This window comes from Castellaniella hirudinis (assembly GCF_047468865.1).
Taxonomy (GTDB): Bacteria; Pseudomonadota; Gammaproteobacteria; order Burkholderiales; family Burkholderiaceae_B; genus Castellaniella; species Castellaniella hirudinis_A.
The window spans coordinates 115344-172054 of record NZ_JBLGTV010000001.1 but is presented as its reverse complement, the minus strand read 5'-3'; the positions used below and the strand labels follow the sequence as shown (position 1 = coordinate 172054).

The window sequence follows — 56711 nt, the reverse complement described above, 5'->3', positions numbered from 1 at the left end:
TTGACCAGGATTCGGCCCTGCGTGGGCGCGATCAGCCGGTTGAACAGGCGGATCAAGGTGGATTTCCCGCTGCCGGACAGCCCCATGATGCAGAAAATCTCGCCCCGCTTGACCTGCAGGCTGACGGCCGACACGCCGACCATGCAGGAAAATTCCCGCAGCACGTCCCGTTTGGACAAACCCTGCTCACGAATGGCCTTCATCGCCGCAGGGGCTTTTTCGCCGAAAACCTTCCAGACCGACTGACAGTCGACCAGAATTTCATCGGCCTGGTGATCCGGTGTCGTCATGACATCCTCCAGATGCGCGGAGGCCGCGCAGATCGGTTGTGGTTGCGCCCGGGCCGCGACACCGCGGCCCGGGCGCCCTGGCCATCAATACGGCTTCATGTTCTCCCAGCGCTTGACGCGATCGGCATTTTTTCCGATCCACGCCTCGCTGGCCTGCTGCACGGTCTGGCCATCATTCATCCCGTTGTTGATTTCCGCAATCGCGCTCAAGGGGACGTAGATCCCCGCCAGCGCTTCGCGCACTTCGGGATGCTCGGCCGCAAAACCTTTCTTGCCGATCCAATAGTAGGCTTGGGGGCCGGGAAAGACTTCCTGGGGATCTTTCAGGAATTTCATGTTGTATTTCATCATCATCCAGGTCGGATCCCACAGCGTGACAGCCACCCATTCCTTGCGATCCACGGCCGATTTCAAGGCCGCCGTCATCCCGGCGGTGCTGCCGGTGATCAGCTTGTATTTCAGGTCGTATGCCTTGACGGCATTATCCGCATCGCGCATCAGGCCGGAACCCGGCTCGATCCCGATGATCTTGCCGCCGAATTGATCGACATGGTCGTTCAGCTGCGTCATCGAGTCGATCGTCACATAATCCGGGACGGCAATCGCCTGGTACAGGCCGAACGACACCGGCGAGAGTTTTTCCAGCCGGCTCTTGTTGCGGTTCCAGTGATCCTGGGCCGCGTAGTTGATCTGCGACGCCATGATCTGCACATCGCCCTTCGCCAGGGCGGCATAGGCGATGCCCAGCTCGGAAAACTCCGTTACCTTGACGTCATAGCCGGCCTTTTCCAGCAGGTTTTTCGTGATGTACGTGATGGGGGTCAGGTCTTCCCACGACATCGTGCCCATGGCGATGGTGGCTTTGGCCGCGTGAGCGGACGACACCATCGCGCCGGCCAAGGTGGCGGCACACAGTATTTTCTTGAACAGTTTCATGCGTTGTCTCCTGGTATTGTCGCGCGGCGGGCGCGTTCGACCGCCGCAATGTCTGGGCCGCGCACCGGCGGCCCCGGGTTTGCGCCGCCGGGCAATCAGCCCTCCCGGCCTGCGCGTAATTGATGCCATCGAATCACGGCGTTGACGCCCAGCCAGGCCACCGGCCCAGGCGGCAGGCGCCCCGGCGGCGGCTGCCGTCGGAACTGCCGCAAGGGCTCGCTGTCCGTACCGGTGGCCAGTTCCGCCGCCATCATGCCGGCCAGGGTGCTCTTGACCGTGCCCAGCCCGTTTTCACAGCAGGCGGAATACAAGCCGGGCTCGACTTCTCCGAAAGCGGGGGCGTGGTTCGTGCTCAGGCACAGCGCCCCGGCCCAGCTGTATTCCAGGGGAATCCCCTTCAAGGCGGGGAAGCGCGCATCGAAGGACTGCCGCTGCCGCGCCGCAATGCGCGCCACCTGGGCCGCCGACACCCGGATATCGGGGTTATAGGTAAAGTGCGTCCGAATCACCAGGCGCGACTGGCCGTCCAGCGTGATCTTGCGCAGCGTGGCGCCCATCGGATCCGCCGGCAGCAAGGCCCAGCGATCCGCGCCGGGCGCCTGGGCAATCGCCGCCGTCATGGACGCGTAGGTATACACATGGATCAGGCGGTGCCGGAAATGGCCGAAGCTTTCGATATGCCCGTTGACCGCCAGGATGACCTTGGGCGCCTGGACGCTGCCGTGGTCGGACACGGCTTCCCATACCGCGCCAAGGCGGCGCAGGGCGCGCACGGGCGAACGCTCGAACAGGTCGATGCGGCCCGCCAGCCCCTGGGCGAGGCGCCGGATATAGTCGGCGGGCTGGATCATGGCCGCCCCCGGCATGTGCACGCCGCCCAGGTAATAATCCGTGCCCGTGATGTCGCGCATCTGGGCGGCGTCCAGGGCTTCGCTGGCCTCGCCGATCTGGCGCAGCGATTCAGCGAAGCCCTGGTTCAGCGCCATCCCCCGCTCGGTGGCGGCCACGTTGATCTTGCCCGCCGGATCGAACGTGGCGGCCGGCATGCGATATTCTTCCGCCGCCTGGGCGGCAAAAGCGATGGCCAGGCGGTTCTGGCGGATTTCCAATTGGCTGGACGCCGCGCCGCCGACGGAATAATTGCCCGACGCCAGATTATGGGGCACGTCGATCATGAACCCGGAATTCCGTCCCGATGCGCCCTCGGCGACCTCCAGGGCATCCAGGACGACAATCCGGTCATGCGGGCGCAGCTGGCGCAGGCGGCGCGCCGCCGACAGGCCGCCAAAACCCGCCCCGACGATCAGCCAGTCGGCCAACTGCCGGCCCGCCAGAACCTGCGCCCGAAACTGGCGCGGCGCGATGGCCGCCCAGCCCGACACCCCGGTCTCCACCGGCTGACGCACCTTGCCGGCCGAGCTCATTGCACACCTTCCAGACGCGGGTCGGACACGTCGATCCAGATGGTCTTCAGTTCGGTGTACTGGTCATGGGCCCAGATTGATTTGTCCCGCCCGCCGAAACCCGATTCCTTGTGGCCGCCGAACGGCGTGGTCACGTCCCCTTCGCCGAAGCAATTCACCGTGACGATGCCGGCGCGAATCGCCTGCGCCAGGCGCAGGGCATGGCGCAGGCTGCCGGTATGCACGGATGCCGCCAAGCCATAAGCGGTGTCGTTGGCCAGGGCGATGGCTTCGTCCAGTGTCTCGAAAGTCGTGACGGCCAGCACCGGCCCGAAGATTTCCTCGCGGAACAAGGCGCTGTCCGGGCCGACGTCGACCACCACGGTGGGTTCGACATAGATCGCCTCGCGCACGGCCCCGCCCTGGGTCACCGCCAGGGATTCCGCCCGGGCCTGGTCGAGAAAGCCTTGCACCTTCTGGACGTGCGCCGGGCTGACCAAGGCGCCCATGCGATTGTCCGGGTCCAACGGGTCGCCCATCTTCCACGTTGCCATGCAGGCATAGATGCGATCCAGCAGGGCCTGCTTGATGGAGGCATGGACAATCAGGCGCGAGGTGGCGGAGCAGTTTTCACCCATGTTCCAGAACGCGCCATTGACGACGTGCTCGGCCACCCGATCCAGATCCTCGGCATCGGCCAGAACCACGGCCGGGTTCTTGCCGCCGCATTCCAGCACGACGCGCTTCAGGTTGGAGTCCGCCGCATAGCGCAAAAACCGGCGTCCCGTGACGGTCGAGCCGGTAAAGCCGACCATGGCGATGTCCGGGTGCAGCCCGATGGGCGCGCCGGCGTCCTGGCCCGTGCCGGTCACGACATTGAAAACCCCGGGCGGCACGCCCGCCTGGCAGGCCAGCTCGGCCACGCGCAAAGTGGTCAGCGAGGTCTGTTCCGCCGGCTTGACCACCACCGAGCAGCCGGCCGCCAGCGCGGGACCGATTTTCCAGGCCAGCATCAGCAAAGGAAAATTCCAGGGCAGCACCAGCCCCACGACACCGATGGGCTCGCGCACCACCAGGGCCAGGGCGTCCTCGCCCACCGGGGCGGTATGGTCGTAGATTTTGTCGATCAGTTCCGCATGCCAGCGCAGCGTGCGCAGGGTTTCCGGCAGATCGACCTCATGGCACTCGCCCACGGGCTTGCCGCTGTCCAGGCTTTCCAACACGGCCAGCTCGTGCCAGTGCTGCGCCATCAGATCGGCCAGCGCCAGCAGGGTCGCCTTGCGCGCCGCCGGGGCGCGGCGACGCCAGCAGCCGTCATCGAACGTCCGCTTGGCGGCGGCGACCGCCCGATCCACGTCAGCCGCCTCGCAGGCCGCCACGTGGGCCAGGACAGCGCCCGTGGCCGGGTTGATGCTGGGGAAGGTGCGCCCGCCCGCCGCCGGCTGGTAGCGGCCGTCGATAAAGGCTTCGCCCCAGCATTCCAGGGTGGCGGCCAGCGCCGCGTATTCTTTGGCAGTCAGCAGTTCAGGCATGTCGGCCTCCGGTGACAATATCGGCAACCACGCGCCGCAGCTGGACGAGCAGCGCCTGAAAGCGGTCTTTTTCCTCGTCGTCCAGCGGCTGCAGCGGCGCGCGCGCCGGGCCGGCCGCCAGACCGGCCAGTTCGCAACCGTATTTGATCGACTGCACGAATTTGCCCGCATCCAGGAAATTCATGAAAGGCATCAGGGCCGCCATGATGGCGCGGCCCTTGGCGAAATCGTTTTCCAGGACGCAAGCCTGGTACAGCGCCACGTGCTCGCGCGCCAGAAAATTGGATCCGGCGCAGACCCAGCTGCGCGCGCCCCAGGCGAAGAACTCCAGCGCCTGGTCATCCCAGCCGCAGGACACTTCAAGGCGCGGATGCGCGTTGACCAGCACATGCAGCCGGCCGATGTCGCCGGAGCTTTCCTTGATGGCCCGGATGTTGCCCGAGCGCGCCACCAGGGCCAGGTATTCCGCGTCCATGGAGACCCCCATGCGGGCCGGGTAGTTGTAGAGCATGACGGGCAGGCCCGCGGCCTGGTCGATCGCCAGGGTGTGGCGGGCGTTTTCCGCGGCCAGCGGCAAGGCATAGGGCGGCGACCCCACCAGGATGGCATCGGCGCCGATTTCCTGGGCCGCCCGGGCGTACTCGACGGATTCCTCGGTGCGCGTGGCCCCCGTGCCAACGACCAGCGGCACCCGCCCGCCAATGACCTGCTTGGCGTAGGCGGCCAGATCGACGCGCTCCTGGGGCGTCTGGACATAGTATTCGCCGGTCGACCCGGCAATGACGATGCCGTGCACGCCGGCGGCGATCAGGGATTCCAGCAGCTCGGCGAATACCGGCTTGTTGATCCGGCCCGCCGCATCGAAAGGCGTTATGGCGGGGGTGTAGATACCATCAAACATCTGATTGCTCCTTTATCGACAGGATTTCCGCAGCGTCACGCGAATCCCGCGTGCCCAGCCCTGCGGGCGTGATGAACAGTTCCACGTTCTGGCGCGACAGTTCCCAGTGCGCAAAGGTGATCCGGGCGACGGCGTCCTCATCGCGGGCCTCGATGGCTTCGATGAACTGGTCGTGGTGCTGCACCGCCAGACGCTGGCGCTCGGACAGGCCGTCGCCATGCGGCTGGTAGAACGTCTGCCCGATCCGGGCGTGGTCGATCAGCAGGCGGTTCAAGCCTTCCTGCAGATAGATGTTCCCCGACATCTCTCCGATGATTTCGTGGAAGCGGTTGTTGTGCAGCACCGTGGCCGCGCCGTCGCCCGCCGCGCCGGCCCGCCGGAACGCCGCCTGGGTCTCCCGTAGCCGGGCCATCTGGGCCGGTTTGAAGTGATGCGCGGCCAGCCGGCCGGAGGCGGCGTAGATCATCGGGGCGGCCAGGAAGAAATGCCGCAAGGTGGCGTGGTTCATCGGCGCGACGCGCACGCCGCCGCGTGGACGGATGCAGACGTAGCCCTCGCCGTCCAGACGGCGAAAGACCTCGCGCACCGGCGTGCGCGACAGGCCGTAGCGCGCGCACAAGTCCAGTTCGTCCAGGTCTTCGTCCGGTTCCCGTTGCAAAGTGAGGATCTGGTGTTTCAGATCCTCGTAGAGCCGGATTTTGCCGGCCTTTGCCGACCCGGCCGGCGATTTTTCGGCCTTGGGCCGGAAAATGTTCATGGCTGTCTCATCCAAAGTATTCTTTGTGTATTTAATTTGTATTTTATTATAGTAAAAATTGGATTTCAGTCAAATACTTTTTGACGGCATATGGCCGAGGCAGCGAACCGGGGGGACGCAACGACGCCCGCGGCCGCCGGAGGCGGGCGGCGCGGAGAAAGCGGCAAATAGTGGCTAATAACGGCAGGACGATGCACGCGGCGGGCGCGGGCGATAACGGCGGATGAGGCGGATGAAACGGGCGGGCACTTGCCCCGGGCGGACGCGCCGAACAGCCCCGAAGGCACGCTTCGGACAATCCCGACGGCGCGCCTTGCCGGGCGTCAGCGGCGAACGCAATGGCGGCGAAAGCGATGGCGGCGGGCGGCCGGCCCGCACGGGCTCGCCGCCGCGCCAGACGGACGCGGACGAAGTCCGGCAGTGGCAGGTGGAAACAGGCGCGGGCGGAAAAGGCCCGGCCCGGCACAACGGCCGGGGGCTACAGGGCTTGCGGGGGTTCCGGCTTCAGCCCGGGCGGCATGATGAATAGCTCCATATGCTCCCGCGATAATTCCATATGCGCATAGGACAGGCGCACGACGGCTTCTTCGTCGCGCGCTTCCAGCGCCTCGATGAACTGGTCGTGGTGATCGACCGACAGGCGGCTGCGGTCGGCCATGTCCGCGTCATGCGGCTGGTAGAAGGTTCGGCCGATCCGCGCATGGTCGATCAGCAGGCGATTCAGGCAAGTCTGCAGATAGACGTTGCCGGACATTTCGCCCATGATTTCATGAAAACGGTTGTTTTCCAGAACCATCGCCAGGGCGTCATCGACCTGGCTGGCCTGGCGCATCCGGGCCTGCGCCGCTTTCAGGTCGGCCAGTTGGCGGACCGTGAAGTGCCGCACGGCCAGGCGGCCGACCGCCGCATAAATCATGGGGGCGACCAAGAAAAAATGCCGCAGCGTCGAATGGTTCATCGGCGACACGCGGGCCCCGCGATTTTCGCGGATGTCCACATAGCCTTCACCACTCAGACGGCGGAAGATTTCGCGCACCGGCGTGCGCGACAGGCCGTAGCGTTCGCACAACTCGACTTCATCCAGGTCTTCGTCCGGGCCCAGTTCCATGGTCAGGATCTGGCGCTTGAGGTCTTCGAATAATTGGGCTTTGGCGCTTTTTGCCGATTTCACCTGGGTCATGGGCGGTAGCCGGGCGGCGCCTGGACGGGTAGCGGCCAGGACACGCAACCGGAGAGGGTCAATGAATGTCAGGCGTCATTGTAAACCGGGCGGCGCCCCAGCTTGGCGCGCAGCCCGCCCAGCAGATCCCGCAGCACCGTGCGGGGGTGGAACACCGCCATGTCGATGGAATCCAGGGTGTTCTTGACCATCAGGCCCAGCTCGGTATCGCCTTCGATCACGAGCCGGCGGCTGAAGAACAAGGTGTCCGGGTCTTCGACCCGCTGCAGCAGGCGGTAGAAATCCAGGGCATCGGCGCGAATGGTGAGGTCGGGTTCCGCCGCCCCGTGGTGCGCGGCCCGGAACGCCTGCTGGCGCCAGGTGTAGTCGAAGCGCAGCTGCGCATCGGCCACGTGGATGCGCAGAGAGCGGCCTTCCAGCCTATCCAGGGTATCGGGATGCAGGTGGCGCGCCAGCATCAGGTTCAGCCCCGTGACGAACAGGACAGAGCCCGGATAGCGGGGCAAACGCCCCAGGGCCTGAGCCAGCGGCTGGGGGATGCGATAGACCGGCGAAGCGGGATTTTGCATGAGTGTCTCGGATAAAGAGTAAGGGCCAAGTCCGCCGAGGGCGTTGCCCGGCAGCGTCACAAAAACGAATAAAGCGGCAAGATTGGCGGTTTCCAGTGTTGATCGGACAGCCCACTAGGCGGCGGATCGGGCCTTGACCCCCGGGGCGCGCGCATCGGGGGCCTTGGACACCACGATTTCGCCGGGCAAGACCATGTCCAGGCCCGGGCGGCCATGCCAATAGCCGTTGCAGGGGCCGGCCGGCATCAAGGGCAGCAGGCGCTGATGGGCGTCCGCGCCCGATTCCCGCCCATCCAGCACGGCGCGAAACGCCGCCACCACCTGATCCATGTGCCGGGACTGGGGGCTCAGGCGCAAGACATCCACCCCCAGGGCGCGGGCCTCGTCCAATTCGTGGATGAGGGTATGCACCAGGGCGGACTGGGTCTGGATGCCGTTGATGGTCAGGAAGGCTTCGGATTCTTTGGTTTCCAGCAGCAGGCCGTCGGGGTATTCCATACAGACATACTGACAGTTGTCCTTGGGGAAGTTGCGGTTGCGGGCGGTAAAGCAGCGCGCGGAAAACGCCAGCGGCATGCGGCCATAGGCGAAGACTTCGGTCTGCAGGCCGGTCGGGCGATCCTGCTGCAGCTGGGCCAGCCCGGCCCGGCCCATTTCCAGGGGCAGCACCCAGCGCGTGGCCCCCTGGGCGGCCATCACGTCCAACGTGGGCTTGCTGTAGACATTGAGAAACGGTCCGGCAATGAAGGGACGGCCCCGCATCCGATGCACCGCCCCCATGTCGTTGGCCTCGATGGCGTAATCCGGGTTGTCGGTGATCTTGCGCAGGGTATTCAGGTCGTTGCCGGATTCCAGCAGCACCTGGGTGGACAGCACCGGCGTCTTGCCCGCCTGGGCCAGCATGTCGGCGATTTCGATCCAATCGGGCAGGCGCAGTTCGTGGCGGCGGGAACAGACGGTTTCCCCCAGGTAGACGATGTCGACCGGCCAATCGGCCACGGCGGCATAGAATTCGAGGGTGGTGACGCGCGGCCAGTAGTATTGCAGGGGGCCCAAAGCGAGTTTCATGGTGTTGATCCTTTAAAGCAGCCCATGCCACGGCGCCGCCGTGGCCATCCGATGCCATGGCATGGCATCCGCCCCGCGGGCGGGGCCGTCGGGTTATTTCCAGGGGCGGTGATAAGCGCCCAGCGTATGCTGCTGGCCCTCGGCCACCTTGTTGAGCTCGGCCATCCAGGACGGATGCACGGAATAGCGCGCCGGCACGGCCCGGGCCTGGTCGATGGCCTGGCGCCAGACCCGGGTCACCTGGGCCACGTAGGCGGGGCTGCGCTGGCGGCCCTCGATCTTGATGGCCCGCACCCCCATGGCCATCAGCTTGGGCAGCAGTTCGAGGGTGTTGAGGCTGGTGGGTTCTTCCAGGGCGTAGTAGTTTTCGCCGGCCACGTCGAAGCGGCCCTTGCACAAGGTGGGGTAGCCGGCGTTCTCGCCCTCGTCGTAGCGGTCGATCAGCACCCCGTTCAGGCGGGATTCCAGGCCCTGGCCGGTCTGCTGCCAGCGCACGTGCTTGGCGGGGGAACACACCCCGTGAGTGTTGGGGGATTCGCCCGTGGCGTAGGACGACAGGGCGCAGCGGCCCTCGACCATGACGCACAGGCTGCCAAAACCGAAGACTTCGATTTCAACCGGGGTGTTTTCACAAACCTGCTGCACCTGGGCCACGGACAGCACACGCGGCAGCACCGCCCGGGCGACCCCGAAGCGTTCGTGGTAGAACTGGATGGCCTCGTAGTTGGTGGCCGAGCCCTGCACGGACAGGTGCAGGCGCAGATCGGGATACCGGGTGCGGGCGTAATCCATCAGGCCGGGATCGGCCATGATGACGGCGTCGACGCCGGCCTGGGACGCCTGATCCACCGCCTGGCGCCAGAGCCGCCAGGCATCGGGCTGAGGGTAGGTGTTGAGGGCCAGAAAGACCTTGCGCCCACGGTCGTGGGCATACCGGATACCCTGGGCGATGGCGGCCGCGTCGAAGTTCAGCCCGGCGAAATTACGCGCATTGGTGGCATCTCGAAACCCCAGGTACACGCAATCCGCCCCCGCGTCGACGGCGGCTTTCAGGGCCGGCAGGCTGCCCGCCGGGCAGACGAGCTCGAAGCCGGAAGGATCGTGGTGATGAACCACGCCCGGGCGCGGAGCAGAAGACAATGACGACATAAGGGGCATCCTGGCAATTCGGGCCGTGCGGAAACGGCGCGTGGCCGAGCCCCGCTGCGGCGACAATCGGGAAAGCACCGCAAGCCGGCCTGCGCAGGCCGGCTTGGTTTGGGCGGGATGCCGCGCCAGGCGGCACCGCCCGGGTGCAACCCATGTACTATGCCCGATCTGTCCGCCAACCGCCTTAACCCGCATCAAATCCGCGGCAATCGGCCCGCCGCCACCGCAGGCTTAACGCCTCGCCGCGCGGGGTTTCCCGCAGCCAAACCGGCGGAATCGTGTAAGGTAGCGCCTTCACCACCGAGGTACGACATGAGCCATCCCGACATCACCCTGGACGTGCGCAGCCTGCCCCCGCCCGAGCCGCTGGAGCTCTGCCTGGAAGCCCTGGCCGACCTGGCCCCCGGCCAGCGGCTGCACCTGCTGATTGACCGCGAACCCTACCCGCTGTACACCTTGCTGGACCGCGACGGCTTCCAGCACGAATGCCTGTTCAAGGAAACCCATTTCCAGGTCTCCATCTGGATCGACTGAACCCCGCCCGAGACACCATGCAGCGCGCCCTGGATTTTGACAAAACGCCGGCCCTGGCCGTCCCCCTGCCTTTTTTCCTGAATGTGCCGGTCTTCGGCCTGCTGGCCGGCCTGCTGATGACCTGGGCCGGCCCCCAGGCGCTGGCGACGCGCTGGGGCGGCACGGCCCTGGCCCTCACGCACCTCTGGACGCTGGGCATTTTGGGCAGCGCCATGCTGGGCGCCCTGATCCAGATTCTGGCGGTGGCCTGCAACGTCCCCGTGCGCCCCGCCCGGCTGGTCGCGGCCAGCGCGCACGGGCTGCTAACGCTGGGCACCCTGGCGCTGGCGGCCGGGTTCCTCTGGTGGCTGCCGGCGGCCTGGTTCTTGGCGGCCGCCGCGCTGTCCTGTACGTTCATCGTCTATCTGGGGGCGGTGGGCCTGGCCCTGTGGCGGCACCGCAAACAAGTCTACAAAGGCGCCCGGGAAATCCTCGTCCCGGTGCGCGGCGCCCTGCTGTCCCTGGCGCTGACCGCCCTGATCGGTGTGTCCATGGCGGTGTCGCTGGGCCTGGGCAGCAGCCTGTCCCATTGGCTGGGCAGCCACATCCTGTGGGGCCTGCTGGGCTGGGGCGGCCTGCTGCTGATGGGGATGTCTTTTCAGCTGCTGCCGATATTCCAGCTGACTGAAATCTTCCCCAAGCCCCTGGCCCGCTGGCTGCCGCTGCTGATCCCCGGCCTGCTGCTGGCCTGGACCGCGCTGGATGCCAGCAGCGGCCTGCCCCGCCTGATGCGCGAAACTGTGGAACTCCTGCTGGCCGGGGCCTATGCCGCCTGGATCGGCACGGCCCTGCAGCGCCTGTGGCATCGTAAACGCCCCACGGCCGAACCCACCACGCTGTTCTGGTTTACCGGGCTGCTGTGCCTGCTGGCCTGTGCGCCCGTCTGGGTCTGGATGCGCCACGGCCAATCGGCCCACGCGGAAACCGTGCTGGGGGTGCTGTTGATCGCCGGCGGCCTGGGCAGCGTGGTGCAGGGCATGCTGTACAAGATTTTCCCGTTCCTGCTGTGGAAGCACGCGCAGGACGCGGTCGTCGTTCCCGCGCACAACCCGGCCTATGCCAAGATCTACCTGAAAATCCTGCCCAAGATGGGGGCCTACATCCCCGAGCGCCCCGCCCAATGGCACTGGGCCGTCCACGTGCTGATGCTGCTGGCCTGGGTGCTGGCGGCGGCGGGCTGGGCCGATGCTGGACGGGCGGCGGGGCCCCTGCTGATCCTGGCCGCCCTGATGCAGGGCTGGAACCTGGCCCGGGCCCTGCGGCGCTACCGCCGGGCGCTGGCCGACATGGCCGCCGTACCGCCCGCGCCGCCGGCCCCTCAGCCCCGGTAGTTTCTCAGGCCGTCCACGCTCAGGATCGTGAACTCGCGCCCGCGGACGCGAATCATGCCGCGTTCGCTCAACTCGCGCAGGGTGCGCGAAAAATGTTCCGGCGTCAGGTTCAGGCGCGAGGCGATCACCGATTTGCTGATCTCGATGCGAAACGGCTGGTTTTCCTGGCCGGGCCAGGCGCGCAGCAAAAAAGCAATCAGGCGCTGCGCCCCCGTGTGCAGGGTGTAAGCCTCGACATCGCCCATCAGGCTGTACAGGCGGCGGCTGAGGCCGGCCAGCATTTTCCGGGCCACCCCGGGGTTGCGGTCGATCTGCTCGAACAGGGCCTCCCGGCCCACATGCAGCAGCAGCGTATCGTGCAAGGCCTGGGCGGTGACAATATAGTGCTGGCCCATGAACATCAGGGCTTCGCCAAAGCCATCGCCCGGCCCGATCAGGCGCACCACGCGCTCGACCCCGGAATTGGAGACAAAGACCAGCTTGATCTGGCCGTAGACCACCACGTGGAAACCCACGCAGGGATCGCCCCGGCGAAACACGATCTCCCCCTTGAGCACGGATAGTTCGCTGGTTCCCGAGACAATGGGATCCAGCTCGCCAGGCGGCAGCTCGTTGAACAGCGGCACCTGGGCCAATAAATCCCGGATGCGCGCGCGGCGCGAAAAATCCTCATCCATCTGGGGTTTGTCCATTTGACTTCCTGCCTTATTGCTAGAATCGGGCGCATGATCCGCGCCCTTTACACCATCCTGGGCACCCTGGCCCTGGCGCTGGGCATCGCGGGGGTTTTCCTGCCCCTGCTGCCCACCACCCCGTTCCTGCTGCTGGCCGCTTTCTGCTACCTGCGCGGCTCGGCGCGCATGCACGCCTGGCTGCTGTCCCACCGGGTGCTTGGCCCATACATCCGCGACTTCCAGTCGGGGCACGGCATCCCGCTGCGCAGCAAATGCATCGCCCTGGCCCTGATGTGGCCCTCGCTGGCCCTGTCCGCCTGGATCATGCCGATCCCCTGGGCGCGCTGGCTGCTGCTGATCCCGGGCATCGGCGTCACGATCTACCTGTGGCGCCTGCCCACCCGCCCCGGCCGCTCAGATTAGCTTGGAATAAGCGGCCACCCGGGGGCGGCGCACGTATTGGTCGAACACCATGGCGAACGCGCGCACGAACACCCGGCCGCGCGGCAGCACCTGCAGGCCCCGGTCGTCCAGCGCCAGCAGGCCCGCCTGGACATAAGGGCCCAGGCGGGCGAGTTCATCGGTGAAACAGGACTGGAAATCACAGCCGTGGCGCTGCTGGAAGGCGGCAAAGTCCAACGGCATGCTGCACATCAGCGTCATGATGATTTCGCGCCGGATGGCATCGTCGCGGCTGAGATTGAAACCCTTGGCCGTCGGCAGCTGGCCGCGCGCCAGGATGTCGCGGTAGGCGTTCAAGGAATGGTGGTTTTGCACGTAGGCGTCGCCCACCTTGCCGATGGCGGAAATCCCGAACCCGATCAGGTCGCATTCGGCCCGCGTGGTGTAGCCCTGGAAATTGCGGTGCAGGCTGTGGTTCAGCCGGGCCAGGTTCAGCTCGTCGTCCGGCTTGGCGAAATGATCCAGCCCGATGTACACGTAGCCGGCGCCCAGCAGGCGGCGCACCGACATCAGGAAAATCTGCAGCCGGGTTTCGGCCGAAGGCAGGTCTTCGGCGCGGATCAGGCGCTGGGACTTGAAGCGATCCGGCAAATGGGCATAGTTGTACAGGGCGACGCGATCGGGCGAGAGTTCGATCAGCTGATCCAGCGTGCGGCTGAAGCTATCCAGGGTCTGCTTGGGCAAACCATAGATCAGATCCGCATTGATGGACTGGAAACCGTGATCGCGGCTGGCCTGAAGCGCATCGCGCACCATGTCGTAGGGCTGGATGCGATTGACGGCCGCCTGCACGTCGGGGTCGAAGTCCTGCACCCCGAAGCTGGTTCGGTTGAACCCCAGCCCGGCCAGCAGGGCCAGGGTGCCGGGGGTGACGGTGCGCGGGTCGATCTCCACCCCCAGTTCCGCATCCGGGGTGAAATCGAAATGGCGGCGCAGATGATCCATCAGCGCCGTGAGTTCGGCCGCGCTGAGGAACGTGGGCGTGCCGCCCCCCAGGTGCAACTGAATGGCCTGGCGCTGCGCGCCCAGATGCGGACTCAGCAGATCCATCTCGTGGTACAGGATGTCCAGGTATTCGGCCGACCGGCTGTGATCCTGCGTGATGATCTTATTACAGGCGCAAAAATAGCAGAGGGACTCGCAAAACGGCAGATGCACATACACCGACAGCGGGGCGGCCCGCGGCTGCGCGGCGCGCAGCGCCAAGTGCCGCAGATAGGTTTCCGCCGGATAGTCGCGCTCGAAGCGGTCCGCCGTCGGGTACGAGGTATAACGCGGCCCGGACTGGTCGAAGCGGCGGATCAGGGCTTCGGAAATTTCAAGCGCCTGCAAGGTAATGGCTTGCGGATCGGCGGGAAAACCGGCCGGGTCGAGCGACGCGGCCCGATCCAGGGTTGCGGATACTGCGGGGGTGGTCATGCCATGAGCTCCTGGGGCAAAATAGCGAAGCGCATCTCTTGAAACGAATCGCAAGTGCCCCATTGTCCTTTATCAAGCGACATTGTCCAGCGGTTTGATCAAATCCGGCTTGATTCAAGTCAAGCCCCAACTTCGCGTATCATAAACACCTGCTTGTCACTCTAAACCCACGATAATTTCATGCTTCTGACCCTGATCCTGGCGATCCCGTTTGCCGGCAGTCTGTGCGCCGCGCTATTGCCAGCCGATGCGCGCCGCTCAGGAGCCTGGATTGCCGGCCTCAGCGCCGCCGCCTGCCTGATCCTGGTGTTGTCCCTGACGCCGGCGCTGGCCGCCACCGGGCTGATCAAGGTCAGCATCCCCTGGATACCCTCCCAGGGGGTGGATCTCACCCTGCGCCTGGACGGCTATGCCTGGCTGTTCGCCATCATCGTTTCGGCCATGGGGGCGCTCATCGCCCTGTACGCCCATTACTATCTGTCCGCCCAGGATCCCGCGCCGCGCTTCTTCGCCTTCCTGCTCAGTTTCATGGGGGCCATGCTGGGCGTCGTGCTGGCGGGCAACCTGATCCAGCTGATCGTCTTCTGGGAACTCACCAGCCTGTCGTCCTTCATGCTCATTGGCTACTGGCAGCACCGGCCCGAAGCCCGGCGCGGCGCCCGCATGGCGCTGCTGATCACCGGCGGCGGCGGCTTCTGCCTGTTGGCCAGCATGCTGATCATCGGCCACATCGTCGGCAGCTACGACCTGGACGCGGTGCTGGCCGCCGCCGGCCGCATCCGCGAACACCACTGGTATCCGATCCTGTTGGTGCTGCTGGCACTGGGGGCGCTGACCAAAAGCGCCCAGTTTCCGTTTCACTTCTGGCTGCCCAACGCCATGGCCGCCCCCACCCCGGTGTCGGCCTACCTGCACTCGGCCACCATGGTCAAGGCCGGGGTGTTTCTGCTGGCGCGCTTCTGGCCGATCTTCTCCGGCACCGACTGGTGGACCTGGATCATCGGCGGGGCGGGGCTCTGTTCCCTGCTGCTGGGGGCCTACGCGGCCACTTTCCAGCGCGACATGAAAAGCGTGCTGGCATATTCCACCATCAGCCACCTGGGCCTGATCACCCTGCTGCTGGGCATGAACAGCCGGCTGGCCCTGGTGGCCGCCGTCTTCCACATGATCAACCACGCCACCTTCAAGGCCTCGCTGTTCATGGCCACCGGCATCGTCGACCACGAAAGCGGCACCCGCGACCTGACCCGCCTGTCGGGCCTGCGCACCCTCATGCCCCTGACCGCCACCCTGGCCATGGTGTCGGCGGCCGCCATGGCGGGCGTCCCGCTGCTCAACGGCTTCATCTCCAAGGAAATGTTCTTCGCCGAGACCGTGTTCATCACCGGCCATTGGTTCACCCGCTGGGGCCTGCCCCTGGCGGCCGTGATCGCCGGCGCCTTCAGCGTTGCGTACTCGCTGCGCCTGGTGCTGCAGGTCTTCTTCGGCCCCCCGGCCACCGACCTGCCGCGCACGCCGCACGATCCCGCGCGCATGATGCTGATCCCCTGCACCGTGCTGGTCGTCATCTGCCTGGCGGTGGGGATATTCCCCGAATTCACCCTGGGCAAGACGCTGCAGCTGGTGATGTTCGGGCTGCTGGGCGAGCGCGTCCCCGCCTTCGACCTGCAGGTCTGGCACGGCATCAACCTGCCCCTGATCATGAGCACGCTCGCCCTGCTGGGCGGGATCGGGCTGTACCTGGGCCTGCGGCAGCGCGACCAGCGCGCGCCGGGCCAGGTGCCCCTCATCTACCGTTTCGACGGCCGCCAAAGCTTTGAACTCACCCTGGAGGCCATCGACGCCTGGTCCGCCTGGCTGCTGGGCCGCCTGCAGACCCAGCGCCTGCAGCTGCAGGTGCTGCTGCTGGTACTCAGCACCCTGGGGGTGGCCCTGCTGCCGCTGTGGGCCGGGGGCTGGTGGCCGGGCGCGCCCGACCGGCCCACCGCCCTGCAATGGTCTTTCGGGCTGATGTGGCTGATGGGGGGGGCCTGCGCCCTGGCGGCCGCCTACCAGGCCAAGTTCCATCGCACGGCATCGCTGATGCTGGCGGGGGCCACGGGCCTGGTCACCTGCATCACCTTCGCCTGGCTGTCGGCCCCCGACCTGGCCTTGACCCAATTGACCGTCGAGGTCGTCACCACCGTCCTGATCCTGCTGGGCCTGCGCTGGCTGCCGCTGCGCGTGGACGAATTCCCCGGCCTCACGCCCTGGCGCACCCGCTGGCGCCATCGCCGCGATCTGGCCGTCGCGGTGGCGGGCGGCGCGGGGCTGGCCACCCTGGCCTACGTGATGATGACACGCCCCATGGCCAATCAGCCGATTTCCAGCTTTTTCGTCGAACAGGCCTGGCCGCTGGGCGGCGGGGCCAACGTGGTCAACGTGATCCTGGTGGATTTCCGCGCCTTCGACACCTTCGGCGAAATCACGGTGCTGGCCACGGTGGCGCTCAGTGTCTACGCCCTGCTGCGGCGCTTCCGCCCCCCGGCCGAAGCCCTGATCATGCCGCCCTACCTGATGGGCATTCTGCCGCATCCAGGCGACACCGGCGCCACCAACCTGAAGGCCCCCCTGCCCACGGGCCTGATGCGGGTGCCCGCCGTGCTGGTGCGCCTGCTGCTGCCCATCTCCACCCTGATTTCCCTGTATTTCCTGCTGCGCGGCCATAACCTGCCCGGCGGCGGCTTCGTCGGCGGCCTGGTCATGGCCACGGGCATCATCCTGCAATACATGGTGGGCGGCATCCTGTGGGTCGAAGCCCGGCCCCTGATCCGGCCCCAGGCCTGGATCGCCCTGGGCCTGCTGCTGGCGGGGGGGGCGGCCATGTCGGTCTGGTGGCTGGGCCAGCCCCTGCTGTCGTCCTATAGCCTGGATCTGGCCCTGCCGCTGGTCGGAAAGGTGCACTTGTCCAGCGTGCTGCTCTTTGACCTGGGGGTCTATATGCTGGTGGTGGGCTCCACCATCCTGATGCTGATCGCCCTGGCTCACCAGTCCCTGCGCTTCCACCGCAACATCACCGAACCGGCCGATGCGCCGCTTGTGGAGTCTTAAAGCATGGAATGGATTCTTTCCCTGGGCATCGGCGTGCTGGCGGGCTCCGGCATCTGGCTGCTGCTGCGCCCGCGCACCTTCCAATTCATCATGGGGCTGGCGCTGCTGTCCTACGCCGTCAACCTGTTCATCTTCGCCATGGGCCGCCTGCGCCTGGACGCGCCCCCGGTGATCGACCCCAATTGGGCCGATCCGGCCAGCTACGCCGACCCCCTGCCCCAGGCCCTGGTGCTGACCGCCATCGTCATCGGCTTCGCCACCACGGCCTTGTTCCTCGTGGTGCTGCTGGCGTCGCGCGGGATGAGCGACACCGACCACGTCGACGGCGAGGAGCACCGCCCATGATGTCCTGGCTGCTCCATCTCCCCGTGCTGCCGGTACTGGTGCCGCTGCTGGCCGGCGCCTTGATGCTGCTCACCCGCGACAATCAGCGCCGGTTGCGCCTCGGCCTGGGCGGGCTGTCGCTGCTGCTGCAGGTTCTGGCCGCCTTCGCCCTGATCCGCGCCACCCAGGGCGTGGGCGGGTCGCTGTGGTTCGACAACATCGGGGTCTACCGTCTGGGCAACTGGGCCGCCCCCTTCGGCATCGTCCTGGTGGCCGACCGCCTGTCCGCCCTGATGCTGGGCCTGACCGCGGTGCTGGGCGTCTGCGCCTGGCTCTATGCCACAGCCCGCTGGGATCGGGCGGGCAGCCACTTCCACCCCCTGTTCCAGCTGCAGCTGATGGGCCTGAACGGCGCCTTCCTGGCGGGCGATCTGTTCAATCTGTTCGTCTTCTTCGAAATCCTGCTGACCGCTTCCTACGGCCTGATGCTGCACGGCTCCGGCAAACGCCGCGTCGGGGCCGGGCTGCACTACATCGGCGTCAATCTCATCGCCTCTTTCCTGCTGCTCATCGCCATCGCCCTGATCTACGGCCTGACCGGCACCCTCAACATGGCCGACCTATCCGTGCGCGCGCTGGCCCTGACCGGCGCCGACCGGCAGCTGTTCGACGCCGCCGCCGCCATCCTGGGGGTGGCGTTTCTGATCAAGGCGGCCGCCTGGCCGCTCAACTTCTGGCTGCCCAACGCCTACTCCGAGGCCTGCGCCCCGGTGGCCGCCCTGTTCGCCATCATGACCAAGGTCGGCATCTACACCCTGCTGCGCATCGGTTCACTGCTGGTGCCCGCAGGGGCCCCCGCCGCTTTCGGCGGGGCCTGGATGTTCCCGGCCGGGATCGCCACCCTGGCCTTCGGCACCCTGGGCATGGTGGCCAGCACCCAGCCGCGGCGCATCGCGGCCTACGCCATCATCACCTCGTCGGGCACGCTGTTCGCCGCCCTGGGCATGCCCGGCGTCACCCTCACCGGCCCGGCCCTGTATTACCTGCTCAGTTCGGTGCTGGCCCTGGCCGCCCTGATGCTGCTGCTGGAACTCGCCGAGCGCACCCAATCCTTCGGCGCCAACCTGCTGGCCATTACCCAGGAAGCCTACGAATCCGACGAACAGGACGGCGCCAGCCTGTCCGAACAAGTCGTGGGCTCGCCCCTGCCGGCCACCATGGCTTTCCTGGGACTGAGCTTTTTCGCCTGCGCCCTGCTGATCATCGGCCTGCCGCCCCTGTCGGGCTTCGTGGCGAAATTCTCGCTGCTGTCCGCCGCCCTGCAAACCGCGGAAACCGGCGCGCCGACATTCAACGTCTGGCTGCTGGTGGCCACCATGCTGGGGTCCGGGCTGGCCTGCCTGATGGCCATGGCCCGCTGCGGGGTGCGCCTGTTCTGGATACCGGAAGACCTGCAGGCGCCCCGGCTGCGCCTCAGCGAAGTCGCGCCGATCCTGTTCCTGCTGGCCACCTGCGCCGTCCTGACCATCCAGGCGGGGCCCGTCATGCGCTACCTGGAAGACACGGCCCACTATCTGGATCAGCCGCAGCGCTACGTCCAGTCGGTGCTGGGCGGTCTGTTCCCGGGAGCCTCGCAATGAAACGCCTCCTGCGCTGGCTGCCCCTGCCCATGCTGCTGCTCACGCTGTGGCTGCTGCTGAACGACAGCCTGTCCACCGGACAGATCGCCCTGGGGCTGGCGATCGCCATCGTGCTCAGTCTGCTGGCCCCCATCCTGCGCCCGGTGCGGGCCCGCCTGCGGCATCCCTTCACCGCCCTGCGCCTGGCGGGACACGTGGCCTGCGACATCGCTGTCTCCAACTACATGGTCAGCCGCCGCATCCTGCTGGGCGAACGCGCCCAGGCCCGCTCCGGGTTTCTGGACATCCCCCTGCGCATCCAGGATCCGCACGGGCTGGCGGCCCTGGCCTGCATCGTCACCTTCACCCCCGGCACCGTCTGGTCCGGGCACGACGTCCAGCGCAATATCCTGACCCTGCACGTGCTGGATCTCAGCGACCCGGACAGCCTCACCCAGATCATCCAAGAACGCTACGAACGGCCCCTGATGGAGATTTTCGAACCATGACAAGCATCTTGATCCTGAACTGGGCCATCGGCTTCGCCCTGCTGTGCTTCGTGCTGGGCCTGGTCTGCGCCGCCATCCGCCTGATCCGCGGCCCACGCGCCGAGGACCGCATCCTGGCGCTGGACACCCTCTACATCAACGGCATGCTGATCCTGCTGGTGCTGGGCCTGCGCTTTGAAGCCGGCCTGTACTTCGACGTCGCCTTGCTGATCGCCCTGTTCGGCTTCGTCGGCTCGGCGTCCCTGGCTAAATTTCTGCTGCGCGGCGAGGTCATCGAACCATGAACACATTACCGCTGTGGGCCGCCATCGCGGTCGCCCTGCTGCTGATCCTGGCGGGCCTGGTCACCCTGATCGGGTCTTTTGGCCTGCTGCGCCTGCGCAGCTTTTTCCAGCGCATGCACGCCCCCACCCTGGGCATGACGCTGGGGGCTTTCTGTGTGGCCCTGGCGGCCACCCTGGTGGCCAGCCTGCTGCAGGGCCGGCCTATTTTCCACGAATGGCTGATCTGTTTGTTTCTATTCATGACCGCCCCCGTCACCGCCATCTTGCTGATGCAAAGCGCCATCCGGCGCCCGCCGCCGGATCAGCACACGCACCATCCCTGAAACGCGTCCCGCCCGGCTGCAGCCGGGGCCAGACACCCCCCGCGCACCGCAAGATCACCCACGGATGCACGATTTTGTAACACGGAAACTGGGGGAAACCCGTACACTGGATCCATGCCCTACACCGGGCGGGGACATGCCCGGATGTGACCAAGGAGTCTTTATGCATCCACACCTTCCGATCTCTCTGCGGGCCAGCCTGCTTGCCGCCAGCCTAGGCTGCGCGGCGCTTTTCGCGCCCAGCGCGCAAGCCGCCCCGACCAGCCAATACCAGCAAGACGTCCAGCGCTGCGGCACCGTCGCCGACGTCGACCGGCAGGCGTGCCTGAAAGAAGCCGGCGCCGCCGCCCAGGCCGCCAAAGACAACACCCTGACCAGCCCGTCGACCGAAACCGAATCCCGGCATCGCACCCAGCGCTGCGACGCCCTGCCCGAGTCCCAGCGCCAGGATTGCCTGACGCTGATGAACAACGGCAACACCGAAACCCAGGGGTCGGTGCTGTCCGGCGGGGTGCTGCGCCAGACCACCATCACCATCCCGGCCCCGACGCCCGCCCAGGCCCCGGCCACGACGCCGGCCCCCGTGACGCAATAAGCCCGGCCCGCCGCCGCGCCCGCCAACGGTCGACGGCCGTGCGCCGGCAGCGGCGGCCCGGACGGCACATCAGATTTCCATCTGCATGCCCATTTCAACCACCCGGTTGGGCGGAATCTTGTAGAACCGGGTGGTGCGGCTGGCATTGCGCGCCATGAAGGCGAACAGATGACGCCGCCAGCGCTGATACCAGGGCAGGCGGCGCACCACGATCACCGTCTGGCGCGACAGGAAATACGACGTCCGCATGGGCTCCAGGTTCAGATCCTGGACTTCCTGCGCGATCTGCTGCAGCACCTGGGGCACATCGGGCTCTTGCTTGAAGCCCCAGCGGGCCACCGCCTGCCAGCTGCTGCGGCTGACGCGCTCGATCCTGACGCGCTCGCCAAACGGCACATACGGCGTATCGGCCACTTCGATCGTCAGGAACAGCGCCTGCTCGTGCAGCACCTTGTTGTGCTTCAGGTTGTGCAACAGGGCGGGTGGCACCGTCCCCACGATCATGCTCATGAACACCGCCGTGCCGGGCACCCGGGTGGGCGGATAGGCCTCCAGGGATTCCATGAAGCTGACCAAAGGCTGATGGTCGCCCGCCAGGGTGTCGTGAATGCGCTGGCGGCCCTGCTTCCAAGTCATCATCAGAGTCAAGAGCGCGATACCCACCACCAGCGGCAGCCAGCCGCCTTCATGCAGCTTCAGGGTATTCGAGGCGAACAGCAGGACATCAATCAGCAAGAACACGGCGATCAGGGCCAGCCAGGCCCCGCGCCGCACCCCCCGCGCCGTCCGGGGCAAGACGGCGAAAGCCAGCACGGAGGTCATCAGCATCGTGCCCGTGACGGCAAACCCATAGGCATGCGCCAGGCTGTCGGACGAGCCAAACGACAGCACCAGGGCCAGCACCGCCAGCAACAGCAACCCATTCACCCGGGGAAGATAAATCTGGCCTTCCGCCCGGGCGGAGGTATGCAAAATGACCATGCGCGGCCAATAGCCCATCTGCACCGCCTGGCGCGTCACCGAGAACGCCCCGGAGATCACCGACTGCGACGCAATCACGGTTGCCAGGGTGGCCAAGCCCACCAAGGGGATCAGCCCCCAATCGGGGGCCATCAGGAAAAAGGGGTTGCGGATGGCGGCGGGGTCGCCCAACAGCAAGGCCCCCTGGCCAAAATAGCACAGCACCAGCGAGGGCAGCACCAGGCCGAACCAGGCGCGGCGGATGACGTCCCGGCCAAAATGCCCCATGTCGGCGTACAGGGCCTCGGCCCCGGTCAGGGCCAGCACCAGGGCCCCCAGGGCCAGGAAGGTTTCCCAGGGCGCATCCACGATATAGCGCAGCGCCCACAGGGGGTTGACGGCCAACAGCACCTGCGGCTGGCCGGCGATGCGCCAGGCGCCCAGCCCGCCCAGCGTCAGGAACCACAACAGCATCACGGGGCCGAACAGCCGGCCGATCGCGCCGGTGCCGCGCGACTGCGCCATGAACAAGGCCAGCAGCACCAGCACCGCAATCGGCACCACCCAGGCATCCAGCCGATGCGACACCACCCCGATGCCTTCGACCGCCGACAGCACCGAGATGGCCGGCGTAATCATGCTGTCGCCGTAAAACAGGCTGGCGCCCACCAGCCCCAGGAACGTCAAATGCCAGCGCACCCGGCCGGAGCGGCCGCGTTTGGCCAAGGCCATCAAGGCCAGGGTGCCGCCTTCGCCGCGATTGTCCGCCCGCAGAATACAGGTGACGTACTTGACCGACACCACTATCACCAGCATCCAGAACAGGATCGACAGCATCCCCAGGATGTGCGCCGGCGTCGGGCCGCCCGCCCCGGACAGGGCGACCTTGACGGTGTACAAGGGGCTGGTGCCGATATCGCCATAGACCACCCCCAAGGCCCCCAGCAGCAGCGCCGCCTGCGGTGTCCGGCCGTCCGCTGAGGCGCTCATGGGGCTTCCGTCCGGGTCAGGCGCGTATTCCGGCGCGGCCCCGGGAACATCAAGGTCACCCGCGTGCCGGGAAAGTCGGGGCGGCTGACGACTTTCCACCATGCGCCATGGGCGCGGGCGATCTCCCGCACGATGGCCAAGCCCAGGCCCGATCCGCCCGGCCCCGCATCGGCGGCACGGTAAAAGGCCTCGAAAACGCGATCAATGTCGTCCGCCCGGATGCCCACGCCATCGTCCTCGACCGCAAACGACGGCGGGTTGGACACCACGCGCAGCTGAATGTCGCGCGCGCCCCGGCCATAACGCAGGGCATTGTCGATCAGGTTGCCCAGGAGCTCGCCCAGCAGCACGGGGTCGGCCTCGACCCAGACCGGGTCGTTCGGCGCGCTAAGATGCAGGCCCAGGCCGTGCGTGTGCGCCCGATCCAGCCATTCAGATCCCGCCAGACGCATCCATTCGCATAAATCCAGGCGCACGAAACTGTCGTGCGGATGCAGGGCGTGATCCGCCCGCGCCAGCACCAGCAGCTGCTGGCCCATGCGGATCATGTGGTCGGTGACGGATTTGATGCGCCGGGCCCGGGTGCGGATGTCCTCGGGCAAATCCTGCCCCAGCATCAGCTCGGATTCCAGTTTCAGCCCGGACAGCGGCGTGCGCAGCTGGTGCGCCGCATGGCCGACGAAGCGGCGCTGCGCCTGCACCGAATCGTCCAAGCGCAGCAGCAGATCGTTGAAATGATGCACCAGCGGGGAAATCTCGCTGGGAATGCCGGCGGTATCCAGCGGCTGCAGGTCTTCGATGGAACGCTGGCGAATCTGGTCGGCCAGCCGGTTGATCGAAGCCAGCTCGGTGCGGATCCCGGAAATCAGCACCCAGGCAAACAGCACCACCAGGAACCCCTGCGTCAGCAGCATCACCCAGAACAGGTCGCGCAGCACCCAGGGCTGGGGGCGGATCACGCCGGTCATGAACCAGGTGGCCAGCAGGTCGATGGCCACCAGAATGAAAAATGCCGGCAGCAAGCGGCGCACCAGGCGGCGGGCGAGGGAATCCTGAGGCATCAAGCGCCGCAGCAACCCGCCCGCCGCTTGGCCGGGTGACGGCGGATGGGCGGCCGGGGCCTGCCGCCCCGCGGCCGCATGGGGAACGGGATCAGACACTGTCGACGTCGAGCAGATAGCCAAAGCCGCGCACTGTCTGGATGCCGGCGCCCGTGCCATCCAGGCGCTTGCGCAGCCGATACACATAGACTTCGACCGCGTTTTCGCTGAAATCCGCATCCCAGGCCGACAGGGAATTGACGATCTGCTGCTTGGTGACCACCCGCCCGGGACGGGCCATCAGCATTTCAAGGACGGAAAGCTCGCGCACCGACAAGGCCAGACGCTGGCCATTGGCGCGAACCTGGCGGCCCACGGTATCGAACGCCAGAGGGCCGCATTCCAGAACGGTCTGGGCCTGGCCGGCATGCCGCCGGGCCAGGGCGCGCACCCGGGCGGCCAGTTCGGGCAGCTCGAAGGGCTTGGTGACGTAGTCGTCCGCCCCGGCATCCAGGCCCGCCACGCGATCATCCAGGCCATCGCGCGCGGTGAGGATCAAGACCGGGGTCTGCACCCCTTCGGCGCGCAACTGCCGCAGGACGTCGAGCCCCCCGAGTCCGGGCAGGTTGAGATCCAGCAGCAGCAGGTCGTAGGATTGGGCGGTCGCCGCGCCCTGGACGCGGTCGCCCGACTGCAGCCAATCGACGGCATAGCCCTGGCCGCTGAGGAATTCCTGAAGCGCGTGGCCCAGGGTGGTGTCGTCTTCGATGACTAGTACTCGCATGGCCCGATTTTAGCCTGAAGACAGGCCGGCCCGACACCGCCCGGCGCGCCCGTTACATAGCTGACAGGCGCTTGAACAAAGGGTTTACTGCGCCACAGCAGGGGTGGGCGACGACGACGCGGCGGACTGCGGCGAGGCGGCGGCGGACTGCGACGACGACGCGGCGGCGGGCGCTGCCCCAGCCGCCTGGCCGGCAGCAGCCGGGTCGCCGGATTTATTGGCCGTGGCCGCGCCCGGCTGCGTCACGAAACCCAGCCGTTTCATGCCGGCCCGGCGCGCCGCCCCCATGATCTCGGCCAATTCGCTGTAGCGCGTGTCCACATCGGCGCGGATACGAATCTCGGGCTGCGGATCGGCGCCGGCTTCGGCGGCGAAGCGCGCCTCCAGCGCTTCGATGGCCACGGGCTGGTCATTCCAGAACAACTGTCCGATGGGGTCGATGGCCAGGTCGATCACCACGGGCTTCTGCTCCACGGGCTGGGCCGTGACCTGCGGCACATTGATGCGGATCGAATGACTGAGCAGGGGCGCGGTGATGATGAAAATGACCAGCAGCACCAGCATCACGTCGATCAAAGGCACCATGTTGATCTCGGACATGGCGGTGCCCGGCCCCTTGGAATCAAAGCTGCCGAATGCCATGATCAAGCCTCCCGGCTGCTGGCCAGGCTGATGTGGCGGCCATGGCGCTCGTGCCGTTCATGGCCGCCATCGCCCACTTGCTGGCCGGTGGTCAGAAACGTGAACAGGTCGTGTGCGAAGGCATCCAGTTGCGCCAGATAGACCCGGTTCAGACGCACGAAGGCGTTGTATCCCAGCACGGCCGGAATGGCCACCGCCAGACCCAGCCCCGTCATGATCAAGGCCTCGCCCACCGGGCCGGCAATGCGGTTGATGGTGACGCCATCGGCCATGCCGATACTCAGCAGCGCGTGGTACACCCCCCAGACCGTGCCGAACAAACCGACGAACGGCGCGGTGGAGCCGACCGAGGCCAGGACGGTCAGGCCGTTTTCCAGGCGGGCGGTTTCCTCGTCAATGACCTTGCGGATGGTGCGCGTGACGAAAGCGGCGGTCGACCCGCTTTCTTCGAGCTTGAGCGCGCCATACTTGGCATGGTGCTTTTGCGCGTGGATGGCGTGGCTGGCCAGGTGCGCGAAGGGTTCTTCGGCCCCGTGGGTGGAGATTTCATTTTCGACCTGTTCCAGGGAACTGGCCGCCCAGAATTCCGCCAGGAATTTCTTGGAGCGCTGGCGGATGCGCAGCTGGGTAAAGCCCTTGGCAAGGATCAGATACCAACTGGCCAGCGACATCAGCATCAGAAAGACGAACAGGGATTTCCCCACGGCATCGCTCTGGCCGACAAAGTGCATGACCCCTTGGTCGGCCATGGCCAGCCCGGGCGCGGCATCCAGCACGGCGGTGGCCGACGCCCCGCCCAGGGTGGCGGCGGCCGCGGCGGTGTCCGCCACGTCGGCGGCCACTTGGCCCGCCGCCGCAGCAGCCTGCGCCACGTCGTTGACCACCTGGCCCGCCGTCGCCGCGGCCTGCGCCACATCGGGCCCGGCCGCCTGCGCCAGCGCCAGCGCGGCGCCGCTGATCAGATCAAGCATCATTTTCTTGTACTCCTGTCAGGTCTTGGACCTATAGAACGAAATCAAAGGGGATGTCCACCAGCGCTTTATACGCAATCCCGTTTTCGGTATACGGCCGGAAACGCGCCCGCTGCATGGCATCCACGGCGGCCTGATCCAGGCGCGCATAACCGGAAGACCGATGGATATTGACCTGGGCCACCTGGCCCAGCGGCGAAATCAGCACCCGCAGAACCACCCGCCCCTGCTCGCGCCGGCGCTGCGAGACGCGGGGATAATCCGGGTTGGGCCGCTTGCCCAGGTAGTCCACCCGGCCGATGGTGCGCGGCCGATCTGGATCGACCGGTTGCGCCTCGCCCCGGGCCTTGCTGGCCTGTTTGGCCCCGCCCGCCGCCGCGGGCGGCGGCACGGCCACGGGCTTGGGCGCAACCTGTGGCTTAGGTTGCGGCTTGGGCTTGGGTTGCGGCGGGGGCGGGGGCGGGGGCTTGGGGGCCTCGGTGATCGCCTCCGGCTCGGGCTCCTCGACCACGGGCTCCGGCTCGGGTTCGGGTTCCGGCTCGATTTCCGGCTCGGGCTCGATTTCAGGTTCCGGTTCCGGCTCGAAAAAGGGCTCGGGATCCGGCGGAACAATCGTGTCGGGTTCGGGGATGTCGGGCAGTTCTTCGGCGGGCGGCGCTTCCGTCACGGGTTCTTCCGCCGGGCCCAGTTCGACGAACTGCACGTCAAACGCGTCGGGTTCGCCCAACGCCACCTGAGCGACCGGGGCGGACAAGATCATCGCCAATGCCGCAGCATGCAAGCCCACCGCCAGGCAAGCCGCCGCTGCCTTCAGCCAGGGAAAACGCAAAGATGAGCCTAAAGCCATGAACCCGAATACCACTTCAGTAAAAGCGGAATATTAGCAGGAATGAAAACGATTCTCAATGACAACAAGGCGAATTCAAGCAAAAATTAACATACATTTATACATATCCATTATCATGCGCCATCCAGCACCGGAATCATGCCAGACCACTCGCCGACCAGGACTCCCATGCGCCAAAAAAATCGACCACTCATCGCCCTGATTGCCCTTCCACTGATGCTGCTTCTCGGGGCCTGCGACAGCGGCTCCGACGGATCGGATCCCGCGCCCACCCCGCCCCCAGGGCCAAACATCAGCCTGAGCGGACAAGTCAGCTATGACTTCGTGCCGGCCATCCCCACCACCCAGGGCGGCCGCCCATCCGCCGCCCTGGACTACGCGCAGACCCAGGCCAAACCGGTTCGCGGGGTTCAGGTCGTCGCCGTGGATGCCGCCGGCAATACCCTGGACACCGGGATCACCGACGCGCAAGGGGAATTCAGCCTGTCCATCCCCAAAAACACCCAAATCCGGCTGCGCGCCATCAGCCGCATGCAGCAAACCGGGCAAGCCAGCTGGGATTTCGCCGTGCGCGACAATACCTCGGCCGGCTTCGCCAGCGGCCAAGCGGCGCTTTACGCCCTGGAAGGCCCCGCCTTCGACAGCGGCGAAATCCCGCAAACCCGCAATCTGCACGCCGCCTCTGGATGGGCGGATCTGGACGGCTACGGCGCGCGCGTGCGGGCCGCCGCCCCCTTCGCCATCCTGGATCAGGTCTACACCGCCATCGGCAAAATCCGCGGCGTCGACCCCGACGTGCAGCTGCACCCCCTCAATATCTACTGGAGCCCCGACAACCTGCCCGCAGACGGCGAGGTCGGCAACGGCGAAATCGGCACCAGCCATTTCAACCACCAGTCCCCGCAACCCGGCCTGTACATTCTGGGCAAGGCGGACGTCGATACGGACGAATACGACACCGGCGTCATCGTGCACGAATGGGGCCACTACTTCGAGCACTACGCCTCCCGATCCGATTCGCTCGGCGGCAATCACGGCAGCGGTGACCGCCTGAACATGACCGTCGCCTTCGGCGAAGGGCTGGGCAACGCCCTGGCCGGCATGGTGCGCGACGACCCCTTGTACGTCGATACCTCCGGGCCCAGGCAAGGCATCGGCTTCAGCCTGGATCTCGACACCATCGAGCTGGCCGACGCGGGCTGGTTCAGCGAAGACGCCATCCAGCACACCTTGTACCAATGGTATAAATCCCCCGATATCGGCCTGGCGTCGATATATCACACCCTGACCGGCCCGCAGAAAACCACCCCGGCACTGACCAGCCTGTATTCCTTCGCCACCTACCTGCGCGCCAGCGCGCCCCCCGGCGCGCAAGCCCAGATCGACCAATCCCTGCGGACGCTGCAGATGGCCTGGGGCAACGACCTGGACATCTGGGGAAGCCGGCAGGCCTACCCGGACAACCTGCGCCCGGACATGCAGGCGCTTATTCTGCCCATCTACCACGATCTCCAAATCGGGGAGCCGTCCCGCTTCTGCCTCAGCACGCAATACGGCGACTACAACAAACTGGGCAACCGGATGCAGTTTCGCGTCCAGATCCCGCAGCCAGGCGCCTACCGGGTCTTCGTCCAAAGCGAAGACGACGGCCTGTTCTTCGCCTTGCAGGACAGGGGCCAGGAAGTCCCCACCGAAGGCAAACCCGAAGAACCGGCCCCGGATACCGGCGTCTTCAATTACCAGTTGGCGGCAGGCACCTACGTGGCCCAGTTCGCCGCCAGAACCATCCGTGGCTGCAGCATCCTGCAGCTTGACAAAAAGCCCTGAGAGACCCCACCATGAAAACCACCACACTGGCCTGCGCCATGATTCTCGGGCTATCCCTGGGCCCCTTCAGCGGCGCGCAAGCCCAAATCATCGGCAAACCCGGCGCCGTCGTCCAGGTCGAGCGCACCGACAGCATCGCGCTTGCCCCCGACAGCCACGCCCGCATCGCCCTGAACTTCAAGGGGCCGGCCCACACCCCCCTGACGGTGCGCTACACCACCGACCCCGGCCTGCAGCTGGAATCCACCGGCCAGACCGTGCTGCACACCGACCAGGATGGCCTGGCCACAGACAGCCCCGCCCTGCACGCCCTCAGCGAAGGGGTGCACTACCTGCATGTCTTCATTCACCAGAACGACCAGCAGCAAACCACCTCCGTGCGGGTCGAGGTCGGGCAAGGCCAGGCGGCCGCCAAGCGGCATAAAAACACCCGGCAGGTGACCACGCCCGACGGGCAGAACCTGATCATCCTGCCCGCCGAATAAGCGTTGCCGCATCACTGAGCGCCGGCCAGTAGTCGACGAGCCAGAACGCGAAAGCCGCCGCCCAGCACAGCGCCGGGAGCAGATGCAGCGGCCCCGGCGGCCAGGGCATCCACCCCATCTCCGGCAACGCCCGCAGCAGGGCCGCCGCGGCGGCCAAAAGAAAAGCCAGCTTCGTCCGCCAATGAAGGCCGAGGCCCTGCCCCGTGTGGAAGCGCCCGGCGACGGCCAGCACGGCCAGTACGCCCAACCCAAGCCCGCCTATCAGCGCCAGATGCAAGGGGGCGACCTCTCCCCACGGCGCGCCCAGCCGCGCAGCACCGAGCAGGATCAGCCCCGCGCCGGCAAAGCCGCTGGCCGCCATCAGCACCATGATCTCCGCCCGGAAGAATTCGCGCCCGACAAAGCCTTCCGCCATGCGATCCATGAAGCCGGCGCCCGCCCCGATCCACAGGAAGCCGGTGACGGCGGGGGACAAGCCGGCCAGTTCGCCGGCCAATGCCAAGGCGACCAGGCCGGAGCCGAGATTGAGCCGCCCCGGATGCGGCCGGAAAGGCGTGGTCATCTCGGTGGGGTCGAGCACGACATTGGTGACCGGCACCGTGATGCGCGCCAGCGCGAGGCCGAGCAAGCCGAGGAAAACGAGGCCCGCGACGCGCAGCGCCGTCGAGGCAAGACCGGTGTCGCCCACCAGCATCGCCCATCTTGCCACGGCCCCGGCCAGACCCAGCGCGACAATCCATCCCATGAAAGACAGGACACGCGCGGTTCGATAGCGCCAGGAAATCCGGGCGAGAAAACAGACCAACGCCGAAATCCAGGCCAGGTCGGCCAGCGCCGAGAGCGGCAGCAACAGACTCGCGCCCAGCAGCCCGGCGAGGCGGCCGACGCCCCACAGCACAGCCAGCCCCCACAGCACGCGGCCGCGCGGCCGCGCCGAATTGGTCCACTCCGGCGCGGCCGTGGTCATGAAACCGATCAGCGCCGCCCCCCACGCGCCGAAGATCATCTCGTGGGCATGCCACAGCCCCGAGGGCACGGCCTGGGCAAAGGGCAGGTTGAACGACCATACCGCCACCCATAGGAAGGGCCAGAGCGCGGCATGAAGCGCCGCCAGCGGAAAAAAAATGCGGAAGCCTTCGTCCGCAAGCACGCGATGCAACGGAACCGTCACGGCCGCGTCCTTTCGTCGATCTCGTGGATATGGGCGAACAGCGGATCGCGCGTCAGGAACTGCTGCCGCAGCGCAAACCCCTCGTCCTCGCTCCTGGCGCCAGGGTCTCCGGCCACGCGCCGTTCCCCGGCTATGCCGCGCCCATCCTGGGCGAGCACGAGTATCCGGTGGCTGATGCGGATTGCCTCCAGGACATCATGGGTGATGAACAAGGCGCCAAACCGGCCGTTTGCCGCGGCGGCAATCACGAGATCCTGCATCCGCCGCTTCAGCGCCACGTCGAGCGCGGTAAACGGCTCATCGAAGTAGATGAAGTCCGGCTGATTGACCAAAGCGCGCGCAATCGCCGCACGCTGGCGCATGCCGCCCGAAAGCTCGACGGGAAATTTGTCCAGATCTTCGGGCAGCAGCCCCGCCTGGATCGCGGCGTTTTCCACCCGTTCGGCGCGGTCGCGGCGCGGCGCGCGCGCCAACCGCAAGGGAAAACCGATATTCCGCCCCACGGTTGCCCAATGCATCAGCCGTGGCTCCTGGAATACCATGGCATGGCGGGTATAGGCGCGCAGAACCCGGCCATCCGTCTGCTCGATCAAGCCGGCGGCAATATGGGCGATCGTAGACTTGCCCGAGCCGGACGGCCCCAAAAGAGAAACGATTTCGCCAGCCTCGATGTCGAGACTGATGCCGTCCAGGACGGTACGGCCGAAAAAGGCATGGCCGACCTTGCGCAAGGACAGCAGGCTCATCGCTTCACCCCCCAAGGCGAAGCGGCCTCGCGCCAGCGCTCCATCTCGGCCTTGATGGGGCGGATCAGCCCGTATTCCACGGCGATCAGCGCGATCACCGTGAGGCAGACCCAGGCCAGCGCGTCATCGATACTGAGCATGGAGCGGGCGCGGGCCAGCGCGCCGCCGACGCCGCCCGCATTGGCAAGGAGTTCCGCCATGACGGCAACCTTGAACGCTGTGCCCAGCGCGATGATCAGCACAGGCAGCAGATGCGTCGCAATCTGCCGCCAGGCGACGTGGGTGAAGCGGCGAACCGGGCCGGCGCCAAAAACCTGCGCCATGGCATCGAGCCCCCTGTCACGCGCCACGACCCCTTCCACCGCGCCCGCAAAAACCAGCGGCACGGCCGAGATCAGGATGGTGACGGCCACCGTGGTGTCGCCCGACCCGAACCAGATCATGGCCAGCACGATCCAGGCGATCGGCGGCACCCCCAGAAGCACGGTGAGGATCGGCTGGGTCAGCCGCAGGGTTGCCGGCGAGTAGCCCGCCGCGAGCCCCGCAATCCCGCCGACCACCGCGCAGGCGGCAAAACCCTGAAGTGCGCGCCAACTGGTCAGCAGCAGCAGGTCGCGCGCTGTACCGTCGGCGAGAAACCTGATCGCGGAGGACAGCGTGGCCAGCGGCGCCGGCAGGATGAAGTCGCCATAGGCTTCATGCCCGGCCTGCCAGAGGGCAGCAAGCAGACATAATCCCGCAAGCCCCGCCCAGCCCGACCAGAAAAACCGGCCGAGCCGCCCGCAGCGATCAAGCAGCGGCGCGATGATCCAGCCGGCACCCGAACCGATCATGGTCAGCCCAGCGCATAGAACCCGTCATCGGGCAATTTGCCCCCAATGATGCCCGCATCGCTTTCGGCCATCAGGGACAGCATCGCTTCGATTTCTGCCCGAACGGAACCGGCCCTGCGCGCCACCAGCGCCGAATGCGGAATGGAAGCGGCGAGAACCGGGGCCGGCAATTCAAGCGGGCCGGCCGCCTTTGCGGCGGCGGCGGCAGGATCGGCGATCACCGCCGCGGTCGCTTCGGCCAGGCGCGCGTGAAGCGGCGCGATCACGTCGGGCGCGGACTTGGAAAAACCCTTTGTCACCGCCAGCCCGGCCATCGGGGCCATCGCCCCGAGCCCCGTCTGCTCGCCCCATTCCTTCTGGATGTCGATCACCCGGGCAAAGCGGCGACCGGCCGTCTGGCCGCGCAGGATCGCCACCGTGGCGAAGGGCTCACTAAGCAGGGCGACTTCAATCTGGCCGGCCAGCAGGAGCTGCGCGGACTCGGCGGGCGTGCCGGTGGCCACGATTTCGACACTGTCGGACAGGCCCTGCTGCTTGAGCAGGGCGCGCAAGATCAGATCGGGCGTGTCGTTGACGAAATGCACGGCGATGCGCTTGCCCGCCAGATCGGACAACGCCGTGATACTGCCTTCCGCAGCGACCACATGGATCAGGCCGTCGGTCATCACGTTGACCAGCCGCAGCCCCATCCCCCGGTTATAGAGATTGGCAGCCACCTGCACGGGCACGACCGACAAGTCGATCTGGCCCGAAGTCAGCCCCGCGCGCAACTCATCGGGATTGCGCCACACCGTGAGCGAGACCTCCTGCGCCAGATCCGCCAGCGCGCCGGAAGCGACGGCATAGGCAAGCGTGACGGTAGGCGAGGCCGGCGGCCCGTAAAGCGCCAGCCGTGCGATGGGCCGGGCCCGCAGCACAGACGGCGCGGCAAGGCCAAGGGCAAGCCCCGCCGCGCCAACCAGGACAGAGCGACGATTCATGATGACACGGGACATAATGCTTCCTCGGGCATAGCGATTGGTTCTTGCAAATCGGCAGCCAACGGCGACCCAGGGACGAGACAATGGGGTTCCAGGCTGGACGGCAACGCAGACAGGGACAATGCAGGCAAGCCCTGATTTACTATAACATGAGTAAAAAACTCAGCTTTACCATTGCGAAGAAAAATCATTCCCAACAACACCGTCCGATGGCGATTCGGCAGGGCTGTCGGATGCTTTGGCCGCCCGGATGCTGGACGAACATGGATCACGCATAAGCAAAAACCCGCAAGACTTAAGGTCTATGCGGGTTTTATTGTGTGATGCCAAAAGGCATCGTACTGAATTAGACTTCTTAAAACTAAGAAGTGGTGCCCAGGAGAGGACTCGAACCTCCACACCTTGCGGCACATGGACCTGAACCATGCGCGTCTACCAATTCCGCCACCTGGGCACGGCATAACGTGTATGCTATTGCTTTCGCTGAAACCTTGCTGCTTTGTTTGCTGCGTTGTTCAGCGAAGACAGAACTATACAACACATTTTTTTTGGATGCAAATAGCCTTTGAAAAAGCGAACCAACAACGACAATAACCGTGACGCTTCTCCGGTGCAGACGACTGATCAGCCCGCTGATTTCGACCCGAATGTCCCCAGCCGCGAACAGGTGCTCGGCACACTGCGACAGGCAGGAAAACCCTTATCCCTCGAAGCCCTGGCCGATGCCACCCAGGCTTCCATCCCCTTGTCCACCGGCTTCGTCCGGCGCATCAAAGCCATGGAACGCGACGGCCAGGTGCGCTATAACGCCCAAGGAAGGTTGCAAATATGCAACAACACCGGCTTTATTGACGGCATGATCCAGGGCCATCGTGACGGCTTCGGCTTCCTGATCCCCGACGACGGCGGCCGCGATCTGTTTCTGTCGCCCCACGAAATGGCCAAAGTCCTGCACGGCGACCGCGTCCGGGTCAAACCCAACGGCGACTACCGGGGCCGCCCCGAAGCCGTGATCGTCGAAGTCCTCGAACGCCGCACGGTCAAGCTGGTCGGCCGCTTCCTGAAAGAACACGGCGCCTACGTGGTGGCCCCCGAAGACCAGCGCATCAAGCACGACATCCTGATCCCCGCGGCGGACACCGGGGGGGCCGAGCCCGGCCAGGTGGTCACCGTGCAGATCCTGCGCCAGCCCGCCAGCCACATCCAGCCCATGGGCCGGGTGATCGAAGTCCTGGGCGAAATCGACGACCCCGGCATGGAAATAGAAATCGCCGTGCGCAAATTCGATGTGCCGGTGGGCTTTTCCGACGCCACGCTGCGCCAGCTGAATTCGGTTCCCGACCACGTGCGCGCCGCCGAATACGCCGGGCGCATCGACCTGCGCGACATCCCCTTCATCACCATCGACGGCGAAGACGCCCGCGATTTCGACGATGCCGTCTTTTGCATGCCCGCCGACCTGGGCACGGCCAAGCGCGCCCGGCCCGGCTGGCGGCTGCTGGTGGCCATCGCCGACGTCAGCCATTACGTGCAACCGGGCAGCGCCCTGGATGAAGACGCCCTGGATCGCGGCACCAGCGTGTATTTTCCGCGCCGCGTCATCCCCATGCTGCCCGAGGCCCTGTCCAACGGCGTCTGCTCGCTCAACCCCGACACCGACCGGCTGGTCATGGTCTGCGACATGATGATCCCGGCCGGCGGCGTCAAGGCCGGCACGGTGGCGGCCTACCAGTTCTACGAAGCGGTCATCCATTCGCACGCCCGCACCACCTACACGGACATCTGGGCCGCCCTGCAGCAGCCCGACGGGCCGGCGGCGCAGGCCCTGGGCGGTCTCTACCCCCACGTGCAAACCGCCTACGAACTGTTCCAGTGCTTCGAGCAGGCCCGGCGCAAGCGCGGGGCCATCGACTTCGACACCGTCGAAACCCGCATCGTCTGCAACCCCCTGGGCCGCATCGAAAAAATCGAACCCTACACGCGCAACGACGCCCACAAGCTGATCGAAGAATGCATGCTGGCCGCCAACACCTGCGCGGCCGACTTCATCGTGCGCAACAAGCGCCAGGCCCTGTTCCGGGTACACGACGGCCCCACCCCGGAAAAACTCCAGGCGCTGCGCGAAGCCCTGCGCCTGCTGGGCCTGACGCTGGAAGGCGGCGACGACCCGCAGACCGCCGACTACGCCAAGCTGATCCTGGCCAGCCGCGCCCGGCCGGATTTCAACATCATCCAGACGCTGTGCCTGCGATCCATGCAGCAGGCCATCTACAGCCCCGAGCAAACCGGGCACTTCGGCCTGTCTTACGAACACTACGCCCATTTCACCTCGCCCATCCGGCGCTACCCGGATTTGCTGGTGCACCGCGTCATCCGCGGCATTCTGCGCAAACAACGCTACCTGCCCCCGGCGCTGCCCGGCGACCTGGCCGATCCCAGCCTGCCGGCCAAGGTTCTGGAACACGACCGCTGGGAATCCCTGGGCGCCTTGCTGTCCGCGCGCGAACGGCGCGCCGACGACGCCTCGCGCGATGTCCAGGCCTGGCTGAAATGCTGGTTCGTGCGCGAACACGTCGGCGAAGTCTTCAGCGGCCACATCACCGGGGTCACCAGCTTCGGCGTGTTCGTCACGCTGGATACGCTGTACGTGGAAGGCCTGGTGCATATCTCCGAACTGGGCGGCGATTACTACCAGTACAACGAAGCCCTCAACGAACTGCGCGGCGAACGATCCGGCTTCCGCTACCAATTGGGCGACGCCCTGCAGGTTCAGGTTTCCCGGGTCGATCTCGAAGCCCGCCGCATCGACTTCCGGCCCGTGCGCGGCGAAGACTACAAAACCCTGCAAGCCCACATCGAAGGCGACACCCGCGGCGACGCACCGCCCCGGGCCCACAAAAAAGCGGCCAGCGCCAAACCGGCGGCCTTGCGCGGCACCACGGCCCGGCAGCGCCGCGCCGAAGTCAAGCGCGCCGCCCGCACCCCGCCCGGCAAGCGGCGCGGCTAAACGGGGCCTGGAATCCCGCCGCCGGCCGCCGGCGCGGGCAAACGAAGCCTGGAATCCCGCTGGCCGCCGGCGCGGTCAAGCCAGGCCCAGAGCACCCGCCGGCGCCCGCCGCCCCGTCCAAGCCCCAAAAACTGGACGGGCCGGCCCGACAAAAGCGGGCAGCCGGGCTTCAGACACCCCTCGACCACCGTTCTACAATATGGCCTCGCCCGACGCGTCGATGGACACCCCGTCCAGCCACGCGCCACCGCCCATTTCACCGCACATCGCTAGGATCCCTCATGGCCTCCCAACACATTCTGGCCGGCTTTCACGCCGTGCAGGCTCGCCTGCGGCACGCGCCGGATTCCATCCGCGACGTCTATCTGGACACCAGCCGCCAGGACGCCCGGATGCAGCGCTGCATCCAGCAGCTGGAGTCCGCCGGCGTGCGCTGGCATGCGGCCGATGGCCGGCGTCTGGACGGTCTGGCCAAAGGGGTGCGCCACCAAGGCATCGTGGCCCTGGCCCAGGCCCGGCCGCTGGCCGTGACGGTGGACGAAGTCCTGGACGTCCTGGAAGACCGCCGGGAACCCGCCCTGCTGCTGGTGCTGGACGGCGTCACCGACCCCCACAACCTGGGGGCCTGCCTGCGCACGGCCGACGCGGCCGGGGTACACGCCGTCATCGCCCCCAAAGACCGCGCCGTCGGCCTGAACACCACCGTGCGGCGCGTGGCCTGCGGGGCGGCGGATACCGTGCCGTACCTCATGGTCACCAACCTGGCCCGCACCCTGCGGGCGCTGCGCGAACGCGACATCTGGCTGGTGGGCACGGACGACGGCGCCGACCACAGCCTGCACCAGGTGGACGCCCGCCGCGCCCTGGCCTGGGTGATGGGGGCCGAGGGCGAAGGCATGCGCCGCCTGACACGGGAAACCTGCGACGAGCGCGTTTCCATCCCCATGCTGGGCTCGGTCGAAAGCCTGAACGTCAGCGTCGCCAGCGCCGTCTGCCTGTACGAGACCGTGCGCCAGCGCGGCGCCGCCTGACCCCGCGCCCGCCGCAGACGCCACATAAGCTTATGCGCGGGCAAAAACACCCCGGGTGCATAATTCCACTTTTCCTTCGACTTCGACTCCGCCACCGCCATGTCCGACTCCGGCTTCACCACGCAGACCGTGCATTTCGGCCACCGCAGCGACACCACCCATGGTGCCGTGCACGCGCCGATCCACCCGTCCACCGAATACACTTACCACGACGCCCACGAACTGGCCGCCGTGTTCCAGAACCGCAAAAAAGGCTACACCTACGCGCGCACGGGCACGCCCACCACGGCGGCCCTGGAAGCCCAGGTCAACGCCATGGAAGGCGGCAACGGCACCCTGGCCTTCGCCACCGGCATGGCGGCCCTCAACGCCATCTTCTTCGCCCTGCTGCGCCAAGGCGACCACCTGATCGCCAGCAAATACATCTTCGGCAACACCAACAGCCTGCTGATGACGCTGGAAAACTTCGGGGTCGAACTGACCCTGGTGGACGCCACGGACGCCGCCCAGGTCGCGGCCGCCCTGCGGCCCAATACGCGCATGGTCTTCGTCGAGACCATCGCCAATCCCGGCACCCAGGTGGCCGACCTGAAAGCCATCGGCGACTTCTGTCAGGCGCACCGGCTGGTCTACGTGGTGGACAGCACTCTGTCCTCGCCCTACCTGCGCCCGGGGCGCGATTTCGGGGCCTCCCTGGTGGTCAACTCCCTGTCCAAGCACATCGGGGGCCACGGCAACGCCCTGGGCGGGGCGATCACCCAGACCGGCCTGTACGACTGGTCGGACTTCCCCCACATCTACGAGCAATACCGCAAAGACGACGCCCACACCTGGGGGCTGCTGCAAATCAAGAAAAAAGGCCTGCGCGACATGGGCGGCACCTTGTCGTCCGACATCGCGCACCGCCTGGCCGCCGGCGCCGAGACCCTGGCCCTGCGCATGGACCGCATCTGCGGCAACGCCCTGGCACTGGCGAAATTCCTGGAAACCCAGCCCCAGGTCGTCCGGGTTCAGTATCCCGGCCTGGCCAGCCACCCGCAGCACCAGCGCGCCACCGACTTCTTCGGCACGCGCTACGGCGGCCTGCTGGGCGTGGTGCTGCAGCCCGAAGTGGACGTCTTCGCATGCCTGAACCGCCTGCGCGTGGCCGCCCTGGCGACCCACCTGGGCGACAACCGCACCCTGATCCTGCCGGCGGCGCACACCATTTACTTTGAAATGGGCCCGGAGCGCCGCGCCCAGATGGGCATTCCCGACGGATTCCTGCGGATTTCCGTCGGCATCGAAGACGAAATCGACCTGCTGCAGGACTTCGCCAACGCGCTGGCAAGCCGCTGAAACCAGCCCTTGAAAAGCCATTTGATAAAACCAGAAGCATCAGGAAACATGCGGGTCTCCAGCGTTTTCCTCTTGACACTGGGGGCGATTCAAAGGCTTAATACGGCTTAACCACCAAACGACAATAACCTTCAGGGGTACTTTTTAATGAACAAAACCGAGCTGATCGAGCATATCTCCTCCAAGACCGATCTCTCCAAGGCCGACGTGGGTCGCGCCCTGGAAGCCTTTGTCGGTGCCGTCAAAACCACCCTGAAGAAAAAGGGTTCGGTCACCCTGGTCGGCTTCGGCACCTTTGCCGTCACCGAACGCGCCGCCCGCACCGGCCGCAATCCGCGCACCGGCGAAGCCATCAAGATCAAAAAAGCGCGTGTGCCGAAATTCCGCCCGGGCAAGGCCCTGAAAGACGCCGTCAACTGATCATCCGCCACGGCGGGCGTTTGCACCAGGCCACCTTCGCGGTGGCTTTTCCATGCGCGGCCGGCCCGGCAACGGCAAGCCGGCATGTTTGCCCTATCCACATGGCCCCGATATAATTGCGCCCTTGACCCGCAGACAGGCGGCTGATCGGGGGTGCTTAGCTCAGTTGGTAGAGCGGCGCCTTTACACGGCGTAGGTCGGGGGTTCGAACCCCTCAGCACCCACCACCTCCCGGCATGACCCACCCATCCCCCCCTCCCGGTGCCCTGCGTTGCGGCCTGGATGCGCTGTCCCGGTTCGACGACATCATCGACGTGCGCACCCCGGCGGAATTCGCCGACGACCATATCCCGGGCGCCCTCAACGCCCCCGTGCTCAGTAACGAAGAACGCGTCGTCATCGGCACGCTGTACGCGCAGGAATCCCCCTTCAAGGCCACCCGTCTGGGCGCGGCCCTGGTGGCCCGGCACATTGCCGAACACCTGGACACCCTGTTCGCCGACCGGCCGCAAAGCTGGCGGCCCCTGATCTACTGCTGGCGCGGGGGCAAACGCTCCGGCGCCATGACCACCTGGTTCAACCTGATCGGCTGGCGCGCCCGCCAACTGGACGGCGGCTACAAAACCTGGCGCCGCCATGTGATCGACCAATTGGCCCTGCGCCCGGCGCAGCTGCGCTACATCGTGCTGGCCGGCCCCACCGGATCCGGCAAGACCCGCCTGCTGCAGGCCCTGGCGCGGGCGGGCGCGCAGACCCTGGATCTGGAAGGCCTGGCGCGCCATCGCGGCTCACTGCTGGGGGCGCTGCCCGGCCAGCCCCAGCCCAGCCAGCGCGGCTTCGAATCCGCCCTGCTGCGGGCGCTGGACGCCCTGGATCCCGCCCGTCCGGTCTTCGTCGAAGCCGAAAGCCGGCGCATCGGCCAGATCAGCCTGCCCGACAGCCTGCTGCACGGCATGCATGGCGGCCAATGCGTGCGCGTGCAGGCCGAACTGCCGCAGCGTATCGGCTTCCTGTTGCAGGACTATGCCCATCTGTTCCAAGCGCCGGCGGTCTTCAAGCAGACCCTGGCGCGGCTGGTGGGCCTGCACAGCCGCCAGACAATCCGGGATTGGCAAACCCTGATCGACCAGGGCCGCCACGCCGAACTGTTCGCCGCCCTGGTGCAAGACCACTACGACCCGGCCTATCGCCGCAGCAGCCAGGGGCATTACGCCGGCCTGGCCCAGGCGCCGGTCTTCGCCTTCGACCCCACGGCCAGCGACGGGCCGGCGCAGGCGGCGCGGCTGTTGACCCAACTACGCCTTCGGAGCACCCCATGACCCGCACACCCGCCACGTCCGCCACCGCCACACCCGACACGACCGACACTGCCACGCCCGGCGATACGGCCAGCCCCCGGCTGACCGCCCTGTCCCACGGCGGTGGCTGCGGCTGCAAGATCGCGCCGGATATCCTGGCCAAGCTGATGCGCAACGCGCTGCCGTCCGGGCCGTTTCCCCAACTGATGGTCGGCACCCGGACCGCGGACGACGCGGCGGTCTATCGCCTGAACGACGACCAGGCCCTGATCGCCACCACCGACTTCTTCATGCCCATCGTGGACGACCCCTACGATTTCGGCCGCATCGCCGCCACCAATGCGCTATCGGATGTCTACGCCATGGGCGGACGCCCCATCATGGCCCTGGCCCTGGTGGGCATGCCGCTCAAAACCCTGCCGCACGACACCATTGCCGCCATTCTGGCGGGCGGGGCATCCGTGTGTCAGGCCGCCGGCATTCCCATCGCCGGGGGGCATTCCATTGATTCGGTCGAACCCATTTACGGGCTGGCCGTCATGGGGCTGGCCCACCCGGATCAGATCAAGCGCAACGACCAGGCCCGGGCGGGCGATGCCCTGATCCTCAGCAAGCCCCTGGGCGTGGGCGTGCTGTCGGCCGCCCTGAAGAAAAACCGCCTGGACGCCGCGGGCTACCAGGCCTTGATCGACAGCACCACCCGCCTGAACACGCCCGGCACGCAGCTGGCCGCGCTGCCCGCCGTGCACGCCCTCACCGACGTCACGGGCTTTGGCCTGCTGGGCCACACGCTGGAAATGTGCCGGGGCGCCGGCCTGCGGGCCAAGATCGACTACGCCGCCCTGCCCTGGCTGGCCGCCGCCCCCGCCCTGGTTCGAGAAGGCATCCAGACCGGGGCGTCCGCCCGCAACTGGCATGCCTGCCAGGCCAATATCGCGCTGGACGCCGGCCTGCCGCCCGAAGCGCAGGCCCTGCTGACCGACCCGCAGACCTCCGGCGGGCTGCTGATTGCCTGCCACCCCGACGCCGCCGACGCCATCCTGGCCCTGCTGCGGGCGGAAGGCTTCCCGCACACCGCCCGCATCGGCCGGATGCAGGCAGGCGAGCCCGGGATTCAGGTATCCTGAAACGCATTCGGCACCGCTCAAAGGATCGCTCATGGCCACACCGCTGTTCATCGCCCGCAATACCGACTTCGAAGCCACCCTCCTGCCGCAGATGGCCAATCGCCATGGCTGCATCACCGGGGCCACCGGCACAGGCAAAACCGTCACCCTGCAGGTGCTGGCCGAAGCCTTTTCGCGCATCGGCACCCCGGTATTCATGGCCGACGTCAAGGGCGATCTCAGCGGCATCTCCCAGGCCGCCCAGCCTTCCGACAAACTGGGCCAGCGCCTGCGCAAGCTGGGCCTGCCCGAACCCGCCTGGGGGGCCTGCCCCGCCACCTTCTGGGATATTTTCGGCCAGCAGGGCCATCCCATCCGAGCCACGGTCTCCGACCTGGGCCCCCTGCTGCTGGCCCGCATGCTGGATCTCAACGACACCCAGGAAGGGGTTCTGAACATCGTGTTCCGGGTGGCCGACGACGAAGGTCTGCTGGTGCTGGATCTGAAAGACCTGCGCAGCATGCTGCAATATCTGGGCGAGCACCTGGCCGAACTACGCACCCGCTACGGCCAGGTATCGCCGGCCTCCATCGGGGCCATCCAGCGCAGCCTGCTGCGCCTGGAAAACGAAGGCGCCGAACAATTCTTCGGCGAACCCATGCTGGACGTCTTCGACTGGATGCGCACGGACGCCCAGGGACGCGGCATGGTCAATATCCTGGCGGCCGACCGCCTGATGCAATCCCCCCGCCTATATGGCGTCTTCCTGCTGTGGATGCTGGCCGACCTCTACGAACGCCTGCCCGAGGCCGGCGATCTCGACCAGCCCAAGCTCGTCTTTTTCTTCGACGAAGCCCACCTGCTGTTCAAGGACGCCCCCAAGGCCCTGCTGGAAAAAATCGAGCAGGTCGTGCGCCTGATCCGATCCAAAGGCGTGGGGGTGTACTTCATCACGCAAAACCCCGGCGACATCCCCGACACGATCCTGGGACAGTTGGGCCACCGCGTGCAGCATGCCCTGCGCGCCTTCACCCCGCGCGACCAGAAAGCCGTGCGCACCGCGGCCCAGACCATGCGCCCCAGCCCCGGGCTGGACATCGAAGCGGCCATCACCGAACTGGCCGTGGGCGAAGCCCTGGTGTCCTTGCTGGATGCCAAGGGCCAACCCAGCCCGACCCAGCGCGTCTGGCTGGCGGCCCCCGGCAGCCGCATCGGTCCGGCCACACCCGCCGAACGCCAAGCCACGCGGGCCGCATCCCTGCTGGGCGGCAAATACGACCAGCCGCTGGACCGCGAATCGGCCTACGAAATCCTGCAGCGGCGGGCCTCGGCCGCCGCCCAGCCCCCCGCCGAGGGCGGGAACGGGATCGGCGGCGCCGGCGGCATCTTGAGCGATTTCCTGTTCGGCTCCACCGGCCCCAGAGGCGGCCGGCGCGACGGCGTGGTGCAATCCGTCGCCAAAAGCATGGTGCGCAACGCCGCCAACCGGCTGGTGCGCGGCCTGCTGGGATCCCTGACGGGCCGCCGCTAAAGCCCGCGCATGCCGCCGCGCCTGCCGCCGGCCCTGGCCTACCAGGCGGCGCTCTATCGCATCGACGCCACCCCGGCCCTGCTGCTGCGCATCGGCCAGCATCACCCGGCCCTGGCCGCGCTGCACCGGCAATACCACAGCCGCCACAGCCTGATCCTGACCGCCTGCAACCCGCGCAGCCGCCTGCTGCGGCCCGCCGCCAACCGGCGGCGGACCCAGGCCCTGCGGCACGCGTTGGCGCAGCTGGATCGCCCCTGGCTGCCGGCCTGCGGCCTGGATCCCACACGGATCTGGCCGGACGAGCCGGGCTTCTGGATACCCGGCCTGCCTCTGGCCCAAGGGCTGGGACTGGCCCGGCGCTTCCGGCAAAACGCCATCGTCTGGTGCCCGGACGGCCAGGCCGCGCAACTCGTCTGGATCCCGGCGGCCGCCCCCGCCGCCGCCGGCCTCTGCTAAGGTATGGCTTTGGATACGCACAGGATGCCACCGCCATGCCTCGTTTGTTCACGCGCCACACGGCTTTTCATCTCGTCATCGGCCTGACCGTCTTGTGCGCCTTGCTGGCGCTGTGGATCAACGCCGCCTGGTGGCTGCCTTGCCTGCTGTTCCTGGCTTTGTCCGCGCTGGGGGTCTACGACCTCAGCCAGACCCGCCACGCCATCCGCCGCAACTATCCCGTCATCGGCAACCTGCGGTTCCTGTTCGAATACGTGCGCCCGGAAGTCCGCCAATATTTTTTCGAGGACGACACCCTCAAGCTGCCGTTCTCCCGGGTCGACCGCTCCCTGGTCTACCAGCGGGCCAAGCAGCAGATGGATCAACGCCCCTTCGGCACCCAGGGCGATGTCTACGACAAAAGCTATCAGTGGATCAACCACGCCATGGTGCCCACGCACATCCCCGACACAGATTTCCGCATCACGGTGGGCGGCCCGGACTGTACCCGGCCCGTCGATCTGTCCGTCTTCAATATTTCCGCCATGAGCTTCGGCGCCCTGTCGGCCAATGCCGTGCGCGCCCTGAACAAAGGCGCGGCCCTGGGCCATTTCGCCCACGACACCGGCGAGGGCGGGGTCAGCGCCTACCACCTGGAACACGGCGGCGACCTCATCTGGAACATCGGCTCGGGCTACTTCGGCTGCCGCCACCCCGACGGCAGCTTTTCCCCCGAACGCTTTGCCGACATGGCCACCCGGGACAACATCCGCATGATCGAGATCAAGCTGTCCCAGGGGGCCAAGCCCGGCCACGGCGGCGTGCTGCCCGCGCCCAAGGTCACCCCCGAAATCGCGGCCGCCCGCGGGGTGCCGGCCGGACAGGACTGCATCTCGCCCGCCAGCCACAGCGCCTTCGGCACCCCCATCGGGTTGATGCATTTCATTGCGCAGCTGCGTCAGCTCTCCGGCGGCAAGCCCGTGGGCTTCAAGCTGTGCATCGGCCACCCCTGGGAATGGTTCGCCATCGCCAAGGCCATGCTAGCCACGGGCATCACGCCCGACTTCATCGTGGTCGACGGCGCCGAAGGCGGCACGGGGGCGGCGCCCATCGAATTCGTCGACCACGTCGGCACGCCGCTGCGCGAGGGCCTGCGCCTGGTGCACAACACCCTGGTCGGCATCGGCCTACGCGAACAGATCCGCCTGGGGGCTTCGGGCAAAGTCATCAGCGCCTTCGACATGGCGCACATCATGTCGCTGGGGGCCGACTGGTGCAACAGCGCCCGGGCCTACATGTTCGCCATCGGCTGTATCCAGGCCCAGGTCTGCCACACGGGGCGCTGCCCCACCGGCGTCACCACCCAGGATCCCGAACGCCAGAAAGCGCTGGTCGTCGCGGACAAATCCGTGCGGGTGGCCAACTACCATGCCAATACCCTGAAGGCCCTGGGCGAACTGCTGGGCGCCGCCGGCCTGCGGCATCCCGCCGACCTGCGCCCGCATCACATCGCCCGGCGCCTGGCCAACGGCGAAGTCCGCGTGCTCTCGGCCCTGTACCCCGACCTGCAAAAAGGCGAGCTGCTGGAAGGCAAATTCCGCAATACGATTTTCCGCACCGCCTGGCCCATGGCCCAGGCCGAATCCTTCGAACCGCTCTACAGCCTCAGCGCGGCGCTGTCCGGCCATGCCGACCAAAGCATCCCCGACACCCCGGCCGCGGCCCAAGGGTGAACCGCAAGCGCCCGCCCACCGCCCCGGGCGGCCGTCAAGGTCTTCTTGACACCGATCCCGGGCATCATGCAAGATCATTGGATTAACCGCTTCACACGACACCCATGGCCACCCGCTTCAATCGGTTCTACGCCACCGAACTTGCCCACCTGCGCACCCATTCGCTGGAATTCGCCCAGGCCAACCCCGCAGTGGCCCCCATGCTGGGATCGGTCTCCACCGACCCCGACGTCGAGCGCCTGCTCGAAGGCGTCGCCTTTTTAAACGGCCTGACCCGGCAAAAGCTGGACGATGAATTTCCTGAAATCGTCCAGGAACTGGCCAGCGTCCTGGTGCCGCAGTTTTTGCGGCCCTTGCCCGCCACCTCGATGGTAGCCTTCAGCCCCAAGGCGCAGATCAACGAAACCGCCCTGATCCAGGCCGGCACCGAAATCGGCGCCACGCCGCTGGAAGACATCTCCTGCCGCTTTCGCACCACCGCCGACCTCCTGGTCTCGCCCATCACCCTCGAATCCGCCAGCACCGAAAAATCCCCGGACGGCAGCCACATCCTGCAACTCCAGTTCAACGCCCCCGGGCCCGACGACACGCCCGCTTTCCCGTCGCAGCTGCGGCTGTTTCTGGCCGACGACCCCGTCGAAGCCGCCAACCTGTTCATGCTGCTCAACAGCCAGGTGCAAAGCATCCGCCTGCGCGACCAGGCCGGGCATTCGGTGCTGCTGTCCACGCAGCTGCAAACGCCGGGCTTCGAAGAACCTCTGCTGCCCTACCCCGACAACGCGTTCCCGGCCTTCAGCTGGATGCAAGAATTGCTGTTCATGCCGCAGAAATTCCTGTTCCTCGACTTTTCCGATCTGCAAAAAGGCAACGGCGTGCTGCAAGGCAGCCGGTTCCGCATCGAAATCTTCCTGCGCAGGACCAGCCACAACGTCCCCGGCATCAGCACGCGCAGCTTCGCCCTGCACGTCACCCCCGTGGTCAACCTGTTCAGCACCGAGGCCGAGCCCATCAAGCTGGATCACGAGCTTTCCGAATACCTCATCCTGCCGCACGGCACCCAGCGCCAGCACCACCAAATCTACTCGATCGACGCCGTCAGCGGCTACCTGCAGGGGGGCGCACTGCCGCGCAGCTATGTGCCCTTTTCCCTGCTGTCGCACACGCGCCAGCAGGCGCAGGCCAGCTACCGCACGTCCATCCGCCCCGCCATCGTGGGCAGCACCATCGACACCTACCTGTCCGTGGTCTACGACCAGGACGAAGCCCCCGCCAACGAAACCCTGTCCATCAACCTGACCTGCACCAACCGCACCTTGCCGGAGCGCCTCAAGCTGGGGGACATCTCACGCCCCACCAGTTCGTCGCCCGAACGCTTCACGTTTCGCAACATCACGCCCATCACCGCCGCGATCGACCCGCCGCACGGCGAAAAACTGCTCTGGGACGTAATCAGCCACACGACGCTGAACCTGCTGTCCCTGTCCAGCATCACCAACCTGCGCGCCATCCTGCACCTGTACAACTCGACCTGCTCGCACGACAACAGCGTGCGCAGCGCCAACGACCGCCAGATCGAGGGCCTGCAAAGCCTGACGGTCACCCCCGAATCCCGCCTGGTGCGCGGCAGCCTGATGCAAGGCCAGCACATCGTGCTCAGTTGCGACGAGAAAAACTGGCCGGGGGCGGGCACGCTGTACCTGTGGGGCTGCGTGCTGGATCGCTTCCTGGCCAGCTACATCAGCATCAATGCCTACACGCGCTTTGAAATCCAAGACAAAAACACCGGGACACGATTCACATGGCCGATCCGCTTGGGACTAAAAACAGTGCTCTGAAAAACCGGCTGCTCACGCAGGGCGAACGGTTTTCCTTTACACAGGCCTACCGGCTGCTGCGCCTGCTGCCGCACCCCCAAAACAGCCCCGAGCCCGACGTCCGGGTACGGCCCCACCTGAGCCTGGATTTCCCCGGCACCGACCTCAGCAACATCCAGGAATCCGCGCCCGGCCAATACCGCCTGACCGCCAACTTCCTCGGGCTGTACGGGGTGACCTCGCCCCTGCCCAACTTCTACACCGAAGACCTGCTCGACGAGCGCCACGAAGGCCACCACAGCAACCGCGACTTCCTGGACATCATCAGCCAGACGCTGTACCCGCTTTTTTTCCGCGCCTGGCTGAAATCACGCGCGCACATGCGCATCAAGGAATTCGGCGATGACCGGCTGCTGGAAATCTTCCATACTTTCGTGGGGATATGCCGGCCGCTCAAATACCTGGATCGTCCCGGCGTCGCCCACCTGCTGCGTTTTGCCGGGCTGTTCAGCCAATATCCCCGATCCGCCATGGGCCTGCAGACCATCGTGGCGGCGCTGTACCCGGACACCCAGGTCGAAATCATCCAGCAGGACATCCGCAAGCGCCCCATCCCGCCCGCCCAGCAGATGGCCCTGGGCCGGCAAAACTGCGTCCTGGGCGGCGACGCCCACCTGGGCAGCGAAATCCGCTGCCGCACCGGCAACCTGACCCTGCGCATCAACCAGATCGGCGAAGCCTTGTTCGCCCGCCTGCTGCCGGGCGGCGCCGCCTTCAAAGAACTGCAGTTCCTGGTGCGCTACTACCTGGTGACGCCCCTGCACATCCGACTCGAACTCCGGCCCGCCCCCGATGTGGTCGGCCCCCTGCACCTGGGCGTCCAGGCCTGGGGCGCCCTGGGCCGCAACAGCTGGCTGCCCGCCCAGGGTAAACATCCTTACCAGGCCCTGGTACTGACGCTTTAACTAAAAAGCGCTGTGGTTTGGGGCTGGAGGCAAGGCGCAGACGGCCCCAAACCACAGACGCACGCGGCGCGAGGACTTGTTCAGAGGATTCTTAACGATTCAAGCATCAAGGGAACCAATCCTCCGCGGGATAATCCAATACCTATCCTGCCCGATCCACGAGATGCGCCAAACGACGGAAAACCGGCAGGCGCTTGCTTCATGTCCAGTCTGATGTAAGCTGTTAATAGAGACCGCACGATAAGAGACCACCATGGCCATCGCCGACAAAGAACTGCTCTTCACCTTCGAGCTCGCCCCTTTTGATGCCTCGTTCCAGGTTATCCGGCTGGAAGGCCGCGAAGCCATCTCCGAACCCTTCGAGTTCCAGCTGATCCTGGTCAGCGACCAAGCCGACATCGACCTGGACGCCGCCCTGCAGGCCTCGGCCACGCTCAAGCTGCGGTCACGCGACCAATCCCGATCCGTGCCCTACCACGGCATGCTGGCCAGCATCCAGCAACTGGGCTACGTGGATCAATATTATTTCTACCAGGCCCGCCTGGTGCCCCGGTTCTGGAAGGCCGGGCTCAATCGCCTGAACGAAGTCTATCTCAACGAGCAAACCCTGCCCGATCTGATCACCCAGGTTCTCGAACGCAACAACCTGCGCGGGCCCGACGTGCGCCTGCTGCTGAAAAACCCGGCCGTCTACCGGCCCCGCAGCTTCACCTGCCAATACCAAGAAAGCGACCTCAATTTTCTATCGCGCTGGATGGAACAAGAAGGCCTGTACTACTATTTCGACCACAGCGGCACCACGGGCGAAGTCCTCACCATCCTGGATCACCGGCAGGCCCAGCCGGCCGATGCCGTCACCCTGCGCTACACCCCCCCCGAAAACGTCCAGACCGACCGCCAGGACAGCTGCGTCACGGCGTTCAGCTGCCGCAAGACCCAGCTGCCCAGCGCGGCGCTGGTGCAGGATTTCAACTACCGCAAGGCCAGCCTGGGGGACTCCATCCGCCACGAAAGCGCCATTCCCCAGGGTGCCCAGGGCCGCTACATGCTCTATGGCCAAAACCTGCGCACCGAGGACGACGCCCAGCGCCTGGCCGCCGTCTGCGCCGAGGGCTTCAACGCCCAGGGCACGGTCTACCTGGGCGAAGCCCCCGCCGTGGGGGTGCGCAGCGGCTATTTCCTGGACGTCACCCATCATTTCCGCGACAGCGTCAACGCCCGCTACCTAGTCACCCAGGTGCAGCATCAGGGGTCGCAGGCGGGCGTCGTGCTGGCCGGCCAGAACACGGCCTATAACCAGGGCGAACGCGGCTCCGCCTACCACTGCCAGTTCCAGGCCATCCCCGCCGACCTGCAATACCGCGCCCCGCGCAGCACGCCGCGCCCGGTCATCAGCGGCGTCATCAGCGCCATCGTCGATGCCGAAGGCAACGGCAAACTGGCCGAAATCAACGAATACGGCCAATACAAAGTGCAGCTGCCCTACGATTATTCCGACAAGCCGCTCAATAAAGGCTCGTCCTGGCTGCGCATGGCCACGCCCTACGCCGGCAAATTCGAAGGCATGCACTTCCCCCTGCTGCGCGGCACCGAAGTCCTGCTGGCGTTCAACCAGGGCGACCCCGACCAGCCCGTCATCCTGGGGGCGGTGCCCAATTCCGAACACCAAAGCATTGTGCGCAACGTCAACTCCACCAGCAACGCCGTGCGCACCGTCGGGGGCAACTTCATGAACATGTCCGACCAGCCCGGGCGGGAATTCGTCGGCGTGTATTCACCGGTCAAAAGCTCCATGTTCTATATCGGCACCCTGCCCCAGGCGGGTTCCCAAGAACAAGCCCCGTCGCCGGCCAGCGATCCTGTCTCGATCCTGTCTTCTCTGTAAACCCCGCCGGCAATCACTCCAGGAGACCCCATGGCAGACGGCTCAGACACTGAAACCGGCATCGTAGAACACACGAACGGCCAGAAATTCACTTGGTACGGAACGGGCGAATCAAAAATCGTCGCCAACGCCGATTTCGTCATGACCTACGGGGTCAAGAACGACATCACGCTGGGGGTTTCCAACGGGTTCACGGCGGCCGTCAGGTCCGAAATCAGCATCGGGGCCACCCTGGCCGCCGGGCTTTCCACCGAATTCGGCTTCAAGCACGAACACGAAATGACCGAATCCAAGGGGAAATCCGTTCATACCCTGGATAAGCACGTGCTGACCGTGGGGGGCGACATCCCCCACGACACCATGACCAAAACCGTGCGCGGCGCGGCCCTGGTGCTGATTCTTGCCCAGGCGGCCATCCTGGCCACGGGCGCCGCCACCACCATCGCCCAAGCCACTTACGACCAGCAGCAACGCAAAAAACAGCAAAATTCCGCCAATGAAAAGGTAGACGCCGCCAACGCCCAGTTGGCGGCCGCTAAAAAGCAACTCGAAAACGCCAGCACCCCCGAAGAAAAAGAAAAAGCCGAAGACGCCATGAAAGCGGCCCTGAAAGCCGCCGTCGACGCCCAAAAGGCCGTCGACGAAGCCAACAAAAACGTTTCCGAGCACGAACTCACGTATAGCCAGACCATGGAAGACAATATTCCAGGCTATATTTTTTCCGCCTTGACCCTGTGCGTCAACGCCATCACCGTCCTGGGCGCGATTACCCACATCCTGTACAAAAAAATCAAGAAAATCCAATACGGCAACGCGCCCACCGCCGTGCTGTCGCTCGATAAGCTGCCGGCGGCCTTCCTCGGCATTTGTCCCTCAACCGGAACCGGATCCATGGGCCTGGCCATGAACAACACGGGACTCAGCCTGATCGCCTCGGACAAAAACCTGAAATACGCCAAAGTCCCCGGCACGGACAGCCAAACCAGCTTCGATCAAGCCCCGGACGCCTATGGCACGCCGGGCGCGCGCATCCGCCTGAACGCGTCCGGCCCGATCGAAACCTGGGCCAGCGACCAATACACCTTTCTGGGCGGCGCCAATTCCCAGTACGCCATGTCCCATCAGCTACAGGCCACCAACGCCAAAGGCGTCCCCACGGCCAACAACTGGCTGAAACTCGGCGTCCAGGGGACAAGCATCCGCGCAGACTCGGATACGCTGCTGCAAGTCTGCGTGGGCGATGGCATCTCCGCCCAGAAAAAAGACAGCTTCCTGAAGCTGGCAGCCAGCAGCGCCAGCGTGGGCCTGGGGGGCAACAAAATCAATATCCAAAATGGCCAAATCGAAATCACCTTCGGCGGCAACACCATTAAGATGGATACCACCGGCATCCATCTGGGCAACGGCATTGATATTCTCAGCCCCACCGCCCCAACCGGGGTCTGTTCCACACTGACCGCCTTGCAAGCCGATCTGGTCAACGTCACGACCGCACAAACCCAGGATCAAACCGAAGTCAAACTTCAGGCCACCAAGCTGGAGGCCCTCAACGACGCCATGCAAACCATGAACCTGGCCCTGCTGGAAACCCGCGCCATGGTCGAATCCGCCACCGAAACCGCCAACTCCGCCTCATGACGCCCATTCTTCCGTCCTTTCGCGCTTTCTTGCCCCCTGGGGCCGAACTCATCCAGCGCAGCCTGCGCCTCGGCGGCGGCCAGCAGGCCATGTCCCTGGGGGTGGTCGTGCCGTTTTCCCTGCACCCCCCCGGGGCGTCAGCGGCCCCGTGGTCGGGCAGCCTATGGGACGCCGTGGGCCAGGCCCTGGGCAAGACCGCCACCCTGGACGAAGCCTGGCCCAAGCTGCGCGGCGAACTCCTGGCCGCAGGCACCTGCCATCCCCCGGCGGGCCACCATCAGTGGCCGGTCTCCGCCCACATCACCGCGGGCGCCATCGACAAACGCCTGGCCATCGACCAGGATCACGTCCAGGTCAGCGGCTTCGCCCCCCTGGCTCCCGACCATCCCGCCCGGCAGGCCTATGCCGGGGCGCACGACCCGGCCTGGCTCAAGGCCCGCTGGCCGCACCACGCCCTCGACACCGACCCGCTGTTTTTCCAGCAAGCCCCCAAAGACCAGTGGCTGGATCGTTTCTGGACGGGCGGCGACACCATTTTGATTCGCAATATGCACCCCCGGCATCCCGATCTGGCCGGGCGCGTGCCGCAAGACCGCATCCGCTGTTTTACCCACCAGACCCTGCCGGATGGCAACCCCAGCTTCAAAGAACTGGACACCCACCTGGATACCCTGTGGCTCTTGCCCGAAGTGCAGCTGGGCCTGGCCATTTACCGCGCCCTGTGTCCGATCCACACCTCGGACGGCCGCGACATCAACGCCCTGCTGGCCGAAACCGAAACCCCCGACCCCCCCCCCCAGTCGCTGGATCACTACATCCAGCGCTGCATCCAGCAGATGTCCGGGCAAGTCACCCCGCCAGCCGCCGCCAAGCAGCTGCAAACCGAAGCCGAACAGCTTTCCAGCCAGCAACTGCTGGCCAAGGTTCTGCAGCAAAAAGACAGCTTCCAGGCGATCCTGCGGGCCGAAGGCGTCGATGATGAAACCATCATCGCGCAAATGCTGGCCCACCCGCAAACACGCCAGTTCGCCCAGGCCATCCAGCAGCGCAACGGCAGCATCGGCGGGTTTTTCGCCGAAATCGAAGGGCTGCTTAAAACGTTCGATGACGCCGAACAAAAACAACTGCAACACCTGGCGCAGCAGTTCAATCCGCCCGCGCGCTCCTTGGCGTCCGTCATGCCTCCCGCCCTGATCACGGCCCAATACGCCCCGCAGTTTCCCCCCGCGCCAGCCGAACCCGACCCGGCCTTGCACGATCCCACGCGGGCCATTCAACACCGTCTGCAAGTGCAGACCCTTTACGCTCAGGGCCGCCCCTGCGGCGGGCTGGATCTCAGCGGCGCCAACCTGGCGGGCCTGGATCTGGCCGGGGCGGATTTTTCCGCGTCCATCCTGTCCGGGGCCAATCTGGCCGGGGCCAGGCTGCAAGGGGCCAACTTCAGCCAAGCCATTTTGCAGGGCGCCCGTCTGGACGCCGCCGACCTGTCCGGCTGCCAGCTGACGCAAGCCACCCTGGATCAGGCCAGCCTGGCCGGGGCCAACCTGAAGGGCGCCAACCTGGATGGCAGCAACTGCCACGGGGCCAACTTCGCCGGGGCGGATCTGACCGGGGTCAGCCTGCAGGGCGCCGGGCTGTCCAAAGCCTGGCTGCAACAAATCCAGGCCCCCCAGCTGCAGGCCGACGGGACGGATTTTTCCCACGCCAACCTGGAAGGCTGCAACCTCTCGCAAGCCCACCTGGATCAAGCCAACTTTACCGGGGCGCGGCTGGCGCGCAGCCAACTGGACGGCGCCAGCTGCCGCCAGGCGAATTTCACCCTGGCCGACGTCAGCCACGCCAGCCTGCAGCGCTGCGATCTCAGCGACAGCCAATGTTCGCCCGGCACCCAGTGGCAAGGCGGCAAACTGCAAGCGGCTATCCTCAACGGCGCCAGCTGGACCGGGGCCATGCTGGATGGCGCCTGCCTGGACGACATCCAGGCCCAGGGCGCCGACCTGTCCGACGCCTTGCTGGATAATGTCCAGATCAACCAGGCCGACCTGCGCAAGGCCAGCCTGGATCGCGCCCGCCTGCGCCACGCCGTCTTGCGGCGCAGCAACCTGATGGAAGCCTCGTTCAACCACACAGATCTCGCCCACTGCCAGATTCTGGACAGCAATCTGTATGCCGCCAGCTTCATCGACACCGTCCTGGATACGGTGACGGTGGCCGGCTGCAATACCGATGCCACCATTCTGCCCGTGCGTCTGTAACCCTTTTATCCTCCGCCCGCCATGCCTCTCTCCGCAAACATCGTCAACGGCCTGCTGGAAAACGCCGACCTCAGCCAGGAAAACCTGTCCGGCACGGATTTTTCCGGCATCCAGTTTCGCCAGGTGCGGTTTTGCCAGGCGGACTTATCCGGGGCTGATTTTTCCCAAGCCGATTTCCAGGAGTGCGACTTCAGCGACGCCCAACTGAGCCACAGCAACCTCGTCGGGGCGACCCTGACCGGCTGCCTGCTGGATCGCAGCGACCTGACCCAGGCCAAGCTGTCCACGGCCACCCTCAACGGTGTCAGCCTGGCCCAGGCGTCCCTGCGGCAGGCCGACCTCTCCGCCTGCCTGCTGGATCAATGCACGCTCGACCAGGCCGCCCTCAACCAGGCCGATCTCTCCCTGGCGCGGCTGAAATCCTGCCAGTTGGTCGGCACCGACCTGACCGGCGCCAACCTGGAACGCCTCATGGCCCTGGAAACCGACCTGAGCCAGGCCGTGTTCTGCGACAACCCCATGGGCAGCGCCATGCTCATGAAAACCGATCTGTCCGGCCAGCGTTTTCCAGGCTGCGACCTGGAGCTCACCTTGTTCATCGAAGCCCAGCTGCCCGGCGCCGATTTTTCAGGCTGCACCCTGGACAACACCCAGTTTTCCCGGGCCAACCTGACCGGCGCCAGCTTTCAAGACGCCAAAATCACCAACGCCAGCCTGGCCATGGCCGACCTGACCGGGGCCAACCTGACCGGCGCGCACGTCGAACTCTGCGATTTTTCCCTGGCCACCTTGAACAGCGCCCGCTGCCTGAACAGCCAGTTCTCCATCTGCACCCTGGCCAACGTGCAAGCCAAGGCCAGCGTCTGGGATCACGCCACCCTGAAACTCTGCAACCTGTCCCACATCGTTCTGGATCACGCCAGCTTCCGCAACGCGGAACTAAATCTCTGCAATCTGCACAAAGCACAAGAGGACGGGACGCTATGGGACGGCGCCCGCCTGAACGACACGACCCGGACCAACCCGGCCCAGGCAAAAGCCGAAGAATGGTCGCCCCCCCAGTAGGACACCGCTATGCACCCGACCCGACCCCAGATCCAACCCACCCCGACAGACACGGACGTCCCATTACTGCACGCCCGCATCATTGGCATCGTGGGGGATACCTTCCTGACGGACGCGCCCAGCTGCCCCGGGGCGCAACAGGCTTTCAGCTGCCTGGTAACCCCCCAGGTGGCCGACCTGGTTCTGTTAAGCCCCGCCCATGCGGGCCAACCCGCCTATGTGCTGGCCATCCTGCAACGCGCCGACCCCCAGCAGGCCCGGCTGGCGCTGCCCGGCGGGGCCCTGCTGCAAGCCGATGCCGCGGGCCTGCGGCTGCACGCCAAAAACCTGTCCCTGGGCAGCCAGGACACCCTGGCCTTGCACAGCGGGCAGCTGGACGTCACCGCCGTCAGCGCCCAGACCCGCATCACCCACTGGCAAGGCTGGTTCGATACCCTGCAGGCTCACGCGGTCTCCATCCAGTACGGCGCCAAAACCCTGTCCGCCACGCTGGGACGGCTGATCTCCCGCTCGATCGACAGTTTCCGCTCGGTTCAGGGGCTGGACGAAACCCGTGCAGGCCGCAGCAGCACCGTGGTTCAAGACCACCATCAACTGCAGGCGGGCCACATCACGGCCAAGGCCACGGGCTTCGTCAAGATCGACGGCCAGAAAATCGACCTGGGCTAAGGACACCGCCATGCCTTTCGTTGCCACGTTAAAGCCCGCGCAAGTCAATTGCATGCCGGACGTCTGCAAGACCCCGGCTCCACCGGCCCCCCCCATCCCCGTGCCGTATCCCAATATGGCCATGACGGCCATGGCCACGCCCCCGACCACCAAAGTGCTGGTCGATGGCGTCCCCGCCGTCACCAAATCGTCCAAGATCCCCTTGAGCAACGGCGACACTACCGGCACGCTGGGCGGGGTGGTCTCGGGCACCTTCATGGGCGAATGCGAATTCGTCAGCGCCAGCTTCAAAGTCAAATTTGAAGGCAAACCGGTGGTGCGCCAAGGCGACAGCGCAAAATCCAACAAAGGCAATTGCTTTGGCGCCTTGCTGCAACCCAGCCAGGTCAAGGTCAACTGCAATTAACCCCTAAAGGCCCTACCATGGCAGAATCCGCAGCAAGTTCCGGCATTGTCGAACACACCAAAGGCAAAAAATTCGGCTGGTATGGCGACGGCAAAGCCACGATCACCGCTGGGTCTGAATTTTCCATGTCCTATGCGGTAAAAAACGAAATCACCCTGGGCATCTCCAACGAATTCTCGGCCGCCATGAAAACCGGGGTGTCCATCGGGGCCACCTACGAAGCCACCATGTCCACTGGGCACGAATTCACGAAGGGGGAAAAAAAAGAAGAAAGCGAGGGTGGTACTACGCACAGCGATAACAACCAGGCGATTTCCACCGGGGGGGATGTCGTCAGCTATGCCAAAACGGCCGCCATCAAAACCGCCATCAAGGTCTTGATTGGCGCACAAGCAGCCCTCCTGCTGGGGGCGGCCGCCACCGTCATCGCCAAAGCCGCCATACAAACCAACGAAGAAAACGATAAAGCCGACAAAGAAAACGCAAAAAACAAAACGGAAAACGAACAAAAAATTCGTGAAGCCCAGGAAAAATACGACAAGGAGAAAGCGGCCTACGACGCCACGACGCCCAAAGACCCAAAAAAAGAAGCTGATCTGGCAAAACAAGCGGCTGCCATCCAAGCCGCCAAAGAAGAAATGGAAACATCCCGAGCCTCCACCAGCAGCCTCGAACTGGAAGACAAGCTTCCCACCTATATTTTTTCCGCCATTACGATGGGGCTTTACCCGATGGTCGCCATTGGTACGATTTTGGGTATTGCCTTGAGCAAACTGGAAGACGGCCAATACAACAACAAACCGGCGGCCGTGCTGTCGCTGAACAAAGTCGCGGCGGCTTTTCTCGGGGTG

52 protein-coding genes and 2 tRNA genes (2 of these 54 cut by a window edge) are annotated in these 56711 nt (G+C 66.0%); 31 read left to right on the top strand and 23 right to left on the bottom strand.

Features of this window, described 5'->3' with window-relative positions; all coding sequences use genetic code 11:
* The 10 genes from ACMHYJ_RS00760 to ubiU form a co-directional block, all read right to left on the bottom strand.
* A protein-coding gene (locus ACMHYJ_RS00760; protein ID WP_414244286.1) for a quaternary amine ABC transporter ATP-binding protein crosses the window boundary here: on the bottom strand, positions 1-290 show its 5' portion. The gene continues 805 nt to the left of window position 1, outside the view; 290 of the gene's 1095 nt are visible here — the first part of the coding sequence; its start codon is at positions 288-290; the stop codon falls past the left edge of the window.
* Between the two features lie 84 nt (positions 291-374).
* The gene (locus ACMHYJ_RS00755; RefSeq protein ID WP_414244285.1) at positions 375-1226 is read right to left on the bottom strand and encodes a glycine betaine ABC transporter substrate-binding protein; all 852 of its coding nucleotides are present in this window, start codon (positions 1224-1226) and stop codon (positions 375-377) included.
* A 95-nt stretch (positions 1227-1321) separates the two neighbouring features.
* Positions 1322-2650, bottom strand: a complete 1329-nt coding sequence (locus tag ACMHYJ_RS00750) for an NAD(P)/FAD-dependent oxidoreductase (protein ID WP_414244284.1) — start codon at positions 2648-2650, stop codon at positions 1322-1324.
* Positions 2647-4161: an aldehyde dehydrogenase gene (locus tag ACMHYJ_RS00745; RefSeq protein ID WP_414244283.1), complete on the bottom strand. Its 1515-nt coding sequence runs from the start codon at positions 4159-4161 to the stop codon at positions 2647-2649. The genes ACMHYJ_RS00750 and ACMHYJ_RS00745 overlap by 4 nt, the downstream gene beginning before the upstream one ends.
* The gene (locus ACMHYJ_RS00740; protein WP_414244282.1) at positions 4154-5062 is read right to left on the bottom strand and encodes a dihydrodipicolinate synthase family protein; all 909 of its coding nucleotides are present in this window, start codon (positions 5060-5062) and stop codon (positions 4154-4156) included. Before ACMHYJ_RS00740 ends, ACMHYJ_RS00745 begins: the two co-directional genes overlap by 8 nt.
* Entirely contained in the window at positions 5055-5819 is a 765-nt protein-coding gene (locus ACMHYJ_RS00735) for a GntR family transcriptional regulator (RefSeq protein ID WP_414244281.1), read from the bottom strand. The genes ACMHYJ_RS00740 and ACMHYJ_RS00735 overlap by 8 nt, the downstream gene beginning before the upstream one ends.
* Positions 5820-6297: 478 nt before the next feature.
* A complete protein-coding gene (locus ACMHYJ_RS00730; protein ID WP_414244280.1) occupies positions 6298-6999 on the bottom strand; it encodes a GntR family transcriptional regulator in 702 nt (233 codons plus the stop codon).
* A gap of 68 nt (positions 7000-7067) precedes the next feature.
* Positions 7068-7568, bottom strand: a complete 501-nt coding sequence (gene ubiT / locus ACMHYJ_RS00725; protein ID WP_414244279.1) for a ubiquinone anaerobic biosynthesis accessory factor UbiT — start codon at positions 7566-7568, stop codon at positions 7068-7070.
* Between the two features lie 114 nt (positions 7569-7682).
* Positions 7683-8636 carry a ubiquinone anaerobic biosynthesis protein UbiV gene (gene ubiV / locus ACMHYJ_RS00720; RefSeq protein ID WP_414244278.1) on the bottom strand — a complete coding sequence of 318 codons (954 nt, stop codon included), beginning with the start codon at positions 8634-8636 and terminating at the stop codon, positions 7683-7685.
* Between the two features lie 93 nt (positions 8637-8729).
* Positions 8730-9785, bottom strand: coding sequence for a ubiquinone anaerobic biosynthesis protein UbiU (ubiU, locus tag ACMHYJ_RS00715; protein WP_414244277.1), 1056 nt, complete (start codon positions 9783-9785; stop codon positions 8730-8732).
* 312 nt (positions 9786-10097) lie between these two features.
* Here ubiU and ACMHYJ_RS00710 point away from each other — a divergent pair, with 312 nt between their 5' ends.
* Both ACMHYJ_RS00710 and ACMHYJ_RS00705 read left to right on the top strand, forming a co-directional pair.
* A complete protein-coding gene (locus tag ACMHYJ_RS00710; protein WP_414244276.1) occupies positions 10098-10319 on the top strand; it encodes a DUF2249 domain-containing protein in 222 nt (73 codons plus the stop codon).
* A 17-nt stretch (positions 10320-10336) separates the two neighbouring features.
* Positions 10337-11689, top strand: coding sequence for a hypothetical protein (locus tag ACMHYJ_RS00705; RefSeq protein ID WP_414244275.1), 1353 nt, complete (start codon positions 10337-10339; stop codon positions 11687-11689).
* On the opposite strand, the gene ACMHYJ_RS00700 is transcribed toward ACMHYJ_RS00705, so the two are convergent.
* Positions 11677-12381 carry a Crp/Fnr family transcriptional regulator gene (locus tag ACMHYJ_RS00700; RefSeq protein WP_414244274.1) on the bottom strand — a complete coding sequence of 235 codons (705 nt, stop codon included), beginning with the start codon at positions 12379-12381 and terminating at the stop codon, positions 11677-11679. The two genes, ACMHYJ_RS00705 and ACMHYJ_RS00700, sit on opposite strands and share 13 nt — an antisense overlap.
* 33 nt (positions 12382-12414) lie before the next feature.
* Between ACMHYJ_RS00700 and ACMHYJ_RS00695 the strand changes: the two genes are divergently transcribed.
* Positions 12415-12786 carry a YbaN family protein gene (locus ACMHYJ_RS00695; RefSeq protein ID WP_414244273.1) on the top strand — a complete coding sequence of 124 codons (372 nt, stop codon included), beginning with the start codon at positions 12415-12417 and terminating at the stop codon, positions 12784-12786.
* On the opposite strand, the gene hemN is transcribed toward ACMHYJ_RS00695, so the two are convergent.
* Complete coding sequence (gene hemN, locus ACMHYJ_RS00690; protein ID WP_414244272.1) at positions 12778-14244, bottom strand: oxygen-independent coproporphyrinogen III oxidase; 1467 nt, start codon at positions 14242-14244, stop codon at positions 12778-12780. The two genes, ACMHYJ_RS00695 and hemN, sit on opposite strands and share 9 nt — an antisense overlap.
* 180 nt (positions 14245-14424) lie before the next feature.
* On the opposite strand from hemN, the gene ACMHYJ_RS00685 reads away from it, so the two are divergent.
* From ACMHYJ_RS00685 to ACMHYJ_RS00655, 7 genes are all read left to right on the top strand, one after another.
* Positions 14425-17334, top strand: a complete 2910-nt coding sequence (locus ACMHYJ_RS00685) for a monovalent cation/H+ antiporter subunit A (RefSeq protein ID WP_414244271.1) — start codon at positions 14425-14427, stop codon at positions 17332-17334.
* A gap of 3 nt (positions 17335-17337) precedes the next feature.
* Positions 17338-17679, top strand: a complete 342-nt coding sequence (locus tag ACMHYJ_RS00680; protein WP_414244270.1) for a Na+/H+ antiporter subunit C — start codon at positions 17338-17340, stop codon at positions 17677-17679.
* Entirely contained in the window at positions 17676-19298 is a 1623-nt protein-coding gene (locus tag ACMHYJ_RS00675) for a monovalent cation/H+ antiporter subunit D (RefSeq protein WP_414244269.1), read from the top strand. Before ACMHYJ_RS00680 ends, ACMHYJ_RS00675 begins: the two co-directional genes overlap by 4 nt.
* Positions 19295-19786 carry a Na+/H+ antiporter subunit E gene (locus ACMHYJ_RS00670; protein ID WP_414244268.1) on the top strand — a complete coding sequence of 164 codons (492 nt, stop codon included), beginning with the start codon at positions 19295-19297 and terminating at the stop codon, positions 19784-19786. Before ACMHYJ_RS00675 ends, ACMHYJ_RS00670 begins: the two co-directional genes overlap by 4 nt.
* Positions 19783-20070 (top strand): K+/H+ antiporter subunit F, encoded by a 288-nt coding sequence (locus ACMHYJ_RS00665; RefSeq protein ID WP_414244267.1) that lies wholly within the window; start codon positions 19783-19785, stop codon positions 20068-20070. The genes ACMHYJ_RS00670 and ACMHYJ_RS00665 overlap by 4 nt, the downstream gene beginning before the upstream one ends.
* Positions 20067-20393, top strand: a complete 327-nt coding sequence (mnhG, locus tag ACMHYJ_RS00660) for a monovalent cation/H(+) antiporter subunit G (RefSeq protein WP_414244266.1) — start codon at positions 20067-20069, stop codon at positions 20391-20393. The genes ACMHYJ_RS00665 and mnhG overlap by 4 nt, the downstream gene beginning before the upstream one ends.
* Positions 20394-20556: 163 nt before the next feature.
* A complete protein-coding gene (locus ACMHYJ_RS00655) occupies positions 20557-20988 on the top strand; it encodes a hypothetical protein (RefSeq protein ID WP_414244265.1) in 432 nt (143 codons plus the stop codon).
* Positions 20989-21057: 69 nt separating this feature from the next.
* On the opposite strand, the gene ACMHYJ_RS00650 is transcribed toward ACMHYJ_RS00655, so the two are convergent.
* The 6 genes from ACMHYJ_RS00650 to ACMHYJ_RS00625 all read right to left on the bottom strand — a co-directional run bounded on the left by ACMHYJ_RS00650 (position 21058) and on the right by ACMHYJ_RS00625 (position 27222).
* Complete coding sequence (locus ACMHYJ_RS00650; RefSeq protein ID WP_414244264.1) at positions 21058-22938, bottom strand: potassium transporter Kup; 1881 nt, start codon at positions 22936-22938, stop codon at positions 21058-21060.
* The gene (locus tag ACMHYJ_RS00645) at positions 22935-23999 is read right to left on the bottom strand and encodes a sensor histidine kinase (RefSeq protein ID WP_414244822.1); all 1065 of its coding nucleotides are present in this window, start codon (positions 23997-23999) and stop codon (positions 22935-22937) included. Before ACMHYJ_RS00645 ends, ACMHYJ_RS00650 begins: the two co-directional genes overlap by 4 nt.
* A 91-nt stretch (positions 24000-24090) precedes the next feature.
* Positions 24091-24762 carry a response regulator gene (locus tag ACMHYJ_RS00640; RefSeq protein WP_414244263.1) on the bottom strand — a complete coding sequence of 224 codons (672 nt, stop codon included), beginning with the start codon at positions 24760-24762 and terminating at the stop codon, positions 24091-24093.
* An 84-nt stretch (positions 24763-24846) separates the two neighbouring features.
* Positions 24847-25404, bottom strand: a complete 558-nt coding sequence (locus ACMHYJ_RS00635) for an ExbD/TolR family protein (protein WP_414244262.1) — start codon at positions 25402-25404, stop codon at positions 24847-24849.
* A 2-nt stretch (positions 25405-25406) separates the two neighbouring features.
* Positions 25407-26375, bottom strand: a complete 969-nt coding sequence (locus tag ACMHYJ_RS00630; protein WP_414244821.1) for a MotA/TolQ/ExbB proton channel family protein — start codon at positions 26373-26375, stop codon at positions 25407-25409.
* A gap of 31 nt (positions 26376-26406) precedes the next feature.
* Positions 26407-27222 (bottom strand): energy transducer TonB, encoded by an 816-nt coding sequence (locus ACMHYJ_RS00625; RefSeq protein ID WP_414244261.1) that lies wholly within the window; start codon positions 27220-27222, stop codon positions 26407-26409.
* 168 nt (positions 27223-27390) lie between these two features.
* Between ACMHYJ_RS00625 and ACMHYJ_RS00620 the strand changes: the two genes are divergently transcribed.
* Positions 27391-29049: a hypothetical protein gene (locus ACMHYJ_RS00620; RefSeq protein ID WP_414244260.1), complete on the top strand. Its 1659-nt coding sequence runs from the start codon at positions 27391-27393 to the stop codon at positions 29047-29049.
* An 11-nt stretch (positions 29050-29060) separates the two neighbouring features.
* A complete protein-coding gene (locus ACMHYJ_RS00615; RefSeq protein ID WP_414244259.1) occupies positions 29061-29534 on the top strand; it encodes a hypothetical protein in 474 nt (157 codons plus the stop codon).
* Here the strand turns inward: ACMHYJ_RS00615 and ACMHYJ_RS00610 are convergent.
* From ACMHYJ_RS00610 to ACMHYJ_RS00590, 5 genes are all read right to left on the bottom strand, one after another.
* A complete protein-coding gene (locus ACMHYJ_RS00610) occupies positions 29515-30705 on the bottom strand; it encodes an NnrS family protein (RefSeq protein WP_414244258.1) in 1191 nt (396 codons plus the stop codon). The genes ACMHYJ_RS00615 and ACMHYJ_RS00610 overlap by 20 nt on opposite strands.
* Entirely contained in the window at positions 30702-31451 is a 750-nt protein-coding gene (locus tag ACMHYJ_RS00605) for an ABC transporter ATP-binding protein (RefSeq protein WP_414244257.1), read from the bottom strand. Before ACMHYJ_RS00605 ends, ACMHYJ_RS00610 begins: the two co-directional genes overlap by 4 nt.
* Positions 31448-32284, bottom strand: a complete 837-nt coding sequence (locus ACMHYJ_RS00600; RefSeq protein WP_414244256.1) for an ABC transporter permease — start codon at positions 32282-32284, stop codon at positions 31448-31450. The genes ACMHYJ_RS00605 and ACMHYJ_RS00600 overlap by 4 nt, the downstream gene beginning before the upstream one ends.
* Before the next feature lie 2 nt (positions 32285-32286).
* Positions 32287-33279 (bottom strand): ABC transporter substrate-binding protein, encoded by a 993-nt coding sequence (locus ACMHYJ_RS00595; RefSeq protein ID WP_414244255.1) that lies wholly within the window; start codon positions 33277-33279, stop codon positions 32287-32289.
* A gap of 354 nt (positions 33280-33633) precedes the next feature.
* Positions 33634-33718, bottom strand: a tRNA-Leu gene (locus tag ACMHYJ_RS00590).
* A gap of 111 nt (positions 33719-33829) precedes the next feature.
* Between ACMHYJ_RS00590 and rnr the strand changes: the two genes are divergently transcribed.
* From rnr to ACMHYJ_RS00495, 19 genes are all read left to right on the top strand, one after another.
* The gene (gene rnr / locus ACMHYJ_RS00585; protein WP_414244254.1) at positions 33830-36271 is read left to right on the top strand and encodes a ribonuclease R; all 2442 of its coding nucleotides are present in this window, start codon (positions 33830-33832) and stop codon (positions 36269-36271) included.
* 281 nt (positions 36272-36552) lie between these two features.
* A complete protein-coding gene (rlmB, locus tag ACMHYJ_RS00580; protein WP_414244253.1) occupies positions 36553-37302 on the top strand; it encodes a 23S rRNA (guanosine(2251)-2'-O)-methyltransferase RlmB in 750 nt (249 codons plus the stop codon).
* 99 nt (positions 37303-37401) lie between these two features.
* Complete coding sequence (locus tag ACMHYJ_RS00575) at positions 37402-38640, top strand: cystathionine gamma-synthase family protein (RefSeq protein WP_414244252.1); 1239 nt, start codon at positions 37402-37404, stop codon at positions 38638-38640.
* Between the two features lie 147 nt (positions 38641-38787).
* Positions 38788-39060: an HU family DNA-binding protein gene (locus tag ACMHYJ_RS00570; protein ID WP_414244251.1), complete on the top strand. Its 273-nt coding sequence runs from the start codon at positions 38788-38790 to the stop codon at positions 39058-39060.
* A 151-nt stretch (positions 39061-39211) separates the two neighbouring features.
* Positions 39212-39287, top strand: a tRNA-Val gene (locus ACMHYJ_RS00565).
* A gap of 9 nt (positions 39288-39296) precedes the next feature.
* On the top strand, positions 39297-40379 hold the full coding sequence (gene mnmH / locus ACMHYJ_RS00560; RefSeq protein ID WP_414244250.1) for a tRNA 2-selenouridine(34) synthase MnmH: 1083 nt from the start codon (positions 39297-39299) through the stop codon (positions 40377-40379).
* Positions 40376-41485 carry a selenide, water dikinase SelD gene (gene selD, locus ACMHYJ_RS00555; RefSeq protein ID WP_414244249.1) on the top strand — a complete coding sequence of 370 codons (1110 nt, stop codon included), beginning with the start codon at positions 40376-40378 and terminating at the stop codon, positions 41483-41485. Before mnmH ends, selD begins: the two co-directional genes overlap by 4 nt.
* A gap of 31 nt (positions 41486-41516) precedes the next feature.
* On the top strand, positions 41517-42995 hold the full coding sequence (locus ACMHYJ_RS00550; protein ID WP_414244248.1) for a helicase HerA-like C-terminal domain-containing protein: 1479 nt from the start codon (positions 41517-41519) through the stop codon (positions 42993-42995).
* Between the two features lie 9 nt (positions 42996-43004).
* On the top strand, positions 43005-43451 hold the full coding sequence (locus ACMHYJ_RS00545) for a DUF3293 domain-containing protein (RefSeq protein WP_414244247.1): 447 nt from the start codon (positions 43005-43007) through the stop codon (positions 43449-43451).
* 35 nt (positions 43452-43486) lie between these two features.
* Complete coding sequence (locus ACMHYJ_RS00540) at positions 43487-45163, top strand: FMN-binding glutamate synthase family protein (RefSeq protein WP_414244246.1); 1677 nt, start codon at positions 43487-43489, stop codon at positions 45161-45163.
* 104 nt (positions 45164-45267) lie between these two features.
* Positions 45268-46998, top strand: a complete 1731-nt coding sequence (tssF, locus tag ACMHYJ_RS00535; RefSeq protein ID WP_414244245.1) for a type VI secretion system baseplate subunit TssF — start codon at positions 45268-45270, stop codon at positions 46996-46998.
* On the top strand, positions 46962-47942 hold the full coding sequence (tssG, locus tag ACMHYJ_RS00530; RefSeq protein ID WP_414244244.1) for a type VI secretion system baseplate subunit TssG: 981 nt from the start codon (positions 46962-46964) through the stop codon (positions 47940-47942). Before tssF ends, tssG begins: the two co-directional genes overlap by 37 nt.
* A gap of 253 nt (positions 47943-48195) precedes the next feature.
* Positions 48196-49827 (top strand): type VI secretion system Vgr family protein, encoded by a 1632-nt coding sequence (locus tag ACMHYJ_RS00525; RefSeq protein WP_414244243.1) that lies wholly within the window; start codon positions 48196-48198, stop codon positions 49825-49827.
* 30 nt (positions 49828-49857) lie between these two features.
* Positions 49858-51465: a hypothetical protein gene (locus tag ACMHYJ_RS00520; protein WP_414244242.1), complete on the top strand. Its 1608-nt coding sequence runs from the start codon at positions 49858-49860 to the stop codon at positions 51463-51465.
* Positions 51462-53720 carry a pentapeptide repeat-containing protein gene (locus ACMHYJ_RS00515; protein WP_414244241.1) on the top strand — a complete coding sequence of 753 codons (2259 nt, stop codon included), beginning with the start codon at positions 51462-51464 and terminating at the stop codon, positions 53718-53720. The genes ACMHYJ_RS00520 and ACMHYJ_RS00515 overlap by 4 nt, the downstream gene beginning before the upstream one ends.
* Before the next feature lie 21 nt (positions 53721-53741).
* Positions 53742-54785 (top strand): pentapeptide repeat-containing protein, encoded by a 1044-nt coding sequence (locus tag ACMHYJ_RS00510; RefSeq protein WP_414244240.1) that lies wholly within the window; start codon positions 53742-53744, stop codon positions 54783-54785.
* Positions 54786-54794: 9 nt separating this feature from the next.
* Complete coding sequence (locus ACMHYJ_RS00505) at positions 54795-55454, top strand: DUF3540 domain-containing protein (RefSeq protein ID WP_414244239.1); 660 nt, start codon at positions 54795-54797, stop codon at positions 55452-55454.
* Between the two features lie 10 nt (positions 55455-55464).
* A complete protein-coding gene (locus tag ACMHYJ_RS00500; RefSeq protein ID WP_414244238.1) occupies positions 55465-55860 on the top strand; it encodes a DUF4150 domain-containing protein in 396 nt (131 codons plus the stop codon).
* Positions 55861-55877: 17 nt separating this feature from the next.
* A protein-coding gene (locus ACMHYJ_RS00495; RefSeq protein WP_414244237.1) for a hypothetical protein crosses the window boundary here: on the top strand, positions 55878-56711 show its 5' portion. 780 nt of this gene lie beyond the right edge of the window; only the first 834 of its 1614 coding nucleotides appear in the window; the start codon lies at positions 55878-55880; its stop codon lies off the right edge, out of view.

Coding starts and splice junctions, on each gene's coding strand:
- ACMHYJ_RS00755 (WP_414244285.1), bottom strand. CDS start 1,226: ATGAAACTGTTCAAGAAAATACTGTGTGCCGCCACCTTGGCCGGCGCG.
- ACMHYJ_RS00750 (WP_414244284.1), bottom strand. CDS start 2,650: ATGAGCTCGGCCGGCAAGGTGCGTCAGCCGGTGGAGACCGGGGTGTCG.
- ACMHYJ_RS00745 (WP_414244283.1), bottom strand. CDS start 4,161: ATGCCTGAACTGCTGACTGCCAAAGAATACGCGGCGCTGGCCGCCACC.
- ACMHYJ_RS00740 (WP_414244282.1), bottom strand. CDS start 5,062: ATGTTTGATGGTATCTACACCCCCGCCATAACGCCTTTCGATGCGGCG.
- ACMHYJ_RS00735 (WP_414244281.1), bottom strand. CDS start 5,819: ATGAACATTTTCCGGCCCAAGGCCGAAAAATCGCCGGCCGGGTCGGCA.
- ACMHYJ_RS00730 (WP_414244280.1), bottom strand. CDS start 6,999: ATGACCCAGGTGAAATCGGCAAAAAGCGCCAAAGCCCAATTATTCGAA.
- ubiT (WP_414244279.1), bottom strand. CDS start 7,568: ATGCAAAATCCCGCTTCGCCGGTCTATCGCATCCCCCAGCCGCTGGCT.
- ubiV (WP_414244278.1), bottom strand. CDS start 8,636: ATGAAACTCGCTTTGGGCCCCCTGCAATACTACTGGCCGCGCGTCACC.
- ubiU (WP_414244277.1), bottom strand. CDS start 9,785: ATGTCGTCATTGTCTTCTGCTCCGCGCCCGGGCGTGGTTCATCACCAC.
- ACMHYJ_RS00710 (WP_414244276.1), top strand. CDS start 10,098: ATGAGCCATCCCGACATCACCCTGGACGTGCGCAGCCTGCCCCCGCCC.
- ACMHYJ_RS00705 (WP_414244275.1), top strand. CDS start 10,337: ATGCAGCGCGCCCTGGATTTTGACAAAACGCCGGCCCTGGCCGTCCCC.
- ACMHYJ_RS00700 (WP_414244274.1), bottom strand. CDS start 12,381: ATGGACAAACCCCAGATGGATGAGGATTTTTCGCGCCGCGCGCGCATC.
- ACMHYJ_RS00695 (WP_414244273.1), top strand. CDS start 12,415: ATGATCCGCGCCCTTTACACCATCCTGGGCACCCTGGCCCTGGCGCTG.
- hemN (WP_414244272.1), bottom strand. CDS start 14,244: ATGACCACCCCCGCAGTATCCGCAACCCTGGATCGGGCCGCGTCGCTC.
- ACMHYJ_RS00685 (WP_414244271.1), top strand. CDS start 14,425: ATGCTTCTGACCCTGATCCTGGCGATCCCGTTTGCCGGCAGTCTGTGC.
- ACMHYJ_RS00680 (WP_414244270.1), top strand. CDS start 17,338: ATGGAATGGATTCTTTCCCTGGGCATCGGCGTGCTGGCGGGCTCCGGC.
- ACMHYJ_RS00675 (WP_414244269.1), top strand. CDS start 17,676: ATGATGTCCTGGCTGCTCCATCTCCCCGTGCTGCCGGTACTGGTGCCG.
- ACMHYJ_RS00670 (WP_414244268.1), top strand. CDS start 19,295: ATGAAACGCCTCCTGCGCTGGCTGCCCCTGCCCATGCTGCTGCTCACG.
- ACMHYJ_RS00665 (WP_414244267.1), top strand. CDS start 19,783: ATGACAAGCATCTTGATCCTGAACTGGGCCATCGGCTTCGCCCTGCTG.
- mnhG (WP_414244266.1), top strand. CDS start 20,067: ATGAACACATTACCGCTGTGGGCCGCCATCGCGGTCGCCCTGCTGCTG.
- ACMHYJ_RS00655 (WP_414244265.1), top strand. CDS start 20,557: ATGCATCCACACCTTCCGATCTCTCTGCGGGCCAGCCTGCTTGCCGCC.
- ACMHYJ_RS00650 (WP_414244264.1), bottom strand. CDS start 22,938: ATGAGCGCCTCAGCGGACGGCCGGACACCGCAGGCGGCGCTGCTGCTG.
- ACMHYJ_RS00645 (WP_414244822.1), bottom strand. CDS start 23,999: ATGCCTCAGGATTCCCTCGCCCGCCGCCTGGTGCGCCGCTTGCTGCCG.
- ACMHYJ_RS00640 (WP_414244263.1), bottom strand. CDS start 24,762: ATGCGAGTACTAGTCATCGAAGACGACACCACCCTGGGCCACGCGCTT.
- ACMHYJ_RS00635 (WP_414244262.1), bottom strand. CDS start 25,404: ATGGCATTCGGCAGCTTTGATTCCAAGGGGCCGGGCACCGCCATGTCC.
- ACMHYJ_RS00630 (WP_414244821.1), bottom strand. CDS start 26,375: ATGCTTGATCTGATCAGCGGCGCCGCGCTGGCGCTGGCGCAGGCGGCC.
- ACMHYJ_RS00625 (WP_414244261.1), bottom strand. CDS start 27,222: ATGGCTTTAGGCTCATCTTTGCGTTTTCCCTGGCTGAAGGCAGCGGCG.
- ACMHYJ_RS00620 (WP_414244260.1), top strand. CDS start 27,391: ATGCGCCAAAAAAATCGACCACTCATCGCCCTGATTGCCCTTCCACTG.
- ACMHYJ_RS00615 (WP_414244259.1), top strand. CDS start 29,061: ATGAAAACCACCACACTGGCCTGCGCCATGATTCTCGGGCTATCCCTG.
- ACMHYJ_RS00605 (WP_414244257.1), bottom strand. CDS start 31,451: ATGAGCCTGCTGTCCTTGCGCAAGGTCGGCCATGCCTTTTTCGGCCGT.
- ACMHYJ_RS00600 (WP_414244256.1), bottom strand. CDS start 32,284: ATGATCGGTTCGGGTGCCGGCTGGATCATCGCGCCGCTGCTTGATCGC.
- ACMHYJ_RS00595 (WP_414244255.1), bottom strand. CDS start 33,279: ATGTCCCGTGTCATCATGAATCGTCGCTCTGTCCTGGTTGGCGCGGCG.
- rlmB (WP_414244253.1), top strand. CDS start 36,553: ATGGCCTCCCAACACATTCTGGCCGGCTTTCACGCCGTGCAGGCTCGC.
- ACMHYJ_RS00575 (WP_414244252.1), top strand. CDS start 37,402: ATGTCCGACTCCGGCTTCACCACGCAGACCGTGCATTTCGGCCACCGC.
- ACMHYJ_RS00570 (WP_414244251.1), top strand. CDS start 38,788: ATGAACAAAACCGAGCTGATCGAGCATATCTCCTCCAAGACCGATCTC.
- mnmH (WP_414244250.1), top strand. CDS start 39,297: ATGACCCACCCATCCCCCCCTCCCGGTGCCCTGCGTTGCGGCCTGGAT.
- selD (WP_414244249.1), top strand. CDS start 40,376: ATGACCCGCACACCCGCCACGTCCGCCACCGCCACACCCGACACGACC.
- ACMHYJ_RS00550 (WP_414244248.1), top strand. CDS start 41,517: ATGGCCACACCGCTGTTCATCGCCCGCAATACCGACTTCGAAGCCACC.
- ACMHYJ_RS00545 (WP_414244247.1), top strand. CDS start 43,005: ATGCCGCCGCGCCTGCCGCCGGCCCTGGCCTACCAGGCGGCGCTCTAT.
- ACMHYJ_RS00540 (WP_414244246.1), top strand. CDS start 43,487: ATGCCTCGTTTGTTCACGCGCCACACGGCTTTTCATCTCGTCATCGGC.
- tssF (WP_414244245.1), top strand. CDS start 45,268: ATGGCCACCCGCTTCAATCGGTTCTACGCCACCGAACTTGCCCACCTG.
- tssG (WP_414244244.1), top strand. CDS start 46,962: ATGGCCGATCCGCTTGGGACTAAAAACAGTGCTCTGAAAAACCGGCTG.
- ACMHYJ_RS00525 (WP_414244243.1), top strand. CDS start 48,196: ATGGCCATCGCCGACAAAGAACTGCTCTTCACCTTCGAGCTCGCCCCT.
- ACMHYJ_RS00520 (WP_414244242.1), top strand. CDS start 49,858: ATGGCAGACGGCTCAGACACTGAAACCGGCATCGTAGAACACACGAAC.
- ACMHYJ_RS00515 (WP_414244241.1), top strand. CDS start 51,462: ATGACGCCCATTCTTCCGTCCTTTCGCGCTTTCTTGCCCCCTGGGGCC.
- ACMHYJ_RS00510 (WP_414244240.1), top strand. CDS start 53,742: ATGCCTCTCTCCGCAAACATCGTCAACGGCCTGCTGGAAAACGCCGAC.
- ACMHYJ_RS00505 (WP_414244239.1), top strand. CDS start 54,795: ATGCACCCGACCCGACCCCAGATCCAACCCACCCCGACAGACACGGAC.
- ACMHYJ_RS00500 (WP_414244238.1), top strand. CDS start 55,465: ATGCCTTTCGTTGCCACGTTAAAGCCCGCGCAAGTCAATTGCATGCCG.